The organism is Bartonella vinsonii subsp. berkhoffii ATCC 51672 (genome assembly GCF_902825225.1).
Taxonomy (GTDB): domain Bacteria; phylum Pseudomonadota; class Alphaproteobacteria; order Rhizobiales; family Rhizobiaceae; genus Bartonella; species Bartonella berkhoffii.
Genome location: NZ_CADEAK010000003.1, coordinates 1 through 57671, shown reverse-complemented (window position 1 = coordinate 57671; position 57671 = coordinate 1). Strand labels below are relative to the sequence as shown.

46 protein-coding genes, 3 tRNA genes and 3 pseudogenes (1 of these 52 running past the window's edge) are annotated in these 57671 nt (G+C 37.9%); 43 read left to right on the top strand and 9 right to left on the bottom strand.

Translation table 11 applies throughout. The features are described 5' to 3' along the window. The 3 genes from bafA (J7R10_RS02195) to ndk form a co-directional block, all read left to right on the top strand. On the top strand, positions 1-635 hold the final stretch of the coding sequence (gene bafA, locus J7R10_RS02195; RefSeq protein WP_010705039.1) for a BafA family autotransporter. The gene continues 1915 nt to the left of window position 1, outside the view; the window shows 635 of its 2550 coding nt (coding positions 1916-2550); its start codon lies off the left edge, out of view; its stop codon occupies positions 633-635. Between the two features lie 391 nt (positions 636-1026). Then, complete coding sequence (gene bafA, locus J7R10_RS02190) at positions 1027-3552, top strand: BafA family autotransporter (RefSeq protein ID WP_010705040.1); 2526 nt, start codon at positions 1027-1029, stop codon at positions 3550-3552. A 385-nt stretch (positions 3553-3937) separates the two neighbouring features. Continuing rightward, on the top strand, positions 3938-4360 hold the full coding sequence (gene ndk / locus J7R10_RS02185; RefSeq protein WP_010705041.1) for a nucleoside-diphosphate kinase: 423 nt from the start codon (positions 3938-3940) through the stop codon (positions 4358-4360). Positions 4361-4467: 107 nt separating this feature from the next. Here the strand turns inward: ndk and pgsA are convergent, their stop codons facing one another. The 3 genes from pgsA to J7R10_RS02170 form a co-directional block, all read right to left on the bottom strand. Further along, positions 4468-5049, bottom strand: coding sequence for a CDP-diacylglycerol--glycerol-3-phosphate 3-phosphatidyltransferase (gene pgsA, locus J7R10_RS02180; RefSeq protein ID WP_010705042.1), 582 nt, complete (start codon positions 5047-5049; stop codon positions 4468-4470). 77 nt (positions 5050-5126) lie between these two features. Continuing rightward, complete coding sequence (gene uvrC / locus J7R10_RS02175) at positions 5127-7112, bottom strand: excinuclease ABC subunit UvrC (protein WP_010705043.1); 1986 nt, start codon at positions 7110-7112, stop codon at positions 5127-5129. Between the two features lie 377 nt (positions 7113-7489). After that, positions 7490-8353 (bottom strand): 23S rRNA (adenine(2030)-N(6))-methyltransferase RlmJ, encoded by an 864-nt coding sequence (locus tag J7R10_RS02170; RefSeq protein WP_010705044.1) that lies wholly within the window; start codon positions 8351-8353, stop codon positions 7490-7492. 561 nt (positions 8354-8914) lie between these two features. Between J7R10_RS02170 and tatA the strand changes: the two genes are divergently transcribed. The 9 genes and pseudogenes from tatA to J7R10_RS02125 all read left to right on the top strand — a co-directional run bounded on the left by tatA (position 8915) and on the right by J7R10_RS02125 (position 18019). Then, the gene (gene tatA / locus J7R10_RS02165; protein ID WP_010705045.1) at positions 8915-9226 is read left to right on the top strand and encodes a twin-arginine translocase TatA/TatE family subunit; all 312 of its coding nucleotides are present in this window, start codon (positions 8915-8917) and stop codon (positions 9224-9226) included. 63 nt (positions 9227-9289) lie between these two features. Further along, positions 9290-9720: pseudogene (gene tatB / locus J7R10_RS02160) on the top strand (Sec-independent protein translocase protein TatB). Further along, on the top strand, positions 9717-10520 hold the full coding sequence (gene tatC / locus J7R10_RS02155; RefSeq protein ID WP_010705046.1) for a twin-arginine translocase subunit TatC: 804 nt from the start codon (positions 9717-9719) through the stop codon (positions 10518-10520). The pseudogene tatB and the gene tatC overlap by 4 nt, the downstream one beginning before the upstream one ends. A gap of 58 nt (positions 10521-10578) precedes the next feature. Next, positions 10579-11856 carry a serine--tRNA ligase gene (gene serS / locus J7R10_RS02150; protein ID WP_010705047.1) on the top strand — a complete coding sequence of 426 codons (1278 nt, stop codon included), beginning with the start codon at positions 10579-10581 and terminating at the stop codon, positions 11854-11856. A 134-nt stretch (positions 11857-11990) separates the two neighbouring features. Continuing rightward, positions 11991-12650, top strand: a complete 660-nt coding sequence (locus J7R10_RS02145) for a protein-L-isoaspartate(D-aspartate) O-methyltransferase (protein WP_010705048.1) — start codon at positions 11991-11993, stop codon at positions 12648-12650. Positions 12651-12819: 169 nt separating this feature from the next. Continuing rightward, on the top strand, positions 12820-13995 hold the full coding sequence (locus J7R10_RS02140; protein WP_010705049.1) for a M23 family metallopeptidase: 1176 nt from the start codon (positions 12820-12822) through the stop codon (positions 13993-13995). A 403-nt stretch (positions 13996-14398) separates the two neighbouring features. Then, positions 14399-14836, top strand: a complete 438-nt coding sequence (yajC, locus tag J7R10_RS02135; protein ID WP_010705050.1) for a preprotein translocase subunit YajC — start codon at positions 14399-14401, stop codon at positions 14834-14836. Between the two features lie 438 nt (positions 14837-15274). Continuing rightward, positions 15275-15661: an Mth938-like domain-containing protein gene (locus J7R10_RS02130; protein WP_010705051.1), complete on the top strand. Its 387-nt coding sequence runs from the start codon at positions 15275-15277 to the stop codon at positions 15659-15661. Positions 15662-17158: 1497 nt separating this feature from the next. Then, the gene (locus J7R10_RS02125) at positions 17159-18019 is read left to right on the top strand and encodes a phytoene/squalene synthase family protein (protein WP_010705052.1); all 861 of its coding nucleotides are present in this window, start codon (positions 17159-17161) and stop codon (positions 18017-18019) included. A 359-nt stretch (positions 18020-18378) separates the two neighbouring features. Here the strand turns inward: J7R10_RS02125 and J7R10_RS02120 are convergent, their stop codons facing one another. Beyond that, a complete protein-coding gene (locus J7R10_RS02120; RefSeq protein WP_010705053.1) occupies positions 18379-20268 on the bottom strand; it encodes a peptidyl-prolyl cis-trans isomerase in 1890 nt (629 codons plus the stop codon). A gap of 152 nt (positions 20269-20420) precedes the next feature. On the opposite strand from J7R10_RS02120, the gene tpiA reads away from it, so the two are divergent. The 14 genes and pseudogenes from tpiA to J7R10_RS02050 all read left to right on the top strand — a co-directional run bounded on the left by tpiA (position 20421) and on the right by J7R10_RS02050 (position 34566). Further along, on the top strand, positions 20421-21185 hold the full coding sequence (gene tpiA, locus J7R10_RS02115; protein WP_010705054.1) for a triose-phosphate isomerase: 765 nt from the start codon (positions 20421-20423) through the stop codon (positions 21183-21185). Between the two features lie 81 nt (positions 21186-21266). Beyond that, a complete protein-coding gene (secG, locus tag J7R10_RS02110) occupies positions 21267-21722 on the top strand; it encodes a preprotein translocase subunit SecG (RefSeq protein ID WP_010705055.1) in 456 nt (151 codons plus the stop codon). A gap of 129 nt (positions 21723-21851) precedes the next feature. Then, entirely contained in the window at positions 21852-23480 is a 1629-nt protein-coding gene (gene pyrG / locus J7R10_RS02105) for a CTP synthase (protein ID WP_010705056.1), read from the top strand. Positions 23481-23519: 39 nt separating this feature from the next. After that, positions 23520-24356, top strand: coding sequence for a 3-deoxy-8-phosphooctulonate synthase (kdsA, locus tag J7R10_RS02100; protein ID WP_010705057.1), 837 nt, complete (start codon positions 23520-23522; stop codon positions 24354-24356). Between the two features lie 67 nt (positions 24357-24423). Beyond that, complete coding sequence (gene eno, locus J7R10_RS02095) at positions 24424-25707, top strand: phosphopyruvate hydratase (protein WP_010705058.1); 1284 nt, start codon at positions 24424-24426, stop codon at positions 25705-25707. A gap of 79 nt (positions 25708-25786) precedes the next feature. Beyond that, the gene (locus J7R10_RS02090) at positions 25787-26194 is read left to right on the top strand and encodes an NINE protein (RefSeq protein WP_010705059.1); all 408 of its coding nucleotides are present in this window, start codon (positions 25787-25789) and stop codon (positions 26192-26194) included. A 379-nt stretch (positions 26195-26573) separates the two neighbouring features. After that, positions 26574-26979, top strand: a pseudogene (locus J7R10_RS02085) (NINE protein). 180 nt (positions 26980-27159) lie between these two features. Beyond that, positions 27160-27477, top strand: a complete 318-nt coding sequence (locus J7R10_RS02080) for an FtsB family cell division protein (protein WP_010705060.1) — start codon at positions 27160-27162, stop codon at positions 27475-27477. A gap of 141 nt (positions 27478-27618) precedes the next feature. Next, entirely contained in the window at positions 27619-28659 is a 1041-nt protein-coding gene (gene pdhA, locus J7R10_RS02075) for a pyruvate dehydrogenase (acetyl-transferring) E1 component subunit alpha (protein WP_010705061.1), read from the top strand. Between the two features lie 16 nt (positions 28660-28675). Then, positions 28676-30049 (top strand): pyruvate dehydrogenase complex E1 component subunit beta, encoded by a 1374-nt coding sequence (locus J7R10_RS02070; protein WP_010705062.1) that lies wholly within the window; start codon positions 28676-28678, stop codon positions 30047-30049. Between the two features lie 14 nt (positions 30050-30063). Next, positions 30064-31392 carry a pyruvate dehydrogenase complex dihydrolipoamide acetyltransferase gene (locus tag J7R10_RS02065; RefSeq protein ID WP_010705063.1) on the top strand — a complete coding sequence of 443 codons (1329 nt, stop codon included), beginning with the start codon at positions 30064-30066 and terminating at the stop codon, positions 31390-31392. 221 nt (positions 31393-31613) lie between these two features. Beyond that, positions 31614-33074 carry a dihydrolipoyl dehydrogenase gene (lpdA, locus tag J7R10_RS02060; protein ID WP_026501276.1) on the top strand — a complete coding sequence of 487 codons (1461 nt, stop codon included), beginning with the start codon at positions 31614-31616 and terminating at the stop codon, positions 33072-33074. 65 nt (positions 33075-33139) lie between these two features. After that, entirely contained in the window at positions 33140-34102 is a 963-nt protein-coding gene (gene lipA, locus J7R10_RS02055) for a lipoyl synthase (RefSeq protein ID WP_010705065.1), read from the top strand. A gap of 2 nt (positions 34103-34104) precedes the next feature. Continuing rightward, on the top strand, positions 34105-34566 hold the full coding sequence (locus J7R10_RS02050; RefSeq protein ID WP_010705066.1) for a type II toxin-antitoxin system RatA family toxin: 462 nt from the start codon (positions 34105-34107) through the stop codon (positions 34564-34566). Between the two features lie 89 nt (positions 34567-34655). On the opposite strand, the gene J7R10_RS02045 is transcribed toward J7R10_RS02050, so the two are convergent. The 3 genes from J7R10_RS02045 to rirA are packed head-to-tail and all read right to left on the bottom strand — an operon-like array spanning position 34656 to position 36800. Then, positions 34656-35144 (bottom strand): CinA family protein, encoded by a 489-nt coding sequence (locus J7R10_RS02045; RefSeq protein ID WP_010705067.1) that lies wholly within the window; start codon positions 35142-35144, stop codon positions 34656-34658. Next, on the bottom strand, positions 35141-36334 hold the full coding sequence (locus J7R10_RS02040; RefSeq protein ID WP_275039534.1) for a bifunctional 2-C-methyl-D-erythritol 4-phosphate cytidylyltransferase/2-C-methyl-D-erythritol 2,4-cyclodiphosphate synthase: 1194 nt from the start codon (positions 36332-36334) through the stop codon (positions 35141-35143). The genes J7R10_RS02045 and J7R10_RS02040 overlap by 4 nt, the downstream gene beginning before the upstream one ends. 13 nt (positions 36335-36347) lie before the next feature. After that, positions 36348-36800, bottom strand: a complete 453-nt coding sequence (rirA, locus tag J7R10_RS02035; protein ID WP_010705069.1) for an iron-responsive transcriptional regulator RirA — start codon at positions 36798-36800, stop codon at positions 36348-36350. Positions 36801-36977: 177 nt separating this feature from the next. Between rirA and J7R10_RS02030 the strand changes: the two genes are divergently transcribed. From J7R10_RS02030 to J7R10_RS01995, 8 genes and pseudogenes are all read left to right on the top strand, one after another. Next, a complete protein-coding gene (locus J7R10_RS02030; protein ID WP_010705070.1) occupies positions 36978-39242 on the top strand; it encodes a sensor histidine kinase NtrY-like in 2265 nt (754 codons plus the stop codon). Position 39243: 1 nt separating this feature from the next. Next, on the top strand, positions 39244-40602 hold the full coding sequence (gene ntrX / locus J7R10_RS02025) for a nitrogen assimilation response regulator NtrX (protein WP_010705071.1): 1359 nt from the start codon (positions 39244-39246) through the stop codon (positions 40600-40602). A 4-nt stretch (positions 40603-40606) separates the two neighbouring features. Continuing rightward, a complete protein-coding gene (gene trkA / locus J7R10_RS02020; RefSeq protein WP_208436375.1) occupies positions 40607-41983 on the top strand; it encodes a Trk system potassium transporter TrkA in 1377 nt (458 codons plus the stop codon). 51 nt (positions 41984-42034) lie between these two features. Beyond that, positions 42035-42797: pseudogene (locus J7R10_RS02015) on the top strand (glycosyltransferase family 32 protein). 138 nt (positions 42798-42935) lie between these two features. Further along, a complete protein-coding gene (gene clpP, locus J7R10_RS02010; protein WP_026501275.1) occupies positions 42936-43568 on the top strand; it encodes an ATP-dependent Clp endopeptidase proteolytic subunit ClpP in 633 nt (210 codons plus the stop codon). 181 nt (positions 43569-43749) lie between these two features. Beyond that, complete coding sequence (gene clpX / locus J7R10_RS02005; RefSeq protein ID WP_010705074.1) at positions 43750-45024, top strand: ATP-dependent Clp protease ATP-binding subunit ClpX; 1275 nt, start codon at positions 43750-43752, stop codon at positions 45022-45024. Between the two features lie 172 nt (positions 45025-45196). Further along, complete coding sequence (gene lon / locus J7R10_RS02000; RefSeq protein ID WP_010705075.1) at positions 45197-47620, top strand: endopeptidase La; 2424 nt, start codon at positions 45197-45199, stop codon at positions 47618-47620. 231 nt (positions 47621-47851) lie between these two features. Then, positions 47852-48130: an HU family DNA-binding protein gene (locus J7R10_RS01995; RefSeq protein ID WP_010705076.1), complete on the top strand. Its 279-nt coding sequence runs from the start codon at positions 47852-47854 to the stop codon at positions 48128-48130. A gap of 806 nt (positions 48131-48936) precedes the next feature. Here J7R10_RS01995 and trmFO read toward each other — a convergent pair. Then, complete coding sequence (gene trmFO, locus J7R10_RS01990; RefSeq protein WP_010705077.1) at positions 48937-50349, bottom strand: methylenetetrahydrofolate--tRNA-(uracil(54)-C(5))-methyltransferase (FADH(2)-oxidizing) TrmFO; 1413 nt, start codon at positions 50347-50349, stop codon at positions 48937-48939. A 164-nt stretch (positions 50350-50513) separates the two neighbouring features. Here trmFO and J7R10_RS01985 point away from each other — a divergent pair. From J7R10_RS01985 to J7R10_RS01960, 6 genes are all read left to right on the top strand, one after another. Next, positions 50514-50596: transfer RNA gene (locus tag J7R10_RS01985), tRNA-Leu, on the top strand. Between the two features lie 135 nt (positions 50597-50731). After that, complete coding sequence (gene tig, locus J7R10_RS01980) at positions 50732-52159, top strand: trigger factor (RefSeq protein WP_010705078.1); 1428 nt, start codon at positions 50732-50734, stop codon at positions 52157-52159. Positions 52160-52287: 128 nt separating this feature from the next. Next, the gene (gene gatB / locus J7R10_RS01975; RefSeq protein WP_010705079.1) at positions 52288-53790 is read left to right on the top strand and encodes an Asp-tRNA(Asn)/Glu-tRNA(Gln) amidotransferase subunit GatB; all 1503 of its coding nucleotides are present in this window, start codon (positions 52288-52290) and stop codon (positions 53788-53790) included. Positions 53791-53973: 183 nt separating this feature from the next. Then, on the top strand, positions 53974-54372 hold the full coding sequence (locus J7R10_RS01970) for an NADH:ubiquinone oxidoreductase subunit NDUFA12 (RefSeq protein WP_010705080.1): 399 nt from the start codon (positions 53974-53976) through the stop codon (positions 54370-54372). Between the two features lie 82 nt (positions 54373-54454). Next, positions 54455-54859, top strand: coding sequence for a DUF2155 domain-containing protein (locus J7R10_RS01965; RefSeq protein ID WP_026501274.1), 405 nt, complete (start codon positions 54455-54457; stop codon positions 54857-54859). Between the two features lie 567 nt (positions 54860-55426). After that, positions 55427-56167: a rhomboid family intramembrane serine protease gene (locus J7R10_RS01960; RefSeq protein ID WP_010705082.1), complete on the top strand. Its 741-nt coding sequence runs from the start codon at positions 55427-55429 to the stop codon at positions 56165-56167. Here the strand turns inward: J7R10_RS01960 and J7R10_RS01955 are convergent. Beyond that, entirely contained in the window at positions 56157-56987 is an 831-nt protein-coding gene (locus J7R10_RS01955) for a TrmH family RNA methyltransferase (protein ID WP_010705083.1), read from the bottom strand. The two genes, J7R10_RS01960 and J7R10_RS01955, sit on opposite strands and share 11 nt — an antisense overlap. 202 nt (positions 56988-57189) lie before the next feature. On the opposite strand from J7R10_RS01955, the gene J7R10_RS01950 reads away from it, so the two are divergent. The 3 genes from J7R10_RS01950 to J7R10_RS01940 form a co-directional block, all read left to right on the top strand. Continuing rightward, positions 57190-57273 (top strand) — tRNA-Tyr (locus J7R10_RS01950). Between the two features lie 28 nt (positions 57274-57301). Next, positions 57302-57375 (top strand) — tRNA-Gly (locus J7R10_RS01945). 169 nt (positions 57376-57544) lie between these two features. After that, on the top strand, positions 57545-57671 hold a 127-nt coding region (locus J7R10_RS01940), incomplete at its 3' end, for a GTP-binding protein (protein ID WP_234924853.1).

Sequence of the window (57671 nt, the reverse complement as noted above, 5' to 3'; positions counted from 1 at the left end):
TACGCGTTGCTCATGCACGAGGGGGGGATAGCGACATAAGCAGTTATAGCATTGGAACTTATGCAACTTATTTTGATAATCGTAGATGGTATATGGATGGTGTTTTGAAATATAATTATTATCGGGATAACTTGAAAGCTATTTCAACGAACGGTTTAGCCATTCAAGGCAATTATAATCAGTCGGCGATAGGTGGGGCATTTGAGATTGGTTGCCGTTTTGAGCCAGCGCAAAATACTTGGATGCAGCCTTATATAAAATTAACAGGTTTGCAGGTTGAGGGCAAAAAAATCAAGCTTTCCAATGGAATGAGTGGTGATATAAACCCATTGACTTCATTCCGTAATGAAGTTGGATTAACGGCAGGACATGAATTTATTTTTGGGGCAGAAACTTCATTAACGGCTTATATTACGGCAGCTTGGTTGCGTGAGAATATCAATAATAATCATACAACGATTAATAACCAGCATCAATTTATTACAGACTTGTCTGGAAATGCGGGTAAGTTGGGAATTGGTTTAAACAGTTTTGTCGATGATAAACTAAAACTTTATGCGGAAGTACATTATCTAAAAGGGCATAAGATGAAGCAGTCACTTCAAGGTATTTTGGGGTTACGCTATAGTTTTTAAATATGTGCTTTACGCATTGATTAAGCTTAGAATTGTATTGTTTCACAACTTAAAAAAGCAATGTGTATATAATAACCTCTTGGAGTGTAGGGGCAAAAAGGGTAAGCTTACGTTCTATTAAAAGCAATATCATTTTTTTATTTATTGTTGCAGATATTGTAAATTGTGTCCTGTCCAAAAGGGCATAATTTGCATTTGATGAAGTTATACAGTCACAGGCTAGGATAGTTTTTTGTGACTATAAGTTTACAACTTATAATTGTATAAATAAAATAATACACTAAAAAATTGTATTTAGACATAAATAAAACACATTACGATACAATCTAAAATGATCTACCTGCGTAATTGTGGGATTTTTGTCTCATAATTGTATAGTGGAGTATGGATAATGCGGCATAAATGCAAATTAAGTTTTTCAATATTGATGATCAGTAGCTGTCTTGTACAAATTGCAAGTGCAGGTCAAAATGAACCATTAACACAGCTAACAGGTACGACAAATGGTGGAACGGTACAAAAAGGTTCAGCACTGATTACTTCTGAACTTCTTGTTAGAAGTAATATTACGATTGAAGATGGTGGTGTAGAGATTGTTGAAAATGGTAGAACTTCCATAGATGCTACTGTTGACAAAGGTGGGATGCAAATAGTTACGCGTGGAGGGACTGCTATGAATACTAAAATCCGTGGTGGGAAGCAGTTGGTTTTTGAAGAGAAAGGTCTTGATCTTACAAGAGAGGTGAGGAAAAGCAGTGCTTATAAGACCATAATTTCTGATGGTGATGGAGTTGTGGGGCAACAAAACGTATACGATGGGGCTTGGGTTTGGGATACCAAAGTTATGGGAAGAGGTGAACAAAATCTTTACATGGGTCAAAGAAAAGAGGGGGGAAGAGCAATGAATACGGAGATCAGGGGAAATGGTAGACAGCATGTTTTAATGGGAGGAGAGTCCTATGCTACTACCTTGAGGGATAGAGCTGTTCAAGTTGTATATCCTGGTGGATTTCTGGATAGTTTAACAATTACTGACACTGCCAGCTCGTTGATACATGTTGGTACAAAGGAAGTCGTCGGAGAAGTAAAGGTCAATAATGAAGGACGTCTTTATTTATTTGCTGGTGATGTCACAAATCATATCACGAAAGGAAAACTTTCTGTAGAGGGAAGAAGTGATGAAATATTATTTTTCGTTGGTAAGCGGAACATTGCAGAAATTTCTCAGATTGATATTGAAAATTTAAGTGGTGAGGGAGGGAATGTTATTTTTACTTCTATTTTGTATGATCCACGTCACCTTTTACTTCATGTTAAGAAACTTTCAGGGAATTTACATTTTCAGTTCAATATTAGTGCTATAGGTGGTGGTAGTGATTACTTGTTTATTGATGATGGTGCAGGTAAGCATAAAATAAGCGTTGCCGATTTTGGCACTGAAATCACAAGTCCTCTATTACAAACAAGTGGTTTAGTTGCAGAAATTAATTTGATTACCGATAAAAGCGGGGGAGCTGATTTTGCTCTTGCAAATCGTTTCGGTAATGAAATTGAAGCTGTTGATGGTGGAACTTATATGTATCGCTTGTGTAAAAGGGACAGGCGTGCTGATTCTAGTGGTGATACTACAACTTGGTATTTAGGTATGGTTGCTAAAAACGCAGAATGTTCCAGCACTCTTCCTCCAGCTACGAATAGGAAATCAAAAGTTACTACTTTTTCAAGAGAGTTATCTACGGATGTGGGAACGGGTACGCAGTCTCGTTCCAATAATAATGGAAGGCGTTATAAGCAGTTCCCAAAACCAAGACCTCCGCGGCATTTGAGAGAGGCTCAGAGTGTTTCCGTTTCTTCCGCAGGATCCCCTCATTTTTCTGAAGAGCAACAGCAGCCTGTTGTTTCTACAAATGTTCAATCTTTCACTGATCAGATACTGTTACGTCCAAGTGGACCAGATCAACTTCTTCAACAAGTAAGACAGGGGCCCTCAGTTTCTGATTTTTTAACCACTCCCTCTACGGATGCGGTGTTGTCATTGTCTGTTACACCGGCACTTGTTTTTAAGAATGAGTTGCAAACTGTGCGTGCGGGGAGAGGAATTCTAGAGAGAAATAAAAAAACTTCCGCTCTTTGGACATATGCAATCAAAAGTAAAGAGAGTGTTTTCGCAGATCATATAGATTTTAAGCTTGAACAGATGGGGATTGTATTAGGGATTGGTGGTTTAAATGAATTGGCACATGGAGAGTTTTATATTGGTGGTTTTGGCAGTTATGACAAAGCACGTGTTGCTCATGCTCGTGGTGGTGTGAGTGGCATCAATACCTATGGCATAGGAGCTTATGCAACTTATTTTGACCATAGCGGATGGTATTTGGATAGTGTATTAAAATACAATCACTCTCAAAATACTTTGAATGCTGTTTCAACAAACGGTTTAGCCATTGAAGGGAATTATAACCAGTGGGCGGTAGGGACGTCCTTTGAAGCAGGTTATCGGATGAAGGTGGCACAGCATAGTTGGATGCAACCTTATGCGCAATTAATGTGGTTGCAAGTTGAAGGTAAAGAGATCAAGCTTTCGAATGAAATGACGGGTGATATAAGTCCCTTTACGTCATTACGCAGTGAGGTTGGGTTATCATTGGGGTATGAAATTTTGGATGGTTTAGAGACTTCATTGATGGGTTATGTTACGGCATCATGGTTGCGTGAGAATAAAGATGACAATCACACAACAATTAATAAGCAGCATCAATTTGTTACGGATTTATCAGGGAATGCAGGTAAATTAGGGATAGGTTTAAGCAGTTTCCTTAGTAATACCTTGAAGCTTTATGCAGAAGCGCATTATGTCAAAGGACACAAGACGAAACAGTCCCTTCAGGGTATTTTAGGAGTGCGCTATAGTTTCTAAGTCTGTGTTTGTTCTTTAATTGGCTTTATCTGTATTTTTACAAACGAGATATGCGATGTGTGGGGTGATGTTTTCCAGATAAACGGGCTTGCGGCTGTATGCTGCGTAGGAAGTTTTTCTCGTGTTTTACTTTTTAAGGAGTAGGTTGAGGGGAGAATATTTAGTTTTGTGAAAGCTGGTTCAATCTTTTTAGGAGGAGGCTATGGTTTTGTTATAAAGGGGTGAGTAATTGCGAGAATTGTTGTTTTTATGGAAGTTTCCTCTAAAATGAATGACACGATTTTGAAAATTAATGCATATTATTCTACCGTCACTTGGCAAGAGGCTGTTTGCTCGTTATAGAACGCCACAAGATAATATTGTCAATAAAATATAAGGTGGTCAAATGGCTATAGAACGTACGTTTTCAATGATTAAACCGGATGCAATACGTCGTAATTTGATAGGAGCAATTACAAAAATGCTTGAGGATGCGGGCTTACGTGTTATTGCATCTAAGCGTGTGTGGATGAGCCAGCGTGAAGCTGAAAAGTTTTATGCAGTTCATAAGGAACGCCCATTTTTTGGTGAGTTGGTTGAATTTATGTCTTCTGGTCCAACAATTGTGCAGGTTTTGGAAGGTGAAAATGCAATCGCTAAAAATCGTGAAGTGATGGGAGCTACAAATCCTCTGGAGGCACAAGAAGGAACAATTCGTAAAACACATGCTTTGTCAATTGGCGAAAATTCTGTTCATGGTTCAGATAGTGCTGAAACAGCAAAGACAGAAATTGCTTTTTGGTTTTCCGAAATAGAAATTGTTGGTTAATCAAAGCATATATATAAAGCAAAGAGTCCCGCAACTCCCTGTTTCGGGATTTTTCTTATGGGGTTATGAATTTCCTAGAAAGTATCTATAAAGAAAGCGCATTATTTTCATGTGATAACGTGTTTTAAGCCTGCACGAAAATAATCCCATCCTGTCCACAATGTGAAGAGAGCAGCAATCCACAGCATAATGATGCCAAATTCCATTGTATATGGAATAATTTTATTGCCAGAAGGTCCTGCTAAGAGAAGGACAATAGCTATCATTTGTACAAAAGTTTTCCATTTCGCAAGACGAGAAACAGGAACACTAACTTTCAATTCAGCCAAATATTCACGTAATCCTGATACAAGAATTTCTCTGCAAAGAATAATAATGGCGGCCCATAAAGTCCATCCAGCGATAGTACTGTCAGCAGCAAGTAAGAGCAGACAAGCAGAGACAAGAAGTTTATCTGCTATGGGATCGAGCATGCGACCGATATTGGATGTTTGTTCCCAAATACGGGCGAGGTAACCATCTAGAAAATCAGTAATAGATGCAATAACAAAAAGGGAAACGGCAATCCAACGTGCAATATCGCTTGATTGTAGCCGTCCTTCTAAAAAAAAGCACGCAACAACCATAGGCACTGCAACAATTCGTGCATAAGTGAGAATATTGGGAAAAGAAAAAGTATGTTTTTTCATAGAGCTATTTTTAATTCTTTGTGAAATATAATATATTATTTCATAAATGTAACAAAACACAGATTATGAAAAAAGTCTTATTTTTCGTTAAAATGGTTGTGAATTTTGCGTGCAATCATAAGAGATATGCCTTTAACTCTTATTAAATCTTCGAGTGAAGCACCAGCAACAGCTTTAGCACTTCCAAAGTGATGAAGCAAAGCACGCTTTCTTGTAGGACCGATATGTTCTATTTCATCAAGTGGATTTTTAAATACTGCTTTTTTTCGTTTTTCTCTATGTGTTCCAATTGCAAAACGGTGTGCTTCATCGCGTAGACGTTGCAAAAAATAAAGGAGAGGGTCTCGTGGAGGAAGTGTAAAAGGTGTTTTGCCCTTTATAAAAAAACGTTCACGTCCTGCTCTACGGTCAGCGCCTTTAGCAATTCCAATGACCGTGATAAAATTATCTAATTCTAATTCCGATAATATTGTAAGCACACTGTTTATTTGTCCTTCACCACCATCGATTAATATAAGATCTGGCCAAATAGGAAAAGAATCGTCATTTTGATTTTTTATCTTATTGTTTTTATGCGGTAGACCATGCTCTTTAATAAGGCGTGAAAATCTTCGTTTGATAACCTCTTTCATCATACCAAAATCGTCACCTGGTGTAATATCAGTCGAGCGAATATTGAATTTGCGATATTGATTTTTAATAAATCCCAAGGATCCCGCAACAATCATCGCACCTACAGCATTTGTCCCAATAATATGAGAATTGTCATAGACTTCTATACGACATGGGGTATGCGGCAGTTGGAATATTTCAGCGAGGCTCTGGAGTAATTTTGTATGTGTAGCTGTTTCTGCAAGCTTGCGTCCAAGGGCTTCATGAGCATTGATATGAGCATGATTAACAAGAGTTTTGCGTTCACCTTGTTTGGGTAAAGAGAGAAGTATTTTACGATTTGCTTTTAGGCTGAGTGCTTCTGTAAGAAGCGCCTTTTCTTCGATTGATTCAGATAAAAGGATGAGTCTTGGAAGTGGCTTATCATCATAAAATTGAGCAAGAAAACTTGTTAAAATTTCAGCACTAGAAAAAGAAAGATCTGCTTTAGGAAAATAGGCTCTATTTCCCCAATTTTGCCCCATGCGAAAGAAAAACACTTGAATACAGGTGACACCTTCCCGTTGCGCAATTGCAAATACATCTGCTTCTTTTATCGTTTGAGGATTAATACCTTGGTGGCTTTGTATATGAGAGAGGGATGATAAGCGATCACGATAGGCAGCTGCTTGTTCAAAATCAAGGTTTTCTGCGGCTTGATGCATAGCTTGAACCATATCATTTTTAACAGATTGGCTTTTTCCCGAAAGAAAAGCTTTTGCTTCTCTCACGAGTTCTCTATAATCACTATCACTAATTTCATCTGTACAGGGGGCAGAACATCTTTTAATTTGATAAAGTAAGCAGGGGCGTGTGCGGTTTTCAAAAACTGAATCGGTACAGGTGCGTAATAAAAAGGCGCGTTGTAAAACGTTGATTGTTTGTGTCACTGCACCTGAAGAGGCAAAAGGGCCAAAATAATGGGCTTTTCTTGTTCGGGCACCACGATGTTTATAAAGTGCAGGTGCTCGGTGGTCATCAGTAATAATGATATAAGGAAAGCTTTTATCGTCACGCAGTAGGACATTAAAATGCGGATGAAATCTTTTGATGAGGTTAGCTTCTAACAGGAGTGCTTCTGTTTCTGTGTGGGTGACGACAAATTCCATATGACATGTTGCACGAATCATACGAGCAATACGATTATTGTGTCCTTGTTCATGGGTATAATTTGAAACACGTTTTTTAAGATTACGTGCTTTACCAACATAGAGAACATCTCCATTTTCATCAATCATCCGATAAACGCCAGGTTTATGGGGAAGATGTTTGACAAACTCTTGTATGAGTTTGGCACCTTTGAATTGATTTTCATCATTTCCCTGATTGGCATTGTTCCATGGTATGAGAGAGAGAAAAGAAAGATTCTCTTGTTCATTTTTGGAATAAGTTGCGTTGTTTTTCAGGATCATTCAGTTTATCCAGAAATATTTTTATTCATCGAGTACATTCATTTATGTAATGATAGTTATTTTTCCTATAAAGAATGCATTATGATACGAGATTATTGAATCTTGGAGTTATTACTTTCGTAGGCAACATTGAGAGCGGTTTTTAAAAATAATTTTACAAGTTCAGCAACTTTAATCTCTTGATGAAGATCAGTCATATTAAGGTAGGTTTTGTTTTAAAAATCGAATTTGTGCTGTTGATTATAATGTACATTGGAAGTTGATAGAGTCAAGAGGACAAAGAAGCCGACTTAGTATTACAGTAGTTTTGAGTGACTTCATGCCTATGATTCTCACGAAGAAGTTTCTGATTTAACATAAATATAGAATGAAAAAATTTAACACAATGAATGTTCCTTTTGGATCCATTTAAGGGTCATTTGTGCATTTCTATCTTGTCCAAGACGGGCAAGAAGGAAGGGGCTAAGCTTTTTTATTTCTTCTTCAAGAAGATAAGGAGGATTGATAAGAATCATACCACTACCACACATTGTAGGTGGCACGGAGCTTTTTCGAATACGCATTTCGAGTTGTAGAATTTTAGGAATTCCTGTTTGATAAAGTGCGTAAAGAAAATTTTCAATTTCTTTGTCATATTTAACGGGATACCATAAAGCGTAAATTCCTCCAGAGAAACGGCGATATGCTTTCATCAATCCCTCAATAAGACGGGAGAATTCACCAGGTTTCTCAAAGGGAGGATCAATAAGGATAAAGCCACGTTTTTCCTTTGGTGGTAAATGCGCATTTAAAGAGAGCCAACCATCCAAATGTAGGATTTTTGTTTGATAATCACCGGTAAATTTTTTTGCTAAAATGCGATAATCTTCATCGTGTAATTCAATTGCGGTGAGTCGATCTTGTTTACGCAATAATTGGCGAATAAGAACAGGAGAGCCAGGATAGAAGGCTATTTCTTTTTTTCCGTTATTGAGTGTATTAATAATATCACACCATGGACAAAGGAATGTTTTTAAATCTTCTGGAATAGGAGCTGAAAAAAAACGTTGGATGCCTTCATGCCACTCTCCCGTTTTTTGTGCTTCTAAAGAGGAAAGATCATAAATGCCGATCCCAGCATGCGTATCTATAACACGAAAAGCTTTAGCTTTGCGTTTGAGATATTCTATAATGCGGGTGACAATAATGTGTTTAAAAACATCAGCAAAATTGCCAGCATGATAAATATGCCGATAATTCATGAGTAAATTTTACCAATATAGATGATTGCTTACCAAATTCCCTATAAAATAGAAATAACTTTATATAAACAAAAAGCCTCTTGTAGAGAGCAAAAATATATATTTTCAAAAGAAGGTCAATATTGTGAATTATTGGTTTTTTATTATAATTTTATAGCAATAAATTTATATGAACGGGATGAGCAATTTACATTAAAATCTTTTCATATCATAGTGATAATATGGTAGAAATCTGCCCAATTATGCAAATAATACCATTTTAAAAAAGGTAAAATATTGGAATGTGCATGGAGTGCTTACTATAGTGTTTGCAGATAAATCAGATGAAATTGCTTTAAGAGAAGAATTTGCAAGTCTTTTGAGTTTAATTTAAAAAATTGATTATTTTTCACTATAATGTGCTGAGCAAAAAAGATGCTAAAAAGTTAATATGCAAAAAACCTGTGATTGCATTTAATCGAAAGAGAAAATGTACTGTTAAGTTATGATTATATTTGGAAAGTTCCTTACAGAGTGAGGATAAAAATATGGATTCAAATTTAAAAGCAGTGAGAGAGAGTGATGGGTAATATTTTTTCACCAGCGCATTTAATTGTCATTTTACTGATTATCCTAGTGTTTTTTGGGAGTGGCAAGGTCTCCGAATTAATGGGCGATGTTGCTAAGGGGATTAAGGCTTTCAAAAAGAATATGAAAGAAGAAGAGAACAGCGTTGAGGATAAGTCTGCAATGGCTGATTATTCGAAAACAATAGAAGGTAAATCTCAACAATCTGAGCCATTATCGGTAAAGCCTGTCGCAGCACGCAGAAAAAGTTCTTCTTCTACTAAGGGAAAAAAGACATCTGTTGCTGAAGAACGTCGCGTGAAATAACAAAAACGTAAACATAGTTGTACATTATTAAAAAAATGAAAGAAGTAGAGTCGAGTATAAGCGATGTTTGGGATTGATGGTCCAGAATTTCTCGTGATCTTATTTGTTCTCATTGTTGTGGTTGGACCAAAAGATTTACCTAAAATGCTAGGGACAATGGCAAGGGTAATGGCTTATGTACGTTCAAAAGGGAATGAATTTCGTCACCAGTTTGATGATGCAATGAGACAAGCCGAGCTTGATGATTTGCAAAAGACAATAGCGGAGATTTTAATCTCAGCAAGGAGTTGACAGAGACTTTTAATCCCCTTCATGACGCAGTAGAGAATACCCAAAATTTTGAGGTAAATGCAAGGCACTATAAATTAGAAAAAAATAAAGAGATTTTGATATGTGATCAAAATAAAACCAATGAAAATACAATCATATCCGTTGATCTTCAGAGTTCTGAGAGTATTTCTAAAACGTCTAAAGATAAAAAAGATCTGTCATGAAGGTTAAGAAAGATGAAGTTGATGCCAGTATGGCACCACTTATAGAACATTTGCTTGAACTTCGTCAGAGAATTATTGCTGCTCTGGTTGAATTTTTTGTAGCTGTTATGATGTGTTTTCTTATCAAAGATTATATTTTAAATTTTTTGATATGGCCTTATCAGTGGGCAATGAAAATATCAGGTGGTAATCCTGAGAGTATTGGTTTTCAATCAACACAAGTATGGGAAACTTTTTTAACGAAGATGAAACTTGCTGCTTTTGGAGCAGTTATTTTATCCTTTCCCTATACAGCTTTTCAGTTTTATAGTTTTATTGCTCCAGGACTTTATAAAAATGAACGTATGGCTTTTTTACCATTTCTCATTGGTGGACTGATTTTATTTTGTATAGGGGGAGCATTTGTTTATGTTTTGTTAGCGCCCATAATGCTTTGGTTTAGCCTTTCTCAGCAATTTCTTCCAGATATTCATTTGAGAATAGAGTTTATCGTCCGTATCTCCGATTATTTAAGTTTTATGACGCCGTTTATCATGATTTTGGGTTTAATTTTTCAATTACCTCTTGTAACCAGTCTTTTAACGAAAATTGGACTTTTAACTTCTTATGGTTTGGTATCTAAACGAAAATGGGCTATCCTTCTCTCTTTTATCATTGCGGCGATAGTAACTCCATCGGATTTTTTTACTATGTTTGCAGTAGCTTTACCAACGATAGCTCTTTATGAGATCTCAATTTTAATTGCGTACTGTATAGATTTAATTGCGTACTGTATAGAAAAAAGAAAAAAATCCTCTTAAGAAAAGTTTATATTGTGTGATAGGAAACAGATAGCAACGATGCAAATGAGGAATTTTGATGCTGGATATTAAGTGGATTCGTGAACACCCTGAGAAATTAGATAAAGCGCTAGAAGATAGAGGTATAGAGCCGCAAGCTAAAAAATTAATAGAACTTGATCGGGAACGTCGGTCACATGTTGCTAAAGTGCAATTTGCCCAAGAGCGTCGCAATGCTGCTTCAAAGGAAATAGGACAGGCATTGGCGGCGGGTGATCAGGAAATGGTTGAACGCGTTAGAGCTGAGGTTGAAGAGATTAAAGTTTTCCTTTCTTCTGCTACAGCGGAAGAAAGGCGGTTAACTGAAAACTTTGAAAAGGTTCTTTCAGCACTGCCCAATATTCCATTGGATGATGTTCCAAAAGGTAAAGATGAAAGTGATAATGTTGTCATTCGACATTTTGGGGCCCCCACAGCATTTAATTTTACACCAAAGGAACATTTTGATCTTGGTCAAAATCTTAAACAGATGGACTTTGAGCGGGCAGGTCGTTTATCTGGGACGCGCTTTACAGTACTGTCAGGAGCATTAGCACGGCTTGAACGTGCTTTGGGCCAATTTATGCTTGATGTCCATGTTGAGGAGCATGGTTATACAGAGGTTTCTGTGCCTCTTCTTGTTCGTGATGAGATTGTGTACGGAGCGGCTCAGTTGCCGAAATTTGCTGATGATCTTTTTCGCACGACCGATGGCCGATGGCTTATTTCTACAGCAGAAGTGCCGTTAACCAATTTGGTGAACAATGAAATTCTTGAGATATCAGATTTACCATTGCGATTTTCTTCTTTGACTCCTTGTTTTCGATCAGAGGCGGGTGCAGCAGGTCGTGATACACGCGGTATGTTGCGTCAACATCAGTTTTGGAAAGTAGAAATGGTATCGATTACGACTGAAGAGCAATCTTTAAAAGAGCTGGAACGTATGACAGAATGTGCAGAAGATGTTTTGAAACGTCTTGGTTTGCCTTTTCGCACAGTTGTTCTTTGTACAGGAGATATGGGATTTGCGGCACGTAAAACTTATGATATTGAAGTTTGGCTTCCTGGACAAGGGTGCTATCGTGAAATTTCCAGTTGTTCAGTTTGTGGAGATTTTCAAGGGCGACGCATGAATGCTCGATATCGTAAAGAGGGGGATAAAGCATTGCACTTTGTTCATAGCCTTAATGGTTCTGGTACGGCTGTTGGGCGTTGTCTTATTGCTATTCTTGAGAATTATCAGCAAGCTGATGGATCAATTATTGTTCCCGATGTTTTACAACCCTATATGAAGGGCGTGCATTGTATTACTGCTTAATTTCGCGAAAGGAGAACCCGATATGCATTTATTGCTCAAAGATGATGACATGCAAACGCGAGATTTTGCCATTTTTGAAAAAATGAGTTCTCCGTACGATAAGGGGACTACCCCAGTGGAGAGCAAATGACGCTATGGGACAAAAGGGTATTTTACGATTTCGTGAGGAATTGGCTGGACTTGTGCTGAAAATGCGTAGCAAAGGAATTGATGATGTTCGCTTTTTTGCGGCATTCGAGAAAATTCCACGTCAACAATTTGTTGCGACTCCTTGGGTTAGCAGTGCTTATGATAATAAAGTTATTCCGATTGCGTGTGGTGAATATATTGAGCGTTTGGAAGAGCAGCTTTTGATTCTTTCTGCATTATCACTGAAAAAAAAACATCGTGTCTTAGAAATTGGTACAGGATCTGGTTTTTGTACCGCTCTTATGGCATGTCTCAGTGACCGTGTGACAACAATTGATCGCTATAAAACGCTTGTTCATTTGGCGTGCCAAAAATTTCAAACTTTGGGGCTTGAAAATATTATTGTACGGCAGCTTGATGGAAGCCAACCTGTTATAGATTTTGGATCATTTGATCGTATTCTTATTTGGCCATCACGTTCTGATGAACCAAAGGAATTTTTAGAACTGTTAGCTGAAAATGGAATTCTCATACAAGCTATAGGACCTCATGAAGGGGTACAAACCGTGACGCGCTATACAAAACTTGGCAGTCGATTTGAATGTTTAAAAATGTTTCAAGTGCGCTATCAACCCTTTATTAAAGGCATTGCGGAAACACTTTAATTTTTGAAATGGAAGATACTGCACGAACTCTCTTACCTTTTTATTTTATGTTAAATTCATTTTGAGCTTATTATAAAGATATTTATGAATAAAATATCTCATTTTAACTCTTAGGTAATATTAAAAAGCTTTAATAGAATGAGTTGAGTATGAATGAGTGAGCAAAACTATGTGTTTAAAAGTTTTGAGTAATATTTTTGGGCGTAATTTTCAGGGAATAATTTTTTTAGTGATGGTAACTGTTTTTGCGGGGTGTAGTTCCGGTACGCAGCGTTTCGCTAATATTTTCCCTCATCGTACGGAGTCTACTCATTCAAATATGTCTACAACTCTTTCTGCAGATCCGCGAATGCTGTCGTATGGTGGCATGATACAGAGCTCTGAATTGCCTCCTGTGGAGTCGAGCAGTGATTCATGGGGCAACGATAATACTCCGTATAATTCTACACAACAAAGAGGGGAATCTTCTTCTGATAGTCGAATGATGGGGACACCGCCACGCGATCTTGGAACACTTTCTCGTTCACAAATGGATAATTCTCCTCTTTTTCGGCGAAATTCTTATATTGTCCAGAGTGGAGATACGCTGTTAAGCATTGCACGGCAAATAGGGGTCAATGTTGAGGTGTTAAAATCGGCAAATGGTATAAGCAATAATTCCATTTATATCGGTCAGGTACTCATGATTCCAAATAGGCGTACACCAGCTGTCTCGAAGACCAATAATAATGATAGGGCATTCTTAACAACAGAACTTTCCGTTCAGTCTCCAAATACCTCTTCCATAAGATACAAGAAGGCTTCACCTATAAATAAAACTTCCACAACAATTCCACCTTCTGCAAAGATAAACAGGTCGAATACTGAAAAGAATTCTTCGAAACATATGATGCAATTAAATCATGAAGCTAGTTTGCCAGATGCTATAACCAATACGGAGAGTATTGTTACTCCGCAAGCTACAGGAATTTCTAAAATGCGTTGGCCAGTGCGAGGACGTTTATTAAGTCAGTTTGGTCAAAAAAAAGGAACGGCAACTAATCGGGGAATAGATATTGCTGTACCTGAGGGCTCATCGGTAAAGGCGGCGGAAAATGGTGTTGTTATCTATGCGAGTGATGGATTAAAAGAGCTTGGCAATGTTGTTATGATTCGGCATGAAGACAATATTATTACTATTTATGGGTGTAACAGTAGGCTTGTTGTTAACAAGGGACAAAAAATACGCCGTGGTGATGAGATTGCTAAGTCTGGTATTTCAGGAAATGTTAAAACGCCACGTGTTTATTTTGAGGTGCGTAAGAACGCTGTACCTGTTGATCCTACCGAATATTTAGAAAATTGAGTCATAAGACTGTATTTTAGAAATCTGTAACTTATAGAGCTTAAACAAAACAGTTGATAGAATTCAGTCTGATGATGGTTTTGAGTATAAGAATTATAGATTTGGGGATGGTAGATGAGGTGGTACTCTCATGAGAGGGTATGCAAAATCGTTTTGTACCATTTGTTTTTTCATGAGTGAAAATATGCATATTGAATGATATATATAAAACAAATCTGTTCGTTAGAAGTTTTTTCTCGTTGTTTTCCGTTTCTTAAGAATTTATTGTCTTTGTATAAAGCTGTGATTACATTGTGGTAGTTATTGCTCTGTATAAGAGATCCTCTAGGAAAGCTTTTTTTTAAGCTGAACGTTTATTTTAATAAAATGAAAATACCTGAAGTTTAATCTATAGGAGATAATAATGCTTATTACCAATGCTTATGCCCAAGTTGCAGGTGGTGTTTCCAATGGTGCCTCACTTGTGAGTTTTATTCCGTTCATTTTAATTTTTGCAATTATGTATTTTTTTATAATCCGCCCACAGCGTGCACAAATGAAAAAGCGTCAGGAGATGCTTAATGCTGTGCGTCGTGGTGATACGGTTATAACGGGTGGTGGTATTATAGGCAAAGTTACGAAGGTTTACGATGAGAGTGGTGAACTAGAGGTTGAGATTAGTGATGGTATACAAGTTCGTGTTATCCGCTCAACATTAGCGGATGTTCGTGTGAAAGGCGAACCGATTGCAGAAAAAAAATCAAAACTTGTTAAAAAAAAGGCAGCACAAAAATCTAAAGCGGCAACAAAGGAAAAAGTGAATATCTCTCAAGAGAAAAAAGCTGTGTCAAAGGAAAACTGATCATTAAATATAATGACAGTTTATTCTGGTCTTTTACAGTACATTTTTATTGTGGTTGTTATAATCAATGAACAAATATAATTTTTTGTTTTTTGCAGATGAGTTGAAGTGCTTACATCATTTGTGGAGTAGAGCAGTAAATTTTTTATTTCTTTAAATAAGGTTAGTGTTTTGTATAGTAGAAATCTCTTGTTTGTAAGCGAATAGATTAAGAGATTTTTTTCAGGATGGGTCTGCTTAAATCAGCGTAGCATTTAATTGCAGTTTGTTGTGAGTTTTGATATATTTATTTGTATTGCTAGGGGAGAGGATAAAAGAGATTTACATCAATATTGCTGTACGGATTATGATTATAGATCAGTATTTATTATAGGTTCTTTGCTGATTTTAAGGAAGGAAAGAACGCGATTGAATTTTTTAAAATAAAGGATACTTACTATGTCTCATGCCATTCAAATCCGTGAGGCCCATTTTCCAAGGCGAGCACCTATTGATGCTTATGGAAATGGTGGATTTCGTTTTGCTGATATGTCACATAGAGGTTCTCTTGTTTGTGTACCATCAGGTATTTATGGTATTGATATGGTAGGACCTATTCCCACTCAAGAAGATGTATCTCGTATTTTAGAAGAATCATCTGAGATTGAAGTTTTGTTAATAGGTACGGGAATTGAATTATTGCCGTTACCTAAAGAGCTACGGATGCTTTTATGGGAAAAGCGTATTTCATCAGATACAATGAGTACGGGAGCTGCGGTACGTACATTTAATGTTTTGTTAGCTGAAGATCGTGCAGTTGCTGCGTTGTTATTTGCAGTAGAATGATGTGTTTAATAAAATCAATATTTATTTTTAAATAGGGAAATTTTCTAGTTATTGATTCTCTAGAATTTTCTTAATTCCTGCTCTTTTTATATTTTCTTGGATCTAAGGTGATAAAACAGGAGATTGAACCTTACTTTGGTTAATTTTTTGCCTGTTTTAGTATAATGAAAGTTTCAGGTCTTGATGGAACACATTATCAATGATTTCTTTTAATTCAGGTAAAATAAAGGGAAAGCTATCTATTGGGAATTTACCTTTTAGAGGAGTGATGTCATCTTTCTCTCTTGCCTAAAATTTGTACTACACACTCCATCTTAAGCTTGTATACAAAATATATTAATCCAGACATGTCCATGATGTCGTTTGTGATTAATATTTCCTAATGTCGTCTTCTTAAACAAGCATTTCGTTTTTGAGAAGATGTTTTTTCATCTCTAAAATTAGATTATTTTTCAAAGTTCTCTGTTCACGGACTTATATAAACAGTCTATTAAGTATTTTAAGAAAGTTACGAAGGTAAGTCTATTAGATTGCATCTCCATAGCGCAAACATCACATGTGCACGTAGCAGAGATTACTGAAGAGCTCCATCACAAATATATCTTAACATAATAGGGGAAGTTATTGAGAAAAATAAGTTTAATATGGTGAGACAGAAGTTTGAAAGAAACGCACTAAGAATTATACTCAAAGAAATAAAAGAACCAATCTCTATGGAGTTGGATATCAGTAATAAATAATTGAATATATGGGAGCAGGCATAGAGAAAAAATGGGCTTTTATTTTTGAAAAGAGAGAAAAAATAACTTTTGGAAAATAATTCCTGAAATATTTAACTTCTTAATGTATCTGTCATGACTAATTTACTCAATAACTTTTTAGCTGGTGCTGTAATAATGTTTTGATAACAACTTTTTTCATCATCAGTCTCGACAACATATGCAGCACGCGTATCGCATTTGAAATTGTCCTAAACAAATAAGAAGCAACGTATGAGATGACTAAATCTTTAAAAAGTACATCTATGTTTTCAAATGTTTGACTTTTGCTCTCGTTGACTTACTTTCTAGCTTTTCCTGTAATGGATACACTCTAATATTGAAAAGCAAACAGCTTTTTTAAATTGCTTATAAAATACCATATCTGTGAGATTTAATACAATTAAATCTATCACTTTAAAAGTATCCCTTATCTGCTCTTTCATTTCAGGAGGAACGCGGGCACAAACGGCAAACTTTTAGGATCGTTTCTCTATTTATTAATTTTAAAATGGCGACATGATAGCTTCAAGTCAATTTTTTAGAAGTAAAAATATGATGGGTGTTTGGTGAAGTTCAAAAATACCTAGAAAAGGAATCTTAATTCGTAGTACATTGAGATTAAAAAATACATTTACAAATTTTGTTCTCTTAGCTGTATTTGCTCATCCATTATTTTAAAATATGGATTAAAGTAGAATATTAAGTGCTAAAAAGGGAAGTTAATAGGTATCATAGAATGGGAGCTTCTCTTCCTTATTGTTTTGATATTTTACGTGCTACAGATCGTGATCGCTATATCTCGGTTTTATTTGCGCCTAAAAAAAAACGCCGAGCATTGGCTGCTCTTTACGCTTTTAATGGAGAAATTGCTCGTATTCGCGAAACTGTGCACGATCCGCTTATTGGTGAAATACGATTACGCTGGTGGTATGATTCTATTGCTGATGATAAAATGCAAAATAGTCAAAATAACCCGATTTTAAGTGATTTGTTTACAGCGATAACTCTTTTTAATTTACCTAGAAAAGCTTTTATACGTTACTGCGATGCGCAGATTTTAGATCTTTACCATAATCCAATCACAACTCTTCATGATCTTGAATTTTATTGTAGCGAAACAGCAAGTATAATTTTACAACTCTCTTGTCAGATATTAGCTGCTGAAGCAGCACAAGATTTTACAGATATTTATAAATGTGGAGGGATTGCTCAAGGATTCAGTGGTATATTACGTCTTTTATCATTTATGCAATCACGATATCAATATTATTTACCTACAGATATGCTAAAAGCTGTAGGAGTAAATAGGGAGGATTTAGAATCTCATCGTGTCAATGACAAACAAAAATGCCATATTGTTGAAGCTATAGTAGCATCATCGCGAGATCATTATAGAAAGTTTTATAAGGATTTTTGTACTTTGCCTAAGAATTTGAAACCAGCATTTCTTCCATTGGCAATTATACCAGCATCTCTTCAAAAAGCGGAACAGTTGGGAGCTGAAATTTTTCAAGAAAGTGCAACTTTACCATTAATTCATCGTTATTGGCTAATAACAAGGGCGGCAATAACTGGTAATTTTCCAAAGCTATTATAGAATTAAGTGTTATCAAAGACATGAGAATCAGAAAATCTATTGATGGTAGCTACAGGATTATGAATCCAAATCCTTTTTTATTTAGGAAGCAATGCTAACGATTTATTATGATTATTTATCATAACAATCTTTGTCGTTTCATTTGGATGGATAACATTTTTATTACACTGAAAAAATTCTCCAAGTTACATTTATTATTTTTCTAAAGATAAGAAAATTTACAAAAAAAGCCTATTATTCGTACAGATATTATTTCTTCCTTGATAGTAACGAAAAAGAAATGATCTTGTTTTTTCAATTATAGAAAAGCTCTGATGATGATTTTATCAGCTCAATACCAAAAATCATTCACCCCATTTTTACTGGGGAGTGTTGAAGATTTGATTATAATGAGTGCTATTAATTTGCAAGGGGTGTTCTTTACTGGCAACTTGTAGCATTTCTAGCTTTAGATCTTCTCTTATCATCATATTGATATTGGTACGGATATCAGGTGAAATAGTATGGGGGGCGATGTCTTTAGGCATGGTTACGGACTTGATTTGATAAACAATACGGTTTGTTGGAACAGAACCTTTTATGATGCCATAATGCCCTTTGGGACCAGAAAATAAGGCTCTGACACCTTCAATACCAAGGATTTCAGAGGAATCTTGACGACGTAGGGGTTGTGTTGTTTGTTTTGTAAGACCAAGTGTATGGGCAAGAGAAACAAAACTTTTTCCTCCGGTAAGCTGTTTGAGAGCATTTTGGGCTTTTTCATCAAGAAGACGCTGGATTTCTTCACTTTTCCATTGAAAAAGTGCATCTTGTTTGGCTTCTTCGAGTGTTTTATCGCGAGCAGGAATAATTTTCTCAACCCTATACCAGAGATATCCACCTTTTTGAAGAGAAAGAGGATCAAGATCGACTCCTTCATTTGATTGATAAATGGCGTTCAGTAAAATATTTTTTTGAGGTAAATCGGTAAGTATTGTTCCATCAATTGTTTTTCCTGTTTTATCAATGGTAATTGTGCGCATAGGCAATTTGTATTGGTCTGCAAGCTCTTTGAGGGAGGCACCCTCAAAACGTGCATTTTCAATTGCTGTATACTTGTTACGTATATCATCTACAGCACGATTTTGAGCGAGAGTCTGGCGAATATTTTCTTTTACCTTTTCAAAGGGAAGAGAGACTGAAGGTTCAATATGTGTTACGCGAATGATAACGGGACCTTGTAAATCATTGATTACAGCACTGATTTGTCCTTGTTTAAGTTCAAAAACCTCAGAGGCTACAGAACTAGGAAGTTCACTTTCTGTTAGAGGTCCTTTTTTTATGTCATTAAGAGTCTTGTTTTCACTCTTAACCAGCGCATCAAAACTCAATCCATCGGCTATTTTTTTTGCCGCATGATCAGCAGCTTCGCGTGTAGAGAAACGCAATTCTTCAAGAGTACGTTTTTCAGGAGTTATAAAACGCGAGGCATTTTGTGTATAATAAATCTTAGCCTCATCTTCTGAGATATCTTTGAGTTTAACAAGATCAGCCGATATCATAGATAATAAAGAAACGGTACGGTATTCAGGAGCACGAAATTCATTTTTATGAGTCTCAAACCATTTTAGCAATGTTTCTTGATCGGGGTCACGAATGGTTTTCTTTTCTTTGAGGTCAATAACAAGATAATCAGCGATACGAGTTTCCCCTTGATAAAGAGCGAGTGCTTTATAAAAGAGATCTGGTGCTATCATTCCAGATAGCGAAGCCGAAATGAGCTGGTTACGCTTTTCTTTTTGGGTGTAATAATCAAGAAAATTACTTTCATTGATCTGTAAATGCTGAAGATAGTTGCGAAACAAATTTTGATCAAAGACGCCATTTGTTTGAAACATATTATCAGCACCAAGAATACGAGCTATTGCGTCTTTTGAAAGACTAATTTTCATTTTACGTGCTTGTTCATCAAACAAAACATCTTGTTGTAACCGATTGAAAACAAAGGCAGGGATTTTGTATTGCTGCATTTCATTGGGTGTAAACATTCGCCCAAGATGTGATGCGAGTGCTAAACGCGCGCTTTGATCAGCAAGTGCGAGACGATAACTATCAATAGTGATTGTGGACTTTCCAGAAGCAATAAGGTCTCTTTCGCCCTTTGTGTGTAATTGTGGTATTCCCCATAAAAGGATGAAGCATAAGAGCAAAATAATAAGGAAAATCTTTGCAACCCAAGAATTTGCAGCACTTCTTATGACGTCAAGCATTGTTCAATTCCATTTTTTGAAACGAGTTATTATCAAAGTAGTGGGAATTTGCAATAAAGATATGAAAGATGCAAGCTTAAAGACTTGCTTTCATTTTATAATTTGATACCTAAAAGAAAATAATATGTTGGGATAGCTCTTGAGGTGAAAATATGTCTTCAAAGATTCGACCTTTTATTGCTGGAAATTGGAAAATGAACGGAACAGGTGAATCGCTTGGAGAGTTGCGTGCCATTGCTGCTGGCGTTAGCTCTGATTTAGGGCGTTTGTTTGAAGCGCTTATTTGTATTCCAGCAACACTTTTATCGCGTGCTTCTGATACGTTGGGTGGTGAAAATCTTCTTTTAGGGGGGCAAAATTGCCATTTTGATGACCATGGTCCTTATACTGGGGATATTTCAGCTTTTATGCTTAAGGAAGCAGGAGCAAGCCATGTTATTATTGGGCATTCAGAGCGTCGCATAGCTTATCAAGAAAGTGATGCAATTGTTTGTGCTAAAGTGCAAGCAGCATGGCGGGCAGGTCTTGTGGCTCTTGTTTGTATTGGTGAAACATTGGAGGAGCGTAAAAGTAATAAAGTATTGGATGTGCTTACGCGGCAGCTTGCGGGATCTTTGCCAGATGGTGCAACAGCAGAGAATGTCATTATTGCTTATGAGCCTATATGGGCTATAGGCACAGGGAATACGGCAACCTCATCAGATGTAGCAAAAGTACATCATTTTATTCGTGATGAGATGCGCTCTCGTTTTGGTGATGAAGGAAACAAAGCGCGTTTACTCTATGGTGGATCAGTAAAACCATCCAATGCATTTGAACTTTTAAGTGTCGATCATGTTAATGGTGCTCTGATAGGTGGAGCAAGCTTAAAAGCGATTGACTTTTTAACTATTTGCGATGTTTATCGTAAATTTTAACAAAGGAATCTTGGTTTTCCCTTGGATTATGTGCTATTTATGTGTAAATAACCGAGAAAAGTTATTTGAAGAGAAGGGTTTATGCAGACAGTACTTATTGTTATCCATTTTTTGGTTGTTATCACTTTAGTTGGTGTTATATTACTTCAGCCTTCGGAAGGCGACGGGTTTGGTGCGAGTAGTGGTTCTGGGTTGATGAGAACGCGTGGATCTAAAAACCCGCTAACACGTTTGACCGCTATTTTAGCATGTTGTTTTTTTGCAGTATCCATTGGTCTTACTGTCGTGGGGAGTATATCAAACTCCAGTTCTGATATTCTCAAGCGTATTCCGGTTAACTCAAAACAAAATTCTATAAGCAAAGAGACTTCAGAAAGTGTATCATCACCAAATGATAAGGAACAACCTTCTATTCTTGAACAGCTAGGAGGTGTTTCATCTTCACCTCAGGAGCAAAAACAATCTACGGTTCCTGGAGCTGAAAATCCAGTTCCATCGATTCTTGAAAATCCAGTTCCAGACAACAGTACAAAATAGTTTTTTTAAGCAAAATATAGATTTGAAAAAGGTGATTTTTCACCTTTTTTATTGTTGTAGAAGAAAAATTTTTTCTTTTTGCATTTTTTGCTGGAAAAATCATGAGAAACTGCTTATCACCATAAGCCCATGGCACGTTATATTTTTATTACTGGTGGTGTGGTTTCTTCCCTTGGAAAAGGCATTGCAGCAGCGGCATTAGCTGCGTTATTGCAAGCTCGTGGGTATCGTGTACGGCTTCGCAAACTTGATCCTTATTTGAATATTGATCCAGGCACAATGTCACCTTATCAACATGGTGAAGTATTTGTGACCGATGATGGTGCAGAAACGGATCTTGATCTTGGTCATTATGAGCGTTTTACGGGGTGTTCTGCAAATAGCCAAGACAATATTACGACAGGGCGTATTTATCAAAATATCATTGAACGAGAACGACGTGGTGATTATTTGGGAGCAACAGTTCAGGTTATTCCTCATGTTACCGATGAAATTAAGAAATTCATTACTATGGGAAACGAAGAATTTGACTTTGTTTTGTGTGAAATAGGTGGTACGGTTGGTGATATTGAAGCAATGCCTTTTCTAGAAGCCATTCGCCAGCTTCGCAATGAATTATCGAGGCAAAAAGTTCTTTATGTGCATCTTACATTAATGCCTTATATTTCTTCAGCTGGTGAATTAAAAACCAAACCAACACAACATTCCGTCAAAGAATTACAATCAATTGGTATTGCTCCAGATATTTTGTTGGTGCGTGCAGATCGTCCTATTCCAGAAACGGAGCGGAGCAAATTATCACTTTTTTGTAATGTTCGTCCAAGTGCAGTTATTCAGGCATTGGATATGCCAACGATTTATGATGTTCCCATAGCATATCATAAAGAGGGCCTAGATTCAGAAGTTCTTTCTGCTTTTGGAATGGATTTGGTACCTAAACCCCAGATGGGGCGTTGGGAAGATATTACACATCGAATTCATCATCCTGAAGGAGAAGTGACAATCGCTGTTGTTGGAAAATATACCGGATTGAAGGATGCTTACAAATCTCTTACTGAAGCGATTGCACATGGTGGTTTAGCGAATAAAGTGAAGGTTAATATTGCGTGGATTGAAGCAGAGCTTTTTGAAAGAGAGGATCCTACGTCTTATTTACAAAAGGTCCATGGGATTTTAGTTCCTGGTGCTTTTGGAGCACGTGGTGCAGAAGGAAAGATTCGAGCAATTCAATTTGCTCGGGAGCGTAAAGTTCCATTTTTAGGTATTTGTTTTGGGATGCAATTGGCTTGCATAGAAGCTGCACGTAATATTGCACAGATTGAGAATGCCTCATCAAGTGAATTTTGCCAAACAAAAAATCCGATTGTGGGTTTGATGACAGAATGGCTCAAAGGGGATATTCTGGAGAAACGTACACAAAGCGGCAATCTTGGTGGTACAATGCGCCTTGGTGCTTTTGCCGCTGAATTAAAAGAGAATAGTCATATTGCCCAAATTTATGGAATGACAAGAATTTGTGAACGACATCGTCATCGTTATGAGGTCAATATTGATTACAAAGATAAGCTAGAACAATGTGGTTTGATTTTTTCTGGTATATCTCCCGATGGCATTTTGCCAGAGACAGTAGAATATACTGATCATCCATGGTTTATTGGTGTTCAATATCATCCAGAACTGAAATCACGTCCTTTTGAACCACATCCACTTTTTTCTTCTTTTATTGAAGCCACTGTAGAACAAAGTAGACTGGTTTAGTTCATATATTATGGAGTTATTTGCTTTTTGAGGGATAAAGTGTCTGAGCCAAATGCCGTTGTAAAAGTTGGAAATGTTGTATTTTCAAATGAAGCACCTTTTTCATTGATTGCGGGACCATGTCAGATGGAAAGCCGAGATCATGCTTTTGAAATGGCAGGTCAGATTAAGCAAATTACCGATCAGGTTGGTATTGGGTTTGTTTATAAATCCAGTTATGATAAAGCCAATAGAACATCCTTGAGTGCAGCACGTGGTATTGGTTTTGAAAAAGCAATAGCTATTTTTTCTGATCTGAAGAAGGAATTTTGTTGTCCGGTATTGACTGATGTACATACAGAAGAGCAATGCATAGCTGTTGCTTCTACGGTAGATATTTTACAAATACCCGCTTTTTTATGTCGTCAAACAGATCTTTTGGTAGCAGCGGCCAAAACGGGGCGTATTATCAATATTAAGAAAGGTCAGTTTTTAGCTCCGTGGGATATGAAGAATGTTTTAAGAAAGGTTACGCAAAGCGGTAATCCGAATGTTATGCTTTGTGAACGAGGCACTTCATTTGGTTATAACCGACTTATTTCTGATATGCGTTCATTGCCTATTTTACGTTCTTTGGGTGCTCCTGTTATTTTTGATGCAACCCATTCTGTTCAGGAACCAGGCGGGCAAGGTGATTCATCTGGTGGACAACGTCAATTTGTTGAAGTTTTGGCGCGTGCAGCTGTTTCTGTTGGGGTGGCTGGTATTTTTTTGGAAACGCATCAAGATCCAGATAATGCGCCTTCTGATGGACCTAATATGATTAAAATTGATGATTTACAAAGACTCCTTGAGACTTTAGTGCAATTTGATTATCTGTCAAAAAAAGTGAATTGAATAGAGAGGAATCCTTCATTATGGCATTTAAAATGAAACAAGATTTTTGTTGGACAAGGAAACGCACATGACGATCATTGTTGATATCATTGGACGTGAAGTGCTTGATAGCCGAGGGAATCCAACGGTAGAAGTTGATGTTCATTTGGAGAATGGGATTTTTGGGCGTGCTCTAGTTCCCTCAGGGGCGTCGACTGGGGCGCATGAAGCTATCGAGCTTCGTGATGGTGGTATGCGCTATCAAGGGAAAGGCGTTGAGAAAGCAGTTGCTGCAGTCAATGGTGAAATTCTTGAAGAACTTGGCGGGCGAGATGCAAGAGATCAGATAGCCATTGATCAAGCAATGATTGCTTTGGATGGAACAGAAAACAAAGCACGTCTTGGTGCTAATGCACTTCTTGGTGTTTCATTGGCTGTAGCAAGAGCAGCAGCGAAATCATTATCTTTGCCTTTGTATCGTTATATTGGTGGTACACAAGCACGTGTTCTTCCCATACCAATGATGAATATTATAAATGGTGGTGTTCATGCTGATAACCCAATTGATTTTCAAGAATTTATGATTATTCCTGTGGGAGCATCTACACTAAAAGAGGCAGTCCGCTATGGTGCGGAAGTTTTTCATATATTAAAAAAACGTTTAAAAGATGCAGGACATAATACCAATGTTGGTGATGAAGGTGGTTTTGCGCCTCAATTTAAAAGTGCAGAGCAGGCAATTGATTTTATTATGGAATCTATAATTTCGTGTGGGTATAAACCAGGGGAACAAATTGCTCTTGGTTTAGATTGTGCTTCAACAGAATTTTATAAAAATGGTTCTTATTTTTATAAAGGTGAAGGGAAATGTCGTGATGTTCAGGAACAGGTAGATTATTTAGCGCAACTTGTTGAAACTTATCCGATTATTACCATTGAGGATGGAATGGCAGAGGATGATTGGGAAGGTTGGAAGTTACTCACTCATTCAATTGGACAAATATGCCAGCTTGTTGGCGATGATTTGTTTGTCACAAATTCGGCGCGTTTGCGTGATGGTATCAAAATGGGAGCGGCCAATTCTATTCTTATTAAAGTAAATCAGATCGGTACGTTGAGTGAGACGCTTGATGCTGTAGAAACAGCACATAAAGCAGGTTATCGCGCCATTATATCACACCGTTCAGGTGAGACAGAGGATTCTTTCATTGCAGATCTTGCTGTTGCAACGAATTGTGGGCAAATTAAAACAGGCTCGCTTGCACGCTCAGATAGATTAGCAAAGTATAATCAACTCATTCGTATTGAAGAAATGCTAGGAAAACAGGCATGTTATGCGGGTAATTTGCTGAGAGTTAAGGGCAGGATTTGAGAATATAATGTTATTCAGGTTATCAAATTTAACTTTTTTGTCAAGGGCTTATAAGTAATAATTTTATAGGTGTTAAAAGATGAGAGGTATAATTATTAGTCAAGATCAAGCAACTTATCTTGTCTCGGGTGATGATGGTAAGCGGTATCAGTTTGCAACTTGGGATTGGTTAGGTAAAAATCCACCAAGGGTGGGTGATACAGTTGATTTTGTGTGTGACGGAGATACTGTCAATTCTGTTTTTCCATTATTGCAGCACGATTCAGATCCTTCAAAAGTAATATTAGCACTCATTTGTTGGATCACTGGTATATTTGGTGTTCACCGTTTTATGGTTGGTAAAGTGAAAACAGGTGCTTTAATGCTTATTCTATCCTTAACTCTTGCTGGAGTGATGATTACGGGGATTTGGGCAATTATTGATTTTATAATTATTATCGCTGGAAAATTTACTGACAAAGATGGGAAGCAAATTACACGTTGGTAAAATTTTTCTATACAAGTAAAAGTGAAAGGATAAATGATATCATTTACTTTTGTTGTGATGTATAATAAGAAGTTGCTCTGATATTTATATTGAATGTTAAGATATTCATAAAAATTATGGACAGTTGAATAAAAATATTGAAAGAGGCTGTATTGTTTTATATGAACTTAAGTGGGACACAAATCGGTTAAGGTGTTCTCTGTATTGCTGCTTACAGCAGTGGAAAATTTATATTGGGGGATTTTAAGCCATTTAATTATTGTATTTATCACGGTGCGTATAGATTGTATTCACGCTGTGAGGTTCATCAACATATTATCAAGTGAGCAAAAATTTCTTTATGAATAACGTATGAGTAACAATTTTAGAGGTGGTAAGAATCAAAGGTAAAATCATTAGTAAAGATCAAGGCAATTATCTTGTTTCGGGTGATGATGGTAAGCGTTATCAGTTCGTTACTTGGGATTAGTTAGGAAAAAATCCACCCAGAGTTTGTAATGCCATTGACTTTGTGTGTGAAGAGGACACCGTTAAGTCTGTTTTCCCTCTCTCCTATCAAAAAAAGTCAGAAAAATCACAGATCTTACTAGCATTTGTTTGTTTTTTTAGGAGCATTGGGTATCCACCACTTTATGGTTGGTAAAATTGGAACAGGTGGCATAATGCTTATTCTAACTTTAACAATTTTAGGGGCGTTTGTATCTGGGATTTAGGCATTTATTGATTTTATAATTATTGTAACAGGAAATTTTAGGGACCAAGATGGGAATAAAGTCGGGAATTAGAGAATACCGTCTCTTAAGTAATATAAAATGCAATAAGCGGATAATATAGATGACTTTTCTGGTGGTAAATGTATCCAACAAGTTTTTTGCACACATGGATTTGGTAATGGGCTATTAATGAAAATCATGCATGTTAGGCAAAATATTAAGAAAATTGTGCTCTAAAGACTGTGCTATTTTATGTGGACAAAACAGAAACGCAGATCAATCAAAATGCGCTTTGTACTCCCGCTTATGACAGTGGGAGTTTTAAGTTATTTCAGTTATCACATTTATCATGGTGAATACGGTCTGTATTCACGCAGTGAAGTTAATCAACAGATTGTTGAATTAGAAGAAGAACTTCATAGAGTGGAATCTGAGCGGATATCTATTGAAAAGCGTATTTCTCTTTTACGCAACGGGCATATTGAAAGAGATATGTTGGATGAGTATATCCGGAAGAATTTAAATTTTTCCAAGCCAAATGAACTGACAGTACTAACTCCTTGTAAATGATATAAAAAATTAACAAGGAATTTTTTAATTCCAAAAAATATTTTAAAACAACTGCCTGTGATAGTGTTTGAGCTTACTGATAATACTTGTAACTTTTGTTCGTAAAGGTTATTCTTAAACAATTATAAAAGGGAGTTTAGTATGGCAGAAAAGTCTAAAAAAGGTTCTGCATCGGTGGTGCATACTACATTATCAAACACCACAAAGAGAGCACCAATAGTGCATTTTACCAAAGAAGAAGACATTGATGCTTATCGTGAGATGCTTTTAATTCGTCGCTTTGAAGAAAAGGCGGGGCAGTTTTATGGTATGGGGCTTATTGGTGGTTTTTGTCATCTCTATATTGGGCAGGAAGCTGTTGTTATTGGAACATTGAAAGCAGCAAAAGAAGGTGATCAGGTTATCACTTCTTACCGTGATCATGGACATATGTTGGCGGTTGGTATGAGTCCACGTGGTGTCATGGCAGAACTCACGGGGCGTCAAGGTGGCTTTTCTAAGGGAAAAGGAGGCTCGATGCATATGTTTTCTAAAGAAAAGAATTTTTATGGTGGGCATGGCATTGTTGGTGCACAAGTTCCGATTGGCTCTGGTTTAGCATTTTCGAATCAGTATCTTGGTAAGGATAATGTGACATTGGTGTATTTTGGTGATGGTGCTGCCAATCAGGGACAGGTTTACGAAAGTTTCAATATGGCTTCGCTCTGGAAACTTCCCGTTATTTATATTATTGAAAATAATCAATATGCTATGGGAACATCCGTTGCGCGTGCTTCGGCAGAGACTGATTTTTCTCGTCGTGGTCTTTCTTTTGAAATTCCAGGCATTGCTGTTGATGGTATGGATGTTCGAGCAGTAAAAGGAGCTGCTGATGAAGCAGTTTCTTGGGCGCGTTCGGGAAAAGGACCGATTATTCTTGATATGCAGACCTATCGCTATCGTGGTCACTCTATGTCTGATCCAGCGAAATATCGCTCCAAGGAAGAGGTGCAAAAAGTAAAGGAAGAGCACGATCCGATTGATCAGGTAAAGAATCGGATTCTTAAACAAGGTTGGGCGAGCGAAGACGATTTAAAGTCTATTGATAAAGAAGTACGTGCGATCGTTGCAGATGCGGCAGATTTTGCGCAAAATGATCAAGAGCCAGATGCTTCTGAGCTCTATACTGATGTTTTGGTTTGAAGTGAAGGAAGCGAGTATGTCTATTGATATTTTGATGCCTGCGCTTTCACCAACGATGGAAGAAGGTAAGTTATCTAAATGGCTTAAGAAAGAGGGCGATAAAGTGAGCTCTGGTGATGTTATTGCTGAAATTGAAACTGATAAGGCAATGATGGAAGTGGAGGCTGTTGATGAAGGCACTCTTGGTAAAATTTGTGTTCTTGAAGGTTCTGAAGGTGTAAAGGTTAACACTGTTATTGCAGTATTGTTGGAAGAAGGTGAAGGTGTTGAGGATCTTTCACAGACGTCTAATTCTTTAAATTTGCATCAAAAATCGGGAGCAGAATCTCTCTCTCTTTCTTCACCTGTTCCAACCTCTCCTGTTTTAAAAAACAGCTCTGATTTTGATATTCCAGTGGGGACACAAATGGTTACTATGACGGTGCGTGAAGCACTTAATCAGGCTATGGCTGAAGAAATGCGCCGTGATGAAATGGTTTTCCTGTTGGGGGAAGAAGTAGCACAATATCAGGGTGCTTATAAAGTAAGCCAAGGCTTATTAGAAGAATTTGGTGCACGCCGCGTTATTGATACACCAATTACAGAACATGGTTTTGCAGGATTGGCTGTTGGAGCTGCTTTTGGAGGATTACGTCCTATTGTCGAGTTTATGACATTTAATTTTGCTATGCAGGCAATTGATCAAATTATCAACTCTGCAGCGAAAACGCGTTATATGTCTGGGGGACAAATGACTGCTCCTATGGTTTTTCGTGGTCCCAATGGGGCGGCTGCGCGTGTTGGTGCACAGCATTCTCAATGCTATGCCGCATGGTACAGTCATGTGCCAGGGCTTAAAGTTGTCATGCCTTATAGTGCTGCAGATGCAAAAGGTTTGCTGAAAGCTGCTATTCGTGATGACAATCCTGTTATTTTCCTTGAGAATGAGATTTTATATGGTCATCAATTTGACGTTCCTCAGATGGATGATTTTGTTTTACCTATTGGTAAAGCACGTATCCATAAACTTGGACAAGATGCCACGATTGTTGCGTGTGGGATTGGGATGCATTATGCTGTTCAAGCATTGCCAGAAATTGAAAAGCTTGGTATTGACGTTGAATTAATTGATTTACGGACCATTCGTCCGATGGATCTTCCAACAATTGTTTCTTCAGTCAAGAAAACAGGCCGTTTGGTAACAATTGAAGAGGGGTATCCTCAGTCATCTGTTGGAACTGAAATAGCGACACGTGTTATGCAGCAAGCTTTTGATTATCTTGATGCGCCAGTTGCTACAATTTCTGGAAAAGATGTTCCGATGCCTTATGCTGCTAATCTTGAAAAGTTAGCTTTGCCCAACATTGCTGAAATTGTTGAAGCCGTTAAGGCTGTAACTTATAGAGCATAACGGAGGAGAGCACTATGCCTATTAAAATTACAATGCCTGCGCTTTCCCCAACGATGGAAGAAGGGAATTTATCAAAATGGAATGTTAAGGTAGGGGATAAAGTTTCCTCTGGTGATGTTATTGCTGAAATTGAGACAGATAAGGCAACAATGGAAGTAGAGGCTGTTGATGAGGGAACTGTTGCTAAGATCGTTGTGCCTGCTGGAACGCAAAGCGTTAAAGTTAATAGTTTAATTATTATTTTAGCTGAAGAAGGCGAAGATTTAGCAGAGGCTGCAAAGGTTGCCGAGGAAGCCTCTTCCTCTTTTGCAATCAAAGAATTAAAAGATATCAAACAGATAAATTCAAAGACAGCACAGATGTCTGATGTGTCATCAATTCAGAAGGAAATACAGCAAGGTAAAAAAGATCTACGTCTTTTTGCTTCTCCCTTGGCACGGCGATTGGCAGCACAAGTTGGTCTTGATTTATCACTTGTTTCTGGGAGTGGTCCTCATGGGCGCATTATCAAGCGTGATGTAGAAAAAGCGGTGAGTAGTGGTGTTTTAACCGCTTCTTATTCATCACAAAGTGAACAGCTCGTAGCTATAGATTCTTCTGACAAACAAATATTGAACCTTTTCAAAGAAGAAGAATATGTATTTACACCCCATAATAATATGCGAAAAACTATCGCTAAACGTTTGGTGGATTCAAAGCAAAAAGTTCCGCATTTTTATGTAACGCTTGATTGTGAACTCGATGCGTTATTGGAGCTTCGTACACAATTGAATGCTGCTGCACCAATGGTTAAGATGCAGGAAGGATCTAAGCCTATTTATAAGCTTTCCGTAAATGATATGATTATTAAAGCTGTGGCACTTGCTTTGAAGGCAGTTCCCGATGCTAATGTATCTTGGCTTGAAGAGGGAATACTTCGTCACAAACATTGTGATGTTGGGGTAGCTGTTTCTGTTGCAAATGGGTTAATTACTCCAATTGTTCGCCATGCAGAGGAGAAATCTTTATCAGTTATTTCTCATGAGATGAAGGATTTTGCAAAGCGTGCACGTGAACGCAAGTTAAAAATGGAAGAATATCAAGGGGGAACAACAACTATCTCAAATATGGGAATGTATGGTGTAAAAAGTTTTTCTGCTATTCTTAATCCGCCGCATGCGACGATTTTTGCGATTGGTGCAGGCGAACAACGTGCTGTTGTTAAAAATGGTGCATTGGTTATTGCCACAGTTATGTCGGTTACACTTTCTGCTGATCATCGTGCTGTTGATGGTGCGTTAGCAGCAGAGCTTGCACAGACTTTTAAGAAGATGATTGAAAATCCATTGGCAATGCTCATTTGAACTATTTAAAAGCTTTTTATGAAATTGTGTTGTGGTTACGGTATATTAGTGTGATAAAAATGGACTTAAAGAGTTTGAAGGGCAATGTTATTGCACTTTCTAAGTTGGTAAAAGTATTTATGTGAAGCTTTAAAATGAAAGAAAAAAGGAAATTTTGTTGTATTACTTTTGGGTTTTCAGTTTGAAGAGGGCATTTTGTGTATATCCATGGAGGAATTACTGTGGTGAATCTTTATGATGTAATTGTAATTGGATCGGGTCCTGGTGGATATGTAACGGCAATTCGTGCGGCGCAATGTGGCTTCAAAACTGCGATTGTTGAACGTGAACATCTTGGTGGGATTTGCTTAAATTGGGGATGTATTCCAACAAAGGCACTCTTACGTTCAGCAGAAATGAAGCATTTTGTTGAACATGCGAAAGACTATGGTTTAAAGCTTAATGGTACGATTGAAGCAAACATCAAAGATGTTGTGGCCCGTTCCCGTGGGGTTTCAACGCGTTTAAATGCTGGTGTTGGTTTCTTGATGAAAAAAAATAAAATCGATATTATTTGGGGAGAAGCAAAGCTTACGAAGGGGGCTAAAGGTAGTCAGCCTGCGGAAATTATGGTTTCTTCGTCGTCCAAGCCGATTATACAACCACAAAATCCAGTGCCTAAAGGAACATTAGGAGAGGGGATTTATCAAGCGAAGCATGTCATTATTGCAACTGGTGCGCGTCCTCGTGTCCTTCCTGGTATTGAACCAGATGGAAAGTGCATTTGGACTTATTTTGAAGCGATGATTCCACAAACGATGCCGAAGTCACTTTTGGTCATGGGGTCTGGGGCAATTGGCATTGAATTTGCTTCTTTTTATCATAATATGGGAGCGAAGGTCACTGTTGTTGAAATGATGCCTCACATTATGCCCGCTGAAGATATTGAAATTTCAACCTTTGCGCGTAAACAGTTAGAGAAAAAAGGCATTCACATTCTTACGCAAGCAAAAGTAGCCAAGGTTGAAAAAGCTTCTGATTCTCTTACAGCGCATATTGAGGTGAAGGGTAAAACAGAAACAATAACAGCTGATCGGCTGATCTCCGCTGTTGGAGTTCAGGGGAATATTGAGAATCTTGGATTAGAAGCATTGGGTATAAAAACCGATCGTGGGTGTATTGTAACTGATGAATGGAGTTGGACAGGGGTAGAGGGTATTTATGCTATTGGTGATGTAGCTGGTCCGCCTATGTTAGCACATAAAGCAGAAGAAGAGGGCGTGATATGTATTGAACATCTTGCGGGTTTTGAGAATACGCATCCACTTGATAAGAGAAAAATTCCAGGGTGCACATATTGCATGCCACAAGTTGCCTCTGTAGGATTTTCGGAAGTGGCTGCAAAAGAAGCAGGCTATGATATATGTATTGGGCGCTATTCTTTTTCTGCGAACGGCAAAGCCATTGCTTTGGGTGAAGATCAGGGATTAGTGAAAACTATTTTTGATAAAAAAACCGGACAGCTTCTTGGTGCGCATATGGTAGGGGCAGAAGTAACAGAATTGATTCAAGGTTTTGTCATTGCCATGAATCTTGAAACAACCGAAGAAGAATTGATGCATACAGTCTTTCCACATCCGACATTATCGGAAATGATGAAAGAAAGTGTATTGGATGCTTATGATCAAGTTTTAAATGCTTGATGGCTGGAGTGTATGAAAAATTTTATTTTTCATTGTCATTCCATATTGAATAGGGCAAGGCTTAAATGGTTACGGTTGTTGATAGAGTTACGAATAGACGTTTGCGTCATCCTGAAAAAGCGCACCGTCCGGATACAAGCATTCAAAAAAAACCGGATTGGATTCGTGTAAAAGCACCAACATCACAGATATATAAAGAAACGCATGGTATTGTGCGCGCTCATAAATTAGTAACTGTATGTGAAGAAGCAGGTTGCCCAAATGTTGGCGAGTGTTGGAGTCAACGGCATGCCAGTTTCATGATTTTAGGTGAAATATGCACGCGGGCTTGTGCATTTTGCAATGTTGCAACAGGGATTCCGTTTGCTGTTGATGATAATGAACCAGAGCGTGTAGCAGATGCGGTAGCACAGATGGGACTCAAACATGTTGTCATTACATCAGTTGATCGTGATGATCTTGCTGATGGTGGTGCTGAGCATTTTGCAAAAGTTATTTATGCTATTCGTCGAAAAGCTCAAAAGACAACAATTGAAGTCCTCACCCCTGATTTTCGCCATAAGGATGGAGCTTTAGAAATTGTTGTTGCTGCTAAGCCTGATGTTTTTAACCATAATTTAGAGACAGTTCCTTCTAAATATTTAAAGGTTCGTCCAGGAGCGCGTTATTTTCATTCGATTCGGTTATTACAACGCGTTAAAGAACTTGATCCAACAATTTTCACAAAATCAGGAATTATGGTTGGTCTTGGAGAAGAACGAAATGAAATTCTTCAATTGATGGATGATTTGCGCACTGCTGATGTTGACTTTATGACAATTGGACAATATTTGCAGCCTACACGAAAGCATCATCCGGTTATTCGTTTTGTGCCTCCTGAAGAATTTGAGTCTTTTGCTAAAATTGGTAAAGTGAAAGGTTTTTTACATATGGCTTCCAATCCTCTGACGCGTTCATCTCATCATGCAGGCGATGATTTCGCCATTTTGCAAAAAGCGCGTGATGAAAAATTTGCCTTACAGAGATAGATATGCCAACTTTTACAACATATCGGCAGATTGCTCATAGTGCCAGTGAAATGTTTAATCTTGTTGCAGATGTTGAACATTACCCTGAATTCTTACCAATGTGTGAAGGGTTAATTGTACGTTCTCGTAGGGAATATGAAGAAAAAACATTAATTCTTGCTGATATGATAGTTGGTTATAAAGTTATCCGAGAAATTTTTACAACCCAAGTGTTTCTTCAGCCAAAGAAAAATCTCATAGAGGTGAAATATATTGATGGTCCATTTAAATATCTTGAAAATCGTTGGGCTTTTTATGATATTGAAAAGAGTCATGCGTGTTGTGTAGATTTTTTTATTGATTATGAATTTAAAAGCAAAATGCTTGGATTAGTCATGGGATCAATGTTTGATATTGCTGTTCGTAAATTTACCGATGCTTTTGAAATGCGCGCACATCGAATCTATGGACTTCCAGTAACATAATTATTCAATTGATTTTTTGTATGATACGTATCAGATATCATGAGCTGTAATTATAGTAACATAAAACGAGAAATCGGATGTGGAAAATATCACTGAAGAGCTTTCAAGATCATGTTCAAAGCATTTTCAACAGTTGCATAGCGGATAGCATTACGATCGAGATTTCCAAAGTGCTTTTCTGTGTGCAAGGTTTTATGGTTTTTGTGAGCAACTGCGAAATGCACAAGTCCTACGGATTTATCGGGATATGCTCCTCCCGGTCCAGCAATTCCTGTTACAGAAACTGCAATCCCAGCGTGTGAATATTTTAATCCACCCTCAGCCATTGCAAGAGCCACTTCTTTTGAAACAGCACCATAGTTTTTTATAAGTTTAGCACATACGCCAACAAGGCGCGTTTTCGATTCATTTGAATAAACAACAAATCCACAATCAAATACATCTGAAGATCCTGCAATACTGGTGAGATTTGCAGCAATGAGTCCTCCTGTACAAGATTCAACAGTTGTTAAAAGCAAACCTTTGTGGCGACAAGCTGTAAGGACTTCACGTGTTTGTTTTTCACAAAAATATGTCATTTTGGAATTTCTCCTGGATAAAGGACGTTAGCTGTTGCAAAAGCTGCAATGCCTTCACCACGACCAATAAATCCGAGCTTTTCGTTTGTTGTTGCTTTGATGGAAATTCGATCAGATGAAATTGTCAGTATTCTCGTAAGATTTTCTATCATTGTATGACGATAGGGGCCAATTTTAGGTTCTTCAGCGATCAGTGTAATATCAACATTGGCAATACGACCACCTGCTTGTTTAACGATATCAAGAGCATGACGGAGAAAAATTTCTGAAGATGCATTTTTCCATTTGGGATCAGAGGGAGGAAAATGTGTACCTATATCTCCTGCTCCTTGAGTGGCAAGAAGAGCATCTGTAAGTGCATGAAGAGCGACATCAGCATCGGAGTATCCATTTAATTTTTTATGAAAAGGAATTTCTATACCACATAATGTAAGAGAAGTCCCTTCCTCGAAAGAGTGAACATCATAACCATTGCCAGTGCGGATATCAGGAAACATTTGCATTTTTTTTTGGAGATATAAATGTGCAGTGTCAAAATCTTGGTGCCATGTAATTTTCATATTGTTAGGATCCCCAAGGATTGTCCTCATAGGAATTCCAGACCATTCTGCAATTGCAGAATCATCCGTGAATTCTTTTTTGCAAGCTTGCTTTGCTTTTTCATGGGCGGCTAAGATAGATTCAAAGGGAAAACACTGTGGAGTTTGTGCACTATAAAGATGGGTGCGTGGAATTGTTTCTAAAACGTGGTGTTTGTTATTTACACGTTTGAGGGTATCAGGGATAGGAAGAACGGGAAGAACACCTTCTTGATGATTGACGGTGCTGTGTATTTTGTCGAGGAGTTGGTTTGTGATAAAAGGGCGAGCACCATCATGAATATGGACATATTGGGGCTTCAATTTTTTAAGTGCCTGAAGCCCACGTAAGGTGGATATTTGACGTGTATCACCTCCTTCAACGATGATGAGGTGTTCTTTAAATCCGGCGATAGTTTGCTTACAGATTTGATGGTCTTCTGGATGAATAACGAGGATAATGATTGTAATGGCTGGGTGCTGTACAAAACAGCGCACGGTATGACAAATAACAGGCTCTTGCCCTAGAAGCCGGTATTGTTTTGGAATTTTTTGTGGAGCCCCCGCTCTTTCACCGCGTCCCGCGGCTAATATGATTGCTGCAATAGAAATACTGAAACTCCTTTTATATTATTTTTATTGTTTTATGGTCATCAATTTTAAATTGATTTTGAAATTTTGATCTGTGTAGATCAGCAAGAGATATCATTGATAATACATCAAAAAAAGCATTTAATGCTTTTTGAAGTGCGATATTTAAACCACAAAAATCTATCAATGGACAATTAGGTTCTGCAGTATCAAAACATTCTGCCATGGAAAAGTTATCTTCTGTTACTTTGACAACATCAGCTACCGAAATCTCTGTTGCGGGTTTGGCCAATTTAATCCCACCATTGCGCCCACGTACTGTTTGTATGAAACCTGCTTCAACGAGTGGTTGAAGAATTTTAAATAGAAAAAACTCAGAAACAGCATATGCTTTGGCAATTTCTGGAATACGACTTAAAGATCTTTGATTATTTGCACAGTACATGAGCATTCGGAGCGCATAATTTGTCTGTTTTGTTAACCGCATCTCATCTCCTCTGTAAATTATCACTGAATACACTTTATTTTAAAGATATTTTGCAAAATGTAGAAGTTCTTTCCTCATTTACTAAATGAGCTTCATTTTAAATGTGGCATTGGTATTGTCAACTTTTGTTGCAAGAGGTTATATGAGAGTTATGCGGTAGGATAATGTAAGCTAATCATGAATACAACATCAGTGACGAAGCTCCAAGATATAAATCAAAACACCTCTAATGATGAATTGTATCGCTTAAGTAAGATGTATATCTTTTTGGGTATCACAATTATTGTGTTGGCTTTGCTAACAGCATCTGTTTCGTTTATTATTCTTATTGGATTAACCCCTGTTGTTCCTAGTAGAGCAGTAACCCTTATACTTATAGCGATTAATAGTGTTTGGGTTTTAGGGCTTGTGATCATTGTTTTTTATGAGATGATCCCCATCATTCGTGCGTGGCGCTCAAGACGAGCAGGTTCTCGCCTTCATGTGCGTCTTATTTCGTTGTTTGCACTTGTTGCAACAATGCCGGCAGTTGCAGTTGCTCTTGTATCAGGGCCTGCATTGAATTTAGGACTTGATCGATGGTTTGATACCACAACACGACAAATTGTAGGTTCTTCTATCAATTTAGCCAATGCCTATGCAGATGAAATGTTGCAAAATTTGAAAAATTTATCCTATGCTATGGCATTTGCACTTGATAACAAAAGGCTTTTAGAGCGTAGCGCAGCTGAATATAGGATACAATTGACGCGTCACGCTAAAGGGCGCAATCTGCGTGGTGCATTTTTGTTAAGTTCTAGTGGAATTGTCTTTATATCGAGTGATCTTGGTGATGAAGATAAATTGCCGATTCCTCCTTCCCATCTTATCGAGCGTGCAACCAGCGCAAGACCTTTTTCTTTTCAACCGGGGGTTCATGATTATTTTGGCATTATTTTAAAATTTACAAATATCCCAAATACATTTTTGTATTTAGTGCGCGACGTTGATAAGGAAGTTCTGTCTGCTTTGCGTTTGACAGAAATCAATACAGATCGTTATCGTGATTTAAATGAAAATCGTTTGCTGACGCAAATCGCATTTGGTATGCTTTATTTATGTCTTTTCTTTAGTTTATTCTTATCAGCTATTTGGACTGGTATCGCTGTTGCTGATCGTTTGGTACGTCCTATTCGCCTTCTTATTAGTGCGGCTGATGATGTTGCTTCTGGAAATATGGAAATTTTTGTGCCCGTACGCGCAAAAGATGGGGATATTGGGCAGTTATCCAAAACTTTTAATTATATGGTGAGTGAACTGAAGAGTAGACGTAATGAGTTGATTGCAGTTCGCGATCAAATTGATGAGAGACGGCGTTTTTCTGAAGCTGTTTTGTCTGGTGTAACAGCGGGTGTAGCTGGTATTGATGATAATGGTGATATTACTATTATCAATCGGTCTATTGAGACAATGTTTGATATTCGCTCTGAACAAGTTATTGGTCACAGTCTTTTATCATTAAGTGCTGAAATTTGGCAGGTTTTTCAGTCTGCGCGTTCGTTAGATCGCAAGAATCATCGTGAGCAGGTAACTTTAAGTATTGCAGGACAAGAGCATGTTTGGAATGTGCAAATTACGATGGAAGAAGATGATGGACAGGGACAATCTTGGGTTCTCACGATTGATGATATTACAGACCTTGTTGCAGCACAACGGACTTCAGCGTGGGCAGATATTGCTCGCCGTATTGCACACGAGATCAAAAATCCGCTTACACCTATTCAATTATCTGCTGAACGTATTCGTAAACGTTACAACAAAGTTATTACCCAAGATCGAGAGGTTTTTGAGCGATGTGTTGATACGATTATTCGACAAGTTGGAGATATTGGGCGTATGGTTGATGAGTTTTCTTCTTTTGCGCGTATGCCCAAACCGCAAATGAATGTTTTAGATATACGCGGATTGCTGCGTGAAGCATGTTTCTTGATAGAAGTGACACGACATGATATTCATTTCGAGCAAGACTTAGGAAATGTACCACTTATGGGCGCATTTGATAATCGTCTCATTGTACAAGCTTTTTGCAATGTTATCAAAAATGCTAGCGAGTCTATAGATTCGGTTATGCGAGAGGAAAGTATTCACGGTCACATTCTTGTACGTTCTTATCGGCAAAGAGGATGTGTGGTTGTAGATGTTATTGATAATGGTAGAGGGCTTCCTAAAGAGCAAAGGCAAAAATTATTAGAACCTTATATAACAACGCGGGAAAAGGGAACAGGACTCGGGTTAGCTATAGTGCGCAAAGTTATTGAAGATCACGGTGGTTCTATGGAATTACATGATGCACCGAAGAGTTTTTATGAAGGTCGTGGTGCGATGATCCGTTTGATATTTCCGGAAGATGGGATTAAGCAGGATAATGTTATAGAGGCTATAGGTCGTAAAATAGGGGAATAGAATGGTATCAGACATCTTAATTGTTGATGATGAAGCAGACATTCGTGAGCTTGTTGCTGGTATTTTGGATGATGAAGGTTATGAAACGCGTGTTGCCTGTAACTCTGATGAAGCCTTAGCGCAAATTAGTGAACGTATTCCAAAGCTTATTTTTTTAGATATTTGGTTACAAGGGAGCCGTCTTGATGGCTTAGCCTTGCTTGATGAAATTAAAATGCGATATCCCACTCTTCCAGTCGTTATGATCTCTGGTCACGGCAATATTGAGACGGCTGTTTCTGCTATAAAGCGAGGGGCGTATGACTTCATTGAAAAACCTTTTAAAGCTGATCGCCTTGTATTGGTTGCGGAACGAACTCTTGAAAATTCGAATTTAAAACGGGAGCTTTTAGAATTACGAAAGCGCTCAAGTGAGACATTGGAACTTCTTGGAAAATCAACTGCTATAAAACATTTGCACCAAATCATAGAAAAAGTAGCACCAACCAATAGTCGTGTCATGATTACAGGTCCGTCAGGAGCGGGAAAAGAGATGGTTGCACGTACTATTCATGCGCTTTCAACACGTTCGAATGGACCATTTGTTACAATAAATGCCGCAACGATGACTCCAGAAAGAATGGAAATAGAATTATTTGGCAGCGAAATGGAGGGAGGGGAGCGCAAAATCGGTGCATTAGAGGAAGCACATGGTGGAATATTATATCTTGATGAAATTGCAGATATGCCACGTGAGACTCAAGGTAAAATTCTTCGGGTATTGACAGGGCAGACATTTGAGAGGGTTGGTGGCACAAAACGTGTCAAGGTGGATGTTCGTATCATTTCCTCGACGGCGCAAAATCTTGAAAATCTCATTTCTGATGGACGCTTTAGAGAGGATCTTTTTCACCGTCTTTCCGTTGTTCCCATTACTGTTCCACCCCTGTCAGCGCGTCGTGAAGACATTCCCGAACTTGTGCGTCATTTTGTTAAAACAATATCGCAGCAGGTTGGTATTAAGCCGCGTGAAATCAGTGATGATGTGATAGCTATTTTGCAAACACACGCTTGGCCAGGTAATGTCCGGCAATTACGCAACAATATTGAGCGTCTTCTCATTCTTGTACGTGATGGTGATGGGCCGATAACAGCAGAGTTTCTCCCTAGTGAAGTGAGTGATTCTTTGCCACGCATTCAAGTGGATGCAGATGAGGGGATCATGGATTTACCATTGCGTGAAGCACGAGAATTATTTGAAAAGAGGTATTTAATAGCGCAGATTGGGCGTTTGGGTGGAAATATATCACGTACAGCTGAATTTATAGGTATGGAGCGTTCAGCTTTGCACCGTAAGCTTAAAGCACTTGGAGTTTCTTAAAATTATGCGTGTTATTATTTGTGGCGCAGGACAGGTCGGTTATGGGATAGCAGAGCGTCTTGCTGCTGAAAATCACGATGTTACTGTTATTGATATTGAGACGAGATTAATTGAAAAAATTCGCGATACGTTGGATGTAAGAGGTTTTGTTGGTCACGGTTCACGACCTGAAGTTCTTTTAGCTGCCGATGCAGACAAAGCTGATATGTTGATTGCAGTCACTTTATTTGATGAAGTCAATATGGTCGCTTGCCAAGTCGCACACTCATTATTTAATGTTCCAACAAAAATAGCGCGTATTCGTTCACAATCTTATTTAGAACCACGTTATAAAACACTTTTTGCTAGAGAGAATATTCCCATTGATGTGGTTATTTCGCCTGAAGTTGAAGTTGGGGAAATGGTTTTACGTCGTATTGCGTTACCTGGTACAATAGATGTTCTTTATTTTTGTAATGATGATGTTGTTGCGTTAGCTTTGGAGTGTATGGAAGATTGTCCAGTTATTAATACACCTTTGCGTCAATTAACGGAGCTTTTTCCAGATCTTCGTACGACCGTTACGGCTATTAAGTGTGGATCAGAATTATTAGTCGCACATTCAGAGACGCAATTACGCATCGGCGATGTGACTTATCTTGTTGTTGCTCGTGATCAGATGCGTCGGGCTGTTGGGCTTTTTGGTCATAAAGAACAAGATGCACACCGCATGATTATTGCAGGAGGTGGTCATATTGGTCTTTATGTTGCTCAGGCTATTGAAAAGCGCCTCCATAAACTAAGACTGAAGATTATAGAGTCACACAGAGAGAGAGCGTTAACAATTGCTGATCAACTCGAAAAAACGACTGTTTTATATGGTAACGTCTTAGATCCAGTAATTCTTCAAGAAGCTGGAATTGATCAGTCTGATTTAATGATTACATTGACCAATCAGGACCAAGTTAACCTCTTAAGTGCTATTATCGCTAAAAGATTGGGATGTAAAGCCAATATGGTCTTGATTAACAATGTTGCTTACCAAGAGTTTAGCCGTGCCGTTGGTGTGGATGCCTATCTCAATCCACATAGTGTTACTATATCGAGAATTTTACAACAAATGCGCCGTGGACGTATTCGTGCTGTTCATTCGGTTTTTAATGGGCAGGCAGAAATTATTGAGGCTGAAGTTATGCAAACATCTTCATTGGTTGGGAAGTCATTGTCAGAGCTCAATTTATCAGATGGTTTGAGAATTGGTGCAATTTATCGTAATAAAACAATCATACAGCTTTCGGCAGATACGCGTATTTTATCTGGTGATCGGATAGTCATTTTTGCTCTTTCTGAGTATGTTCGTGATGTTGAGCAGCTCTTTCGTGTCAGTTTAGAATATTTTTGATATATTACGCCTATGGATATTTGCACTTTTTAGTATAGGGGACGATTAAGGCTGGTTGATAGACTGTGTTTGTCTTCAATGGTTAAAACTGGGCAATGCGTTAAGCTTTTCAGTTATGATAAAAAAATTTACCGATTGGTGTAGAACTGCACGAAGCCGAATCAATCCTCCCGCATTCGGCAATTTATCGTCTAGATCCCAATTTTTCTGATAGTAAACAGGGCTGCACAATTGTTCAATTTTCGGATTTTTTTCGTGTTATGCTGATGAAATATCGGCAAGGTGTTTGGTTAGATACAGATGTTTATCTCCTTAAACAATTTCACCCAAATGTGGATAAAGTTTGGCTTGCAAAAGAAAATGCTGTAAAAGTAGGTGTTTCTGCACTTTATTTTCCATCCGATAACCCTATTATAAAAGTGTTTGAAGATTATTGGGCAGGCACAGAAATTGTTTCCAATTGGCTTGGATTTAAACGTCGTGTTTGGAAAACATTCTGGTTAAAGAGGAAAAAAATGCCGATTTTACCGGAAGTCTTGGAGTTATGATATTTGGCAATGATGGTATTTCCCGATTAGCCAAACGATATGGTTTTTTTCATAAAGCAAAGGAAAAGGAAACTTTTTATTATTGGACGGGGCGAAAAACTGAACATATTTTTGATCCTGCTTTTGGCGTTAAACCGCTTACAGATCCACGTTTAATAGGATTTCATATTCACAGAAAAACAAAGACGACTCAAAGACCTCAGAAGGGAAGCTTTTACCATTGGGCAGTGTCTCGCATTCCTGATGGGGATGATTTATTTCGATAGAGTTATTATGACTATTTTAACCACTAGGATTTTAACCTTGCTTGAAGAGCATTAATGGTGACTTTCATAAGATATTAGCCTATGGAAAAAACATTGAATGCGTAAAGAGCGATTGTTATATGAACAGAAAGTAAAAACATGAGTGATCTAATGAAAACAGCATTAAGCCTTGTGCCTATGGTTATTGAACAGACTAATCGTGGTGAGCGGGCCTATGATATTTTTTCTCGTCTTTTAAAAGAGCGGATTATTTTTATTAATGGTCCTGTTGAAGATAATATGGCGATGCTTGTTTGTGCACAATTGCTTTTCTTGGAAGCCGAAAATCCTAAGAAAGAAATTAGTCTTTATATCAATTCACCTGGTGGTGTTGTGACGTCTGGTATGGCAATTTATGATACTATGCAGTTTATTCGCCCTCCTGTTTCTACACTTTGTATGGGGCAGGCTGCATCTATGGGATCATTACTTTTAACGGCTGGAGCAAAAGGTCACCGTTTTACATTACCAAATGCACGTATTATGGTGCATCAGCCATCTGGTGGTTTTCAAGGTCAGGCTTCAGATATTGAACGGCATGCACAAGATATTATAAAGATGAAACGGCGTTTAAATGAAATTTATGTGCAACATACGGGCCAGGATTATGAGGTTATTGAGAGGACTCTTGATCGTGATCATTTTATGACGGCGGAAGAGGCCAAGCAATTTGGTTTAGTTGATGATGTTATACAATATCGCGCAGAAACTGAAAAAGAAGAAAAAGATTAAGAGTTTTTATAGAAAAAAGAACTACTTTAAAAAGAGAGCTTTGTAAGAATATCGTGAAAGATAAGGAAAAATACCTGAAGATATTATGAGACGCAGTTTTTATATGTCTTTTAATTTTTGTTATGAAAAACTTCCTTTGAAAAGACGAAGTATTCATATACTGTGGTGAAAGGAAAGAAAAATGAGCAAAATTGGCAATAGTGGGGGCGAATCAAAAAATACTCTCTATTGCTCATTCTGCGGCAAAAGTCAGCATGAGGTGCGTAAGCTCATCGCAGGGCCCACTGTATTCATTTGTGATGAATGCGTAGAGCTTTGTATGGATATTATTCGTGAAGAAAATAAATCTTCTGGGATTAAGGCACGTGATGGTGTTCCTACTCCACAGGAAATTATAACAGTTCTTGACGATTACGTCATTGGTCAGCAACATGCAAAGCGTGTTCTTTCTGTTGCTGTTCATAATCATTATAAGCGACTTGCGCATCAGTCTAAGAGCAATGATATTGAGTTGGCAAAATCAAATATTCTTCTTGTTGGTCCAACGGGATGTGGTAAAACGTATCTAGCACAAACACTGGCGCGTATTATTGATGTGCCTTTTACGATGGCGGATGCAACCACTTTAACTGAAGCAGGCTATGTTGGTGAAGATGTTGAAAATATTATTCTAAAGCTTCTTCAAGCTGCTGATTATAATGTTGAACGTGCGCAGCGTGGTATTGTTTATATTGATGAGGTCGATAAGATTTCTCGTAAAGCTGAAAATCCATCTATTACAAGGGATGTTTCGGGGGAGGGTGTTCAGCAAGCATTGTTAAAAATTATGGAAGGAACGATTGCTTCTGTTCCTCCTCAAGGGGGGCGTAAGCATCCGCAACAAGAGTTTTTGCAGGTTGATACAACAAATATTTTATTCATTTGTGGTGGTGCTTTTGCTGGTTTAGAACGGATTATTTCAGGGCGTGGTGAGAAAACTTCTATTGGTTTTTCTGCTACCGTTAAGGCCCCTGATGAACGTTGTGTTGGTGAAATCTTTCGTGATTTAGAGCCTGAAGATCTTATAAAGTTTGGTTTAATACCAGAGTTTATTGGGCGTCTCCCTATTGTAGCCACGCTAGAGGATTTGGATGTTCATGCCCTTGTTCAAATTTTATCACAACCTAAAAATGCGTTGGTGAAGCAATATCAGCGTCTTTTTGAGATGGAAAATGTTGAGTTAGCATTTCATGAAGATGCTTTACGGGTTATTGCTAAGAAGGCAATTGAGCGTAAAACTGGTGCACGTGGTTTACGTTCTATTATGGAAAAAATACTTCTTGAAACGATGTTTGAACTGCCGTCTCTTGAAGGGGTTCAAAAAGTGGTCATTTCAAGTGATGTGGTTGATGGAAAAGCACGTCCTCTTTACATTTACTCAGAGCGTTTAGAAGATAAAGAAAATGTATCGGCATGATGTCGTGCGATAAGTGGTATAAAAACTATTTGAGGATGGATGTTTCTGAATATTATAGTCATAATGCTTGATTTATATGTTCGCAGTTACCACTTCATGTATTGTGGAAAGTTGAGGTTTCTAAGGGTGGGTTTGTGTAGTGGATAGATTATAGGCTCCAGAAAGGAGAGTTATGCAATATATTGATGAAAAGACAGATGAAGTAAGAGAGGGGTTTTACGCTGTTTTACCTCTTCGTGATATTGTTGTTTTCCCACATATGATTGTTCCGCTTTTTGTGGGTCGAGAAAAATCGATTCGTGCTCTTGAAGAAACAATGGCGGTTGATAAACAGATACTTTTAGTCACACAAAAAAATGCTTCTGACGATGATCCAAAATCAGAGGATATTTATGATATTGGTACGTTTGCGAATATTCTTCAACTTTTAAAGCTTCCTGATGGAACTGTAAAGGTTTTGGTTGAAGGCACCGCACGTGCAAAAATTAGCCAATTTGCAGCCAATGAAGATTATCATCAGGCCTATGCTTTTGCTACAGAAGAGTCTAGAGAGAATGATGTTGAGATTGAAGCTCTTTCAAGGTCGGTAATCTCTTACTTTGAAAATTATGTAAAACTTAATAAGAAAATTTCTCCTGAAGTTGTCAATGCTATTGGTCAGATTGATAATCCTTCTAAGCTTGCCGATACTATTGCTTCCCATTTAATGATTAAACTTTCAGAAAAGCAGGAAATATTAGAGCTATTACCTATCCGTGCTCGCCTTGAGCGTGTTCTTTCTTTCATGGAAGGAGAAATTTCTGTTTTACAGGTTGAAAAGCGTATTCGTTCACATGTGAAACGGCAAATGGAGAAAAACCAACGAGAATATTATCTCAATGAGCAGATGAAGGCTATTCAGAAAGAGTTGGGAGCGGGTGATGATAGCCGTGATGAGCTCTCTGAATTAGAAGAACGCATCAAGAAAACAAAACTTTCGAAGGAGGCGCAGGAAAAAGCTGGAGCAGAATTGAGAAAATTACGGAATATGTCCCCTATGTCTGCAGAGGCGACAGTTGTACGTAACTATCTTGATTGGCTATTAGCAATGCCTTGGGGTAAAAAATCAAAGATTAAAAACAATTTAGATTTTGCTGAAAAAGTCATGGACAATGAGCATTTTGGTCTTGAAAAAGTCAAGGAGCGCATTATCGAATATTTAGCAGTACAAAGTCGTGCATCGAAGATAAAAGGTCCTATTATTTGTTTATTGGGACCTCCTGGTGTTGGGAAAACATCACTAGCGCGCTCTATTGCAAAAGCGACAGGCCGGGAATATGTTCGTATTTCTTTAGGAGGAGTGCGGGATGAAGCAGAAATTCGTGGGCATCGCCGGACATATATTGGCTCTATGCCCGGAAAAATTATTCAATCTATGAAAAAAGCTAAAAAATCGAATCCGCTTTTTTTGCTTGATGAAATTGATAAAATGGGACAAGATTTTCGTGGAGATCCCTCATCAGCTTTATTAGAAGTACTTGATCCTGAACAAAATGGTACATTTATTGATCACTATTTAGAAGTAGAATATGATCTTTCTGATGTCATGTTTATTACAACTGCAAATACACTTAATATTCCAGGGCCGTTACTGGATAGGATGGAAATTATTCGTATTGCTGGCTATACTGAGTGTGAGAAAATAGAGATCGTTAAGCAGCATCTTTTACCGAAAGCATTGAAAGATCATTGTTTGACTAAAAAAGAATTTAGTGTTTCTGAAGATGCTATAAAGTCGATTATTCAATTTTACACACGTGAAGCGGGGGTTCGTAATCTTGAGCGTGAATTAATGAAAGCCGCGCGTAAGTCAGTGACAAGAATTCTTAAAATGCACCAAAAATCCATAAAGATTACAAAAGATAATATTGATGATTTCCTAGGTGTTAAACGTTATCACTACAACCAGATTGAAGGAGAAAATCAAATTGGTGTTGTGACAGGCCTTGCGTGGACAGAGGTTGGTGGAGAGCTCTTGACCATTGAAGGGGTTATGATGTCAGGTAAAGGCAAGATGACTGTAACTGGAAATTTACGTGATATTATGAAAGAATCAATTTCAGCAGCAGCATCTTACGTACGTTTTCGAGCTGTTGATTTTGGCATTGAACCTCCACTTTTTGATAAACGTGATATTCATGTTCATGTTCCAGAGGGGGCTACACCAAAAGATGGGCCATCAGCAGGGATTGCAATGGTAACGGCAATTGTTTCAGTTTTAACAGGGATAGCAGTACATAAAGATATAGCAATGACCGGTGAAATTACTTTACGTGGGCGTGTTTTACCGATTGGAGGATTAAAAGAAAAATTATTGGCAGCTCTTCGAGGAGGAATAAAAAAAGTACTTATTCCTGAAGAGAATGCAAAAGATTTGGTTGATATTCCCGATGATGTCAAAAATAATATGGAAATTATTCCAGTAAACCATGTGAGTGAAGTTCTTAAGCATGCTTTGGTTCATTTTCCTGAACCTATTGAATGGACAGAGCCTTCCACGGTACCTGTGCCTCTTAGGACAGAGAGTGACAGTGAGAGAATACAAATTGCACACTGATTCACTTATTTCATTTGAAAAAGCACTTTTAAAGCAGCAGAAGGTATTTTTGTAGTTGTTTTTCTGTTTATTTTGAAAAAAAAGTAAAAAATTCCGTGAATAACTGTGATTATTGCTAAAAAAACAATGTTTTGGATAAAAATAAGGCTTCAGTTTGCTGTACTTTTCAATAAACTGCTCAATAACACGATTAAGTTGTGTTATTCGGTAATATAGGAAAGGAAATGTTCCATGAATAAAAGTGAATTGGTTAGCTCCGTTGCTGAAAAAGCGGGTGTTTCGAAAGTGCAAGCTGGCTCTGTTGTAGACGCTTTTATCGCTTCTGTAACAGAGGCTTTGGCTTCAGGAGGAGATGTTCGTCTTCCAGGTTTTGGTTCTTTTGAAGTTTCTCATCGTGCTGCTACAAAGGGACGTAATCCTTCAACGGGTGCTGAAATTAATATTCCAGCACGTTCTGTACCTAAATTCTCTGCAGGAAAAAGTCTTAAAGAAGCTGTGAATAAAAAGTAATTTGAATAGCCCTAAAAAAACCCGCTTATAAATAAAATCGGGTTTTTTTAGAGGTTTTTTGCATGCTTTTCCATGTGGGTAGTTATAGTATGTACTTACTTTAAGGCGATTTAGTGCTTTTTAAAAATTTTAGATTTTAGTATTTGTATTGCAAATTTGTGTGCTTGTTTTAAAGAAACATCTTTCAATACTCCCAAGTCCATTACACAATGGCGTCTCTCCATAAATACTATTGAATAGTATAATGCAAAAGCCATAGCAATCCATTATCTTTATGCTTATCAAGGAGTAAGCGAGTACCATCATTGTATTTGTTAGCTCCCTATGTTGATAGCTCTTGCATTGAAACGATTCATGAGAGGCGTCTTTTCTCCGTTCTTCAAGTGTTTTTTACTCACATGATAATCCCGTTTGTGATGTGTAAGGGAATGGTTTTAATTCATCATGATCAGGTTAGAAATGTATGAAATTTATAGTATCTTGAGCTCTCAATTTAATATGCAAAACGATAGATTATTATGATAATCAATATATTAGAGTGATAATGAGAGCGATCAAAAAGCCATTCTCGTGGGAATTTGATATATGTTTAATTGCCTTATTTGAGGTGGTATAATTTCATATTATTCGTTATCTTAGGTGCGCGTTTTCTTTACGATAAAGAAATCTTTTAAGATTCTGATAGTGTTTAATAAATAATAGACCGGAACGTGATGTTTATTCAGAGTGATAGTCAGTATCATAAAAACACTCTAAAATGATTTAGCATGAAAGTCATGAGATATGTTGAACAGAGTGTGCGTTTTTCATAGAAAAGAGCTGTTTTGCTCTTTATCTGCTAACCATTGAATACAATCATTGAGAGCTCTAGCCGTTAGTGCTTGTTTTTTTGCTAATTTTTTTTCTTTGCTTGGTAAGCGTTTTCCTAAGTGCTTCATAGGCTCAACAGGGGGGAAAAGTCCAAAATTGATATTCATTGGTTGAAAGGATTGTTTTTCTATTTCTTCAGCCACGATGTGGCCACCCGTAATATGGTTTAAAAGAGCTCCAAATGCTGTGGTTGATGGTGGTAATAAAGGGCAGTTATGATGATATTCAGCAGCGGCAAAACGCCCAGCAAGAAGCCCTATTGCAGATGATTCTACATAACCTTCACATCCGGTAATTTGTCCTGCAAAACGCAGTTGGGGTCTTTCTTTCAAACGAAGAGTTTGATCAAGAATGATGGGGGAATTGAGGTAAGTATTGCGGTGAAGTCCACCAAGGCGTGCAAATTCAGCTTTTTCAAGACCTGGGATCATTCTAAAAATACGAACTTGTTCTCCATATTTCAGTTTTGTTTGAAAACCGACCATATTATAAAGGGTTCCAAGTTTATTGTCTTGGCGTAATTGGACGACGGCGTATGGTTTAACTGTGGGATTATGGTCATTAGTTAATCCCGTGGGTTTCATAGGACCATATCTGAGGGTTTCAAGTCCACGCTCAGCCATAATTTCAATTGGTAGGCATCCATCAAAATAGGGAATTTTTTCAAAGTCACGGAATTCTGTTTTTTCCGCACCTTTCAACGCTTGAATAAAGGCTTCATATTGTTCTTTATTAAGAGGACAATTAAGGTAATCTTTTCCCGTTCCTTCTGGTCCGATTTTGTCATAGCGAGACTGATACCAACAAATATCCATATCAATACTATCAATATAGATAATAGGAGCAATAGCATCAAAAAAAGAAAGGGCTTCTGTTCCGGTTATTGCTTGTATTGCTTGCGTCAGTGCTGGTGAGGTAAGGGGACCTGTTGCAATGATAATATGATGCCAATCTTCAGGGAACTCTTGAATTTCTTCACGTTCTATCGTTATAAGAGGATGATTTTCAAGTGCTACTGTAACAGCTTTGGAAAATCCATCGCGGTCAACGGCAAGAGCACTCCCAGCTGGGACTTTGTTGGCATCAGCGGCTTTCATAATGAGGGATTTTGCCAATCGCATTTCGGTATGTAAAAGTCCTACGGCATTTGTTGATGAATCATCAGAACGGAATGAATTTGAACAGACCAGTTCTGCAAGCTTATCGGTTTTATGGGCATCAGATTTCTTATGAGGCCGCATTTCATGCAAAATAACGGGGATTCCTGATTGAGCAATCTGCCAGCATGCTTCACTGCCTGCTAGACCACCGCCGATGATATGAATTGGAGTACTGAATGTATTTGACATAACTTACTTTTAGCGGAAGCAGTTTTGTATGGAAAGCATAGATTTTTTTATAATTTTGCAAGAATGACGCATATTTGTTTTTTTTAATATATTTATTTGCTTTTTTTCTTTAATTAATGCTATAGAAACGCCGCTTGTATAAGGTTATTGGCTTGTAAGCTTGAGCGGATGTGGCGAAATTGGTAGACGCACCAGATTTAGGTTCTGGCGGGAGACCATGGGGGTTCGAGTCCCTCCATCCGCACCAAAGGAATTGTTTGAGCACTAAGAACTTTTATGTGTTTGGAATTCCGCTTCATGGTGATTTAGCACTCAAGTGTTAGAATGGTAGTATTATCAGAGTGAGCTTATTCACTCTCCTCAGAAAAATAAAGGTTGTTTCATGCAGGTTACCGAGACGCTTAATGAAGGACTGAAGCGCGAAATTAAGATCGTGGTTCCAGCGCGAGATTTAGAAGAAAAATTAAATGAACGGTTAGATGATACCAAAGGTAAGATTAAGCTTAATGGTTTTCGTCCTGGCAAGGTTCCTGCTGGATACCTACGAAAAATGTACGGTAAGTCTTTTATGGCGGAAATTCTCAATGAGATTGTCAATGATGCACCGCATTCTGTTTTAGCTAATCGCAATGAACGTTCGGCAATGCAGCCGCAAATTGATGTAGATGAAGATGAACAAATTTTGGATGGTAAAGCTGATTTTATTTTTCGTTTAAAATATGAAGTTTTGCCAGAATTTGAAATTAAAGATTTTGAACATATTGAAATTACCCGCGAAATTGCAGCTATCCCTGAACAAGAGATTGATGAACAAGTAAAGCGTGTCCTTTCTTCTACGCGAAATTATTCACTAAAAGATGGTGTTTCTGAAGAAGGAGATCGTGTTACAATAGATTATCTTGGCAAGCTTGAGGGAGTTCCCTTTGAGGGGGGAGCAGATAGTGATGCACAATTGGTTCTTGGATCAAAACAATTTATTCCTGGTTTTGAGGAACAATTGGTTGGTATGAAAGCAGGAGATGCCAAAACAATTTCTGTTAAATTTCCTGATAATTACACTGCAGTACATTTGGCTGGTAAGGATGCAGAATTTGATATCACTGTTAAAGCTGTCTCTAAACCCGACGAGCTAAAGATCGATGATGAGGCTGCGCAAAAAGTTGGTTTAGAATCCCTAGATCGCTTGCGTGAAGTTGTCCGTGGACAGATTGAAAGTCAATATGGCTCAATGACACGTCAAAAAATTAAGCGTCAAATTCTTGATGCTTTAGATGCTGATTATAATTTTGAGATTCCTGAAGGACTTTTAGAAATCGAATTTGATAATATATGGGCTCAGGTTAATAACGATTTAAAAAAGGCTGGGCGCAGTTTTGAAGATGAAGGTGTTACAGAGGAACAGGCGCGCGAGGAATATCGTGTACTTGCACAGCGCCGTGTTCGTTTAGGTTTGGTGCTTTCTGAAATTGGAATTAAGGTTGGTGTTAAAGTAAGTGAAGATGAGCTAAAAGCAGCGGTTTTTGATCAGGTTCGCCAGTATCCTGGACAAGAGAAAGAAATTATGGATTTTTTCCGTAAGACTCCGGAGGCTGTTGCAAATTTACGTGCTCCCATTTTTGAGGAAAAAGTCATTGATCATTTGCTGTCACGGATAAAAGTTACAGATAAAGAAGTGACCGTTGAAGAGCTCATGAAAGAATATGACGAAACAGATTTAACAGAAAAAAAACCGGTAAAGAAAAAATCTGTAACAAAAGAAAAAGGTGCTGAGAAGGTTCCAGCAAAAAAGAAAGCGCCTAAAAAAGGTTAATATTACATTCACAGAAAAGGCCCGATAAAATCGGGCTTTTTTTATGAGAACAATATTCTAAGCTTGCACTCAGAGTGATTTTAGATTAGCCATCAGATGTATTTGGAAATATTGATAGTGGATTGGCAATGGATATCGTTGATACGCGCACTTCTGATTCTAAACGTTTCATTTCTGGCGTTACAGGTGATTGGGAAGTCATCATTGGCATGGAGGTTCATGCACAAATCATATCAAATTCAAAACTTTTTTCAGGTGCGTCAACAAAATTTGGTGCTGAACCAAATAATAATGTTTCGCTTATTGATGCTGCGATGCCTGGTATGTTGCCTGTACTTAATCAAGAATGTGTCTGTCAAGCCGTTCGAACGGGTTTGGGATTAAAGGCAAAAATTAATTTAAAATCTGTTTTTGATCGTAAAAATTATTTTTATCCAGATTTACCGCAGGGATATCAAATTTCTCAATTTCACTATCCAATTGTAGGAGAGGGAAAGATTATTATATCTGTTGGTCCAGATTCGAATGGCCAGTTTGAGGACATTGAAATTGGGATTGAGAGGTTACACCTTGAGCAGGATGCTGGAAAGTCGATGCATGATCAACATCCGACAATGTCTTTCGTAGATCTCAATCGTTCTGGTATCGCTCTTATGGAAATTGTTTCCAAACCAGATATGCGCTCATCAGATGAAGCCAAAGCTTATATGACTAAATTGCGTACAATTGTCCGTTATTTGGGGACCTGTGATGGTAATATGGATGAAGGATCCATGCGTGCGGATGTTAACGTATCAGTTCGTCGTCCTGGTGAGAGTTTTGGAACGCGCTGTGAAATTAAAAATGTGAATTCTATTCGTTTCATTGGTCAAGCAATAGAGTATGAAGCACGTCGTCAAATTGCAATTTTAGAAGATGGCGGTACAATAGATCAAGAAACGCGACTATTTGATGCAGCTAAAGGTGAAACGCGGTCTATGCGCTCAAAGGAGGAAGCACATGACTATCGTTATTTTCCTGATCCAGATCTTTTACCGTTGGAATTTGATCAGGCCTTTGTTGATGCTTTGGCGGCGGAATTACCGGAATTACCAGACGACATAAAAGCACGTTTTGTCAAGGAGATGGGGGTGACAGTGTATGATGCTTCTATTCTTGTGACAGAAAAAGCCATTGCTGATTATTTTGAGGAAGTAGCTCGGGGGCGTGATGGAAAAATGGTTGCCAATTGGGTGATTAATGATCTTTTGGGTGCTTTAAACAAAGATAATCGTGGGATTGAAGAGACACCGGTGACACCAAAGCAATTAGGGGGTATTATTGATCTTATCAAAGAAGGAACAGTCTCTGGAAAAATTGCCAAGGATCTTTTTGAAATTATTTGGAATGAGGGTGGGGATCCGCGTCAGATTGTAGAAGAGCGCAATATGAAGCAAGTAACGGATACAAAAGCTATTGAGCAGGCTGTTGATGAGATTATTGCGAAAAATTCTGATAAAGTGATGCAAGCAAAACAAAAGCCTGCTTTAGCTGGTTGGTTTGTTGGACAAGTCATGAAAATGACGGGGGGAAAGGCAAATCCTCAAACTGTTAATGAATTGATTCGGGTAAAACTTGGTTTAGAGGATTAAGTTTTAGAGAAGAGAGAAAAGCTCATAGATAGAGTGTTTTGTCGTGAAGAAATATGAATGAGCCTCTCAAATGAAGAGGCAATTGATTTTCACCAATAAGGTTTTTTTATTCATTTAAAATATTATAACATATTTATTCCAACGATTAATTTTGTAAATATATTAGAAGAGATGAAAGAGAAGATGGTTCGTTTTTTGAAGCAAATCTTTACATGGTGGAGTGGGAATACCATAAATACACGCTTTTTTACGTGGTGTAAAGGTAAGCGCATAGGGGAAGATCAGTTTGGGAATATTTATTATGAGGGGGGCATTCATAAAGATGGATATCCACGTCGTTGGGTCATTTATAAAGATTATTCTGAAGCTTCTACTATTCCACCAGGGTGGCATGGCTGGATTCATCATCGCTGTGATACTCCACCGACGCAGGAGAATTATAAAGCGTATGAATGGGAGAAGCCTCATGTTGCCAATATGACAGGGACAAATGAAGCTTATCGACCAAAGGGGGCGATCACTTACAGCGGAGAACATCCTTGTATGCATGAAGATTATGATGCATGGTCACCTAAACAGTAAAATATTTGAATCTGTGTGTATTTTTCTTATTTTGCACTATCTTGTGGTTAGAGTTGTTTTTAGATATGATTAATTTGAAGTGATGAGAGTTTTTTTAGTGTTAGGATTAAGGCGCTTTTTTTGTCTTTTATTCATAGAAATTATCGTGGTTATGTCCTCTGCTCGTGAAGTGCAGGCTGAACGTATCAGCAATGGCATTGCTGTTTTTGCAGGTCTTGATAAAATTACGGGTCGGACTACGCGTTTTGAAGTTTCGCTTGGTGAAATTTATCAATATGGTGCTTTGCAGGTGATGCCGCGGGCATGCTATACAAGTTCTAAGGATGAGGCAACTCGTACAACCGGATTTATTGAAGTCAATGAGGTAACATTAGATAAAAAAATACGGCGTATTTTTACAGGGTGGATGTTTGCAGATAGTCCTGGCTTGAATGCTGTAGAGCATCCTATTTATGATGTTTGGTTAAAAGACTGTAAGCAGTCTTAATAAAGGTTGTGCTACTTTAATAGCCTCATTTTATAAATGATGTATTGAAATTAAGTTTAAATATTAATGAATATTTTCTCACAGTAACTTTTGAAACTATACTGTTTAAATATTGAAGTTAAAGGCTTGTTGATGTTTTTGGATTTCATTGGTAAGGCGTCTATCTTACTTTTATATCGGTTTTCATGGAGGCGCTCGCTATCAAATTGGTGAATTGTAAGATGTCATTCTATACAAAGCGAGCACCAATGAATAGAGAGAGATTTTTTTGATTGAGAAATAACCGATTAACGATGTGGTTGTTAATACCGTAAAAGTTTCAGATAATTTAAATGATCCCATTTCATTGAGTATGATACAGTTTTTTTTGGATAATATTCTTCATGCCCGGTTCTTTTTAAGATATCTTATATTGAAGATGAGTATTTTTACGGAGAGATATTTAACATTTAGGAAAGGGTAACGAAGAAGGTACCAAATTTAAAAATCTCCTACTATCAAAAAGGATGTTTTCCGCAAAGAGCTCTTCTTCAGAGAGTATGAGATTTATTCAATTAGGTTTTTATAATGAAAAATATCGATCATCAATTTAGAAATGCTTCATTTTTGCCAAAAAAAACTAGAGAACCATTGTTGAATGTTCCATTCATTATAGTCGTTTTGATAGCGCTCTCTTTTTGTATTTATTTTGTCCACCAGTATTTTTTTTCTGAGCAACTCTATATTAAAAGTCTTGGATTTTTTTCATTTACCCCCGTGCTATTCAAAGCAGAGCCTTTAACATTTTTTCATACCGTGATGAGTTACTCATTTATGCATGGTAGTGTGAAACATGTCACTCTTAACATGGCTTGGCTTTTAATTTTGGGGACTCCTTTGGTAAGACAGTTTGGTGGGATACGCTTTTTGATTTTTTGGGCCTTAACAGCAGTAATAGCTGCTTTGACTTATTTTGTCTTTCATCAAGAGAGTGTGATACCGCTTGTTGGTGCATCGGGTGTAGTGTCTGGAATGATGGGTGCTATTGCGCGTTATGGTTTTTCTCTTGGTTATTGGGGGAAAAATACACACAACGAAAGACTTTTAGGTTCTTTATTATCTCTCAAACATGCCCTCTGTTCAAAGGGGGTACTTGTTTACGTCAGCATATGGCTGGGTATTGATTTTATCATAGGCATTTCCTCTTTTCTGTTTGAAGGAGATGGTATTTCAATAGCGTGGGAGGCTCATATCGGTGGTTTTTTTGCGGGCTTTTTGTTGATTGGTTTTTTTGATATTTCGTCGAAAAAATGTAACACTACGATCTAAGATACTTATGCGTTGCATAAAGCGCTATTGTTGCTGCGTTTGAAACATTGAGTGATTTAATATTTCCAGGAATATCAAGACGTGTTAATGCGCAAACGGTTTCTCGTGTTTTTTTACGGAGGCCTTTTCCTTCTGCTCCTAAAACAAGAGCAATTTTATTTCCTGTTAATGCTGTTTCTAAAGGAATTTCACCTTTTGAATCGAGTCCAAAGCTCATAAAACCTGCTTTATGAAGTTCTTGAAGTGCTTCGGTAAGATTCCGTACGGTGATATAATTAATCAACTCTAAAGCTCCAGATGCGGCTTTAGCAAGAACTCCGCTTTCTTGGGGTGAGTGGCGATAAGTGGTAATAAGAGCTTCAGCTTTAAATGCAACAGCAGAGCGCATAATAGCACCGACATTATGGGGATCGGTAATTTGATCCATTATGATGACAAGATCGGTATTGGTGAGTTCAGACAATTGGTATGGTTTGAGGGGAGCAGTTTCCACAACAACACCTTGATGAACAGCATCACTTCCAACGAATGTGTCGAGTTGTTTGGGTAAACATAATGTAACAGGACAAGGTAACTCTGATTCGGGTATGTTTAATCGTTTTAAGGCATTTGCTGTAGCATAGAGATGTCCGAAAATTCTTTTTGGGTTTTTTAAAGCGGCATGAACCGAATGGATCCCATAAAGATAGATTTTCCCTTGTTGCGGGGAAAGAGCTTCCTTTTTCAGATAGGTAGACGAGCGAGAATGGAAGCCTTTTGTATCACGATATTGGCGACGTAAACGAGCATAATGAGAGTTTTGTGATATTTTTTCTTTCATAGTTTGTTTATAGCGTATTCATAGCAAAAAGAGAGAGAAAAAAGCTGTGATTTAAAATTATTAGCAGGAAATTTGTACAGAATCGTATTTATTCTGTTGACAGAGGCGATAGTAATCGTCATAACCGCCCCGCAACCTGTTGAATTGAATGGGTGATCAAAGTATTGTAGTGATGCCTTGCGTACAACTTTGCCGGTGTAATGGAGGGGTGCCCGAGTGGTTAAAGGGGGCGGACTGTAAATCCGTTGCGTATGCTACGTTGGTTCGAATCCAACCCCCTCCACCATTCATCGAAGGAGAGTTAGTACATGGTTGCGGGTATAGCTCAATGGTAGAGCAGCAGCCTTCCAAGCTGAATATGCGGGTTCGATTCCCGCTACCCGCTCCAAACAGTTATTTATAACTAGGCAAGTAACTATGATGGGAGATTTTTCTATCGTCACGTTAGGCGGGGTTCCTGTCTAAGAGTTGTAGGGGTCGAACTGGTATGCAAGCTCAGTTTAATTCGGTTGTGCAGTCCTGTTTCTAGGTGCTAACAAAACAAGAGATTGATAGCGATGGCAAAGAGCAAATTTGAACGTACGAAGCCGCATGTTAATATTGGAACGATTGGTCACGTTGATCATGGAAAGACATCGTTAACAGCAGCGATTACGAAATATTTTGGTGAATTTAAAGCGTATG

What these genes read in the sequence shown, in the direction of transcription:
- bafA (WP_010705040.1), top strand. Translation starts at nt 1,027, where the DNA reads ATGCGGCATAAATGCAAATTAAGTTTTTCAATATTGATGATCAGTAGC.
- ndk (WP_010705041.1), top strand. Translation starts at nt 3,938, where the DNA reads ATGGCTATAGAACGTACGTTTTCAATGATTAAACCGGATGCAATACGT.
- pgsA (WP_010705042.1), bottom strand. Translation starts at nt 5,049, where the DNA reads ATGAAAAAACATACTTTTTCTTTTCCCAATATTCTCACTTATGCACGA.
- uvrC (WP_010705043.1), bottom strand. Translation starts at nt 7,112, where the DNA reads ATGATCCTGAAAAACAACGCAACTTATTCCAAAAATGAACAAGAGAAT.
- J7R10_RS02170 (WP_010705044.1), bottom strand. Translation starts at nt 8,353, where the DNA reads ATGAATTATCGGCATATTTATCATGCTGGCAATTTTGCTGATGTTTTT.
- tatA (WP_010705045.1), top strand. Translation starts at nt 8,915, where the DNA reads ATGGGTAATATTTTTTCACCAGCGCATTTAATTGTCATTTTACTGATT.
- tatC (WP_010705046.1), top strand. Translation starts at nt 9,717, where the DNA reads ATGAAGGTTAAGAAAGATGAAGTTGATGCCAGTATGGCACCACTTATA.
- serS (WP_010705047.1), top strand. Translation starts at nt 10,579, where the DNA reads ATGCTGGATATTAAGTGGATTCGTGAACACCCTGAGAAATTAGATAAA.
- J7R10_RS02145 (WP_010705048.1), top strand. Translation starts at nt 11,991, where the DNA reads ATGGGACAAAAGGGTATTTTACGATTTCGTGAGGAATTGGCTGGACTT.
- J7R10_RS02140 (WP_010705049.1), top strand. Translation starts at nt 12,820, where the DNA reads ATGTGTTTAAAAGTTTTGAGTAATATTTTTGGGCGTAATTTTCAGGGA.
- yajC (WP_010705050.1), top strand. Translation starts at nt 14,399, where the DNA reads ATGCTTATTACCAATGCTTATGCCCAAGTTGCAGGTGGTGTTTCCAAT.
- J7R10_RS02130 (WP_010705051.1), top strand. Translation starts at nt 15,275, where the DNA reads ATGTCTCATGCCATTCAAATCCGTGAGGCCCATTTTCCAAGGCGAGCA.
- J7R10_RS02125 (WP_010705052.1), top strand. Translation starts at nt 17,159, where the DNA reads ATGGGAGCTTCTCTTCCTTATTGTTTTGATATTTTACGTGCTACAGAT.
- J7R10_RS02120 (WP_010705053.1), bottom strand. Translation starts at nt 20,268, where the DNA reads ATGCTTGACGTCATAAGAAGTGCTGCAAATTCTTGGGTTGCAAAGATT.
- tpiA (WP_010705054.1), top strand. Translation starts at nt 20,421, where the DNA reads ATGTCTTCAAAGATTCGACCTTTTATTGCTGGAAATTGGAAAATGAAC.
- secG (WP_010705055.1), top strand. Translation starts at nt 21,267, where the DNA reads ATGCAGACAGTACTTATTGTTATCCATTTTTTGGTTGTTATCACTTTA.
- pyrG (WP_010705056.1), top strand. Translation starts at nt 21,852, where the DNA reads ATGGCACGTTATATTTTTATTACTGGTGGTGTGGTTTCTTCCCTTGGA.
- eno (WP_010705058.1), top strand. Translation starts at nt 24,424, where the DNA reads ATGACGATCATTGTTGATATCATTGGACGTGAAGTGCTTGATAGCCGA.
- J7R10_RS02090 (WP_010705059.1), top strand. Translation starts at nt 25,787, where the DNA reads ATGAGAGGTATAATTATTAGTCAAGATCAAGCAACTTATCTTGTCTCG.
- J7R10_RS02080 (WP_010705060.1), top strand. Translation starts at nt 27,160, where the DNA reads ATGTGGACAAAACAGAAACGCAGATCAATCAAAATGCGCTTTGTACTC.
- pdhA (WP_010705061.1), top strand. Translation starts at nt 27,619, where the DNA reads ATGGCAGAAAAGTCTAAAAAAGGTTCTGCATCGGTGGTGCATACTACA.
- J7R10_RS02070 (WP_010705062.1), top strand. Translation starts at nt 28,676, where the DNA reads ATGTCTATTGATATTTTGATGCCTGCGCTTTCACCAACGATGGAAGAA.
- J7R10_RS02065 (WP_010705063.1), top strand. Translation starts at nt 30,064, where the DNA reads ATGCCTATTAAAATTACAATGCCTGCGCTTTCCCCAACGATGGAAGAA.
- lipA (WP_010705065.1), top strand. Translation starts at nt 33,140, where the DNA reads ATGGTTACGGTTGTTGATAGAGTTACGAATAGACGTTTGCGTCATCCT.
- J7R10_RS02050 (WP_010705066.1), top strand. Translation starts at nt 34,105, where the DNA reads ATGCCAACTTTTACAACATATCGGCAGATTGCTCATAGTGCCAGTGAA.
- J7R10_RS02045 (WP_010705067.1), bottom strand. Translation starts at nt 35,144, where the DNA reads ATGACATATTTTTGTGAAAAACAAACACGTGAAGTCCTTACAGCTTGT.
- rirA (WP_010705069.1), bottom strand. Translation starts at nt 36,800, where the DNA reads ATGCGGTTAACAAAACAGACAAATTATGCGCTCCGAATGCTCATGTAC.
- J7R10_RS02030 (WP_010705070.1), top strand. Translation starts at nt 36,978, where the DNA reads ATGAATACAACATCAGTGACGAAGCTCCAAGATATAAATCAAAACACC.
- ntrX (WP_010705071.1), top strand. Translation starts at nt 39,244, where the DNA reads ATGGTATCAGACATCTTAATTGTTGATGATGAAGCAGACATTCGTGAG.
- trkA (WP_208436375.1), top strand. Translation starts at nt 40,607, where the DNA reads ATGCGTGTTATTATTTGTGGCGCAGGACAGGTCGGTTATGGGATAGCA.
- clpP (WP_026501275.1), top strand. Translation starts at nt 42,936, where the DNA reads ATGAGTGATCTAATGAAAACAGCATTAAGCCTTGTGCCTATGGTTATT.
- clpX (WP_010705074.1), top strand. Translation starts at nt 43,750, where the DNA reads ATGAGCAAAATTGGCAATAGTGGGGGCGAATCAAAAAATACTCTCTAT.
- lon (WP_010705075.1), top strand. Translation starts at nt 45,197, where the DNA reads ATGCAATATATTGATGAAAAGACAGATGAAGTAAGAGAGGGGTTTTAC.
- J7R10_RS01995 (WP_010705076.1), top strand. Translation starts at nt 47,852, where the DNA reads ATGAATAAAAGTGAATTGGTTAGCTCCGTTGCTGAAAAAGCGGGTGTT.
- trmFO (WP_010705077.1), bottom strand. Translation starts at nt 50,349, where the DNA reads ATGTCAAATACATTCAGTACTCCAATTCATATCATCGGCGGTGGTCTA.
- tig (WP_010705078.1), top strand. Translation starts at nt 50,732, where the DNA reads ATGCAGGTTACCGAGACGCTTAATGAAGGACTGAAGCGCGAAATTAAG.
- gatB (WP_010705079.1), top strand. Translation starts at nt 52,288, where the DNA reads ATGGATATCGTTGATACGCGCACTTCTGATTCTAAACGTTTCATTTCT.
- J7R10_RS01970 (WP_010705080.1), top strand. Translation starts at nt 53,974, where the DNA reads ATGGTTCGTTTTTTGAAGCAAATCTTTACATGGTGGAGTGGGAATACC.
- J7R10_RS01965 (WP_026501274.1), top strand. Translation starts at nt 54,455, where the DNA reads ATGAGAGTTTTTTTAGTGTTAGGATTAAGGCGCTTTTTTTGTCTTTTA.
- J7R10_RS01960 (WP_010705082.1), top strand. Translation starts at nt 55,427, where the DNA reads ATGAAAAATATCGATCATCAATTTAGAAATGCTTCATTTTTGCCAAAA.
- J7R10_RS01955 (WP_010705083.1), bottom strand. Translation starts at nt 56,987, where the DNA reads ATGAAAGAAAAAATATCACAAAACTCTCATTATGCTCGTTTACGTCGC.